Annotated in this window: 49 protein-coding genes (2 of these 49 running past the window's edge); 27 read left to right on the top strand and 22 right to left on the bottom strand. The window is 54.8% G+C overall.

Going from position 1 to position 57,671, the window contains the following annotated elements; translation table 11 throughout:
• From lpdA to yacL, 5 genes are all read left to right on the top strand, one after another.
• On the top strand, nt 1–1,420 hold the 3' portion of the coding sequence (lpdA, locus tag ACFX4U_RS15270) for a dihydrolipoyl dehydrogenase (protein ID WP_025263731.1). The gene continues 5 nt to the left of window position 1, outside the view; the window shows 1,420 of its 1,425 coding nt (coding positions 6–1,425); its start codon lies beyond the left edge, outside the window; its stop codon occupies nt 1,418–1,420.
• 292 nt (nt 1,421–1,712) lie between these two features.
• A complete protein-coding gene (gene traT, locus ACFX4U_RS15275; protein WP_305737092.1) occupies nt 1,713–2,444 on the top strand; it encodes a complement resistance protein TraT in 732 nt (243 codons plus the stop codon).
• Nucleotides 2,445–2,631: 187 nt separating this feature from the next.
• A complete protein-coding gene (locus tag ACFX4U_RS15280) occupies nt 2,632–4,065 on the top strand; it encodes a hypothetical protein (protein ID WP_349350625.1) in 1,434 nt (477 codons plus the stop codon).
• A gap of 272 nt (nt 4,066–4,337) precedes the next feature.
• Nucleotides 4,338–6,935, top strand: coding sequence for a bifunctional aconitate hydratase 2/2-methylisocitrate dehydratase (gene acnB, locus ACFX4U_RS15285; RefSeq protein WP_313511253.1), 2,598 nt, complete (start codon nt 4,338–4,340; stop codon nt 6,933–6,935).
• Nucleotides 6,936–7,132: 197 nt separating this feature from the next.
• Entirely contained in the window at nt 7,133–7,495 is a 363-nt protein-coding gene (gene yacL, locus ACFX4U_RS15290) for a protein YacL (protein WP_017457957.1), read from the top strand.
• Between the two features lie 29 nt (nt 7,496–7,524).
• On the opposite strand, the gene speD is transcribed toward yacL, so the two are convergent.
• The 3 genes from speD to ACFX4U_RS15305 form a co-directional block, all read right to left on the bottom strand.
• On the bottom strand, nt 7,525–8,319 hold the full coding sequence (gene speD, locus ACFX4U_RS15295) for an adenosylmethionine decarboxylase (protein ID WP_131408025.1): 795 nt from the start codon (nt 8,317–8,319) through the stop codon (nt 7,525–7,527).
• A 20-nt stretch (nt 8,320–8,339) separates the two neighbouring features.
• A complete protein-coding gene (gene speE / locus ACFX4U_RS15300; RefSeq protein ID WP_313511254.1) occupies nt 8,340–9,200 on the bottom strand; it encodes a polyamine aminopropyltransferase in 861 nt (286 codons plus the stop codon).
• An 86-nt stretch (nt 9,201–9,286) separates the two neighbouring features.
• Nucleotides 9,287–9,634, bottom strand: a complete 348-nt coding sequence (locus ACFX4U_RS15305) for a YacC family pilotin-like protein (protein ID WP_020456577.1) — start codon at nt 9,632–9,634, stop codon at nt 9,287–9,289.
• 144 nt (nt 9,635–9,778) lie between these two features.
• Here ACFX4U_RS15305 and cueO point away from each other — a divergent pair, with 144 nt between their 5' ends.
• Nucleotides 9,779–11,389 carry a multicopper oxidase CueO gene (gene cueO / locus ACFX4U_RS15310; protein WP_313511255.1) on the top strand — a complete coding sequence of 537 codons (1,611 nt, stop codon included), beginning with the start codon at nt 9,779–9,781 and terminating at the stop codon, nt 11,387–11,389.
• A 125-nt stretch (nt 11,390–11,514) separates the two neighbouring features.
• On the opposite strand, the gene ACFX4U_RS15315 is transcribed toward cueO, so the two are convergent.
• On the bottom strand, nt 11,515–13,905 hold the full coding sequence (locus ACFX4U_RS15315; protein ID WP_305737087.1) for a glucose/quinate/shikimate family membrane-bound PQQ-dependent dehydrogenase: 2,391 nt from the start codon (nt 13,903–13,905) through the stop codon (nt 11,515–11,517).
• 202 nt (nt 13,906–14,107) lie between these two features.
• On the opposite strand from ACFX4U_RS15315, the gene hpt reads away from it, so the two are divergent.
• Nucleotides 14,108–14,644: a hypoxanthine phosphoribosyltransferase gene (gene hpt, locus ACFX4U_RS15320; protein ID WP_017457963.1), complete on the top strand. Its 537-nt coding sequence runs from the start codon at nt 14,108–14,110 to the stop codon at nt 14,642–14,644.
• A 29-nt stretch (nt 14,645–14,673) separates the two neighbouring features.
• On the opposite strand, the gene can is transcribed toward hpt, so the two are convergent.
• Nucleotides 14,674–15,336 (bottom strand): carbonate dehydratase, encoded by a 663-nt coding sequence (gene can / locus ACFX4U_RS15325; RefSeq protein WP_200552633.1) that lies wholly within the window; start codon nt 15,334–15,336, stop codon nt 14,674–14,676.
• A gap of 107 nt (nt 15,337–15,443) precedes the next feature.
• On the opposite strand from can, the gene ACFX4U_RS15330 reads away from it, so the two are divergent.
• The 3 genes from ACFX4U_RS15330 (at nt 15,444) to ACFX4U_RS15340 (ending at nt 18,517) form a co-directional block, all read left to right on the top strand.
• Nucleotides 15,444–16,370: an ABC transporter ATP-binding protein gene (locus ACFX4U_RS15330; RefSeq protein WP_305737086.1), complete on the top strand. Its 927-nt coding sequence runs from the start codon at nt 15,444–15,446 to the stop codon at nt 16,368–16,370.
• A complete protein-coding gene (locus tag ACFX4U_RS15335) occupies nt 16,367–17,137 on the top strand; it encodes an ABC transporter permease (RefSeq protein ID WP_131408013.1) in 771 nt (256 codons plus the stop codon). Before ACFX4U_RS15330 ends, ACFX4U_RS15335 begins: the two co-directional genes overlap by 4 nt.
• Nucleotides 17,138–17,272: 135 nt before the next feature.
• Entirely contained in the window at nt 17,273–18,517 is a 1,245-nt protein-coding gene (locus ACFX4U_RS15340; protein ID WP_305737085.1) for a polysaccharide deacetylase family protein, read from the top strand.
• 4 nt (nt 18,518–18,521) lie between these two features.
• Here ACFX4U_RS15340 and panD read toward each other — a convergent pair whose 3' ends face one another.
• From panD to thpR, 9 genes are all read right to left on the bottom strand, one after another.
• Nucleotides 18,522–18,902 (bottom strand): aspartate 1-decarboxylase, encoded by a 381-nt coding sequence (panD, locus tag ACFX4U_RS15345; protein WP_017457968.1) that lies wholly within the window; start codon nt 18,900–18,902, stop codon nt 18,522–18,524.
• Between the two features lie 137 nt (nt 18,903–19,039).
• Nucleotides 19,040–19,894, bottom strand: coding sequence for a pantoate--beta-alanine ligase (gene panC / locus ACFX4U_RS15350; protein ID WP_200552630.1), 855 nt, complete (start codon nt 19,892–19,894; stop codon nt 19,040–19,042).
• An 11-nt stretch (nt 19,895–19,905) separates the two neighbouring features.
• Nucleotides 19,906–20,697, bottom strand: a complete 792-nt coding sequence (gene panB, locus ACFX4U_RS15355; protein ID WP_017457970.1) for a 3-methyl-2-oxobutanoate hydroxymethyltransferase — start codon at nt 20,695–20,697, stop codon at nt 19,906–19,908.
• Between the two features lie 108 nt (nt 20,698–20,805).
• Nucleotides 20,806–21,285, bottom strand: a complete 480-nt coding sequence (gene folK, locus ACFX4U_RS15360) for a 2-amino-4-hydroxy-6-hydroxymethyldihydropteridine diphosphokinase (RefSeq protein ID WP_313510862.1) — start codon at nt 21,283–21,285, stop codon at nt 20,806–20,808.
• Nucleotides 21,282–22,679, bottom strand: coding sequence for a polynucleotide adenylyltransferase PcnB (gene pcnB, locus ACFX4U_RS15365; protein ID WP_211772901.1), 1,398 nt, complete (start codon nt 22,677–22,679; stop codon nt 21,282–21,284). Before pcnB ends, folK begins: the two co-directional genes overlap by 4 nt.
• Before the next feature lie 55 nt (nt 22,680–22,734).
• Nucleotides 22,735–23,631, bottom strand: coding sequence for a tRNA glutamyl-Q(34) synthetase GluQRS (gene gluQRS, locus ACFX4U_RS15370; protein ID WP_313510093.1), 897 nt, complete (start codon nt 23,629–23,631; stop codon nt 22,735–22,737).
• 87 nt (nt 23,632–23,718) lie between these two features.
• A complete protein-coding gene (gene dksA / locus ACFX4U_RS15375; RefSeq protein WP_007373199.1) occupies nt 23,719–24,174 on the bottom strand; it encodes an RNA polymerase-binding protein DksA in 456 nt (151 codons plus the stop codon).
• A gap of 173 nt (nt 24,175–24,347) precedes the next feature.
• Nucleotides 24,348–25,052 (bottom strand): DNA/RNA nuclease SfsA, encoded by a 705-nt coding sequence (sfsA, locus tag ACFX4U_RS15380; protein ID WP_065369282.1) that lies wholly within the window; start codon nt 25,050–25,052, stop codon nt 24,348–24,350.
• 9 nt (nt 25,053–25,061) lie between these two features.
• A complete protein-coding gene (gene thpR / locus ACFX4U_RS15385; RefSeq protein ID WP_017457974.1) occupies nt 25,062–25,592 on the bottom strand; it encodes an RNA 2',3'-cyclic phosphodiesterase in 531 nt (176 codons plus the stop codon).
• A 73-nt stretch (nt 25,593–25,665) separates the two neighbouring features.
• Here thpR and hrpB point away from each other — a divergent pair, with 73 nt between their 5' ends.
• The 6 genes from hrpB (at nt 25,666) to fhuB (ending at nt 36,885) form a co-directional block, all read left to right on the top strand.
• Nucleotides 25,666–28,095, top strand: a complete 2,430-nt coding sequence (gene hrpB / locus ACFX4U_RS15390; RefSeq protein WP_313510096.1) for an ATP-dependent helicase HrpB — start codon at nt 25,666–25,668, stop codon at nt 28,093–28,095.
• A 117-nt stretch (nt 28,096–28,212) separates the two neighbouring features.
• Nucleotides 28,213–30,741 (top strand): bifunctional glycosyl transferase/transpeptidase, encoded by a 2,529-nt coding sequence (gene mrcB, locus ACFX4U_RS15395; protein WP_380218382.1) that lies wholly within the window; start codon nt 28,213–28,215, stop codon nt 30,739–30,741.
• Nucleotides 30,742–30,993: 252 nt separating this feature from the next.
• A complete protein-coding gene (gene fhuA, locus ACFX4U_RS15400) occupies nt 30,994–33,171 on the top strand; it encodes a ferrichrome porin FhuA (RefSeq protein WP_313510098.1) in 2,178 nt (725 codons plus the stop codon).
• Nucleotides 33,172–33,218: 47 nt separating this feature from the next.
• On the top strand, nt 33,219–34,016 hold the full coding sequence (gene fhuC / locus ACFX4U_RS15405) for a Fe3+-hydroxamate ABC transporter ATP-binding protein FhuC (protein WP_313510099.1): 798 nt from the start codon (nt 33,219–33,221) through the stop codon (nt 34,014–34,016).
• Nucleotides 34,016–34,906 (top strand): Fe(3+)-hydroxamate ABC transporter substrate-binding protein FhuD, encoded by an 891-nt coding sequence (gene fhuD, locus ACFX4U_RS15410; protein ID WP_305737076.1) that lies wholly within the window; start codon nt 34,016–34,018, stop codon nt 34,904–34,906. The genes fhuC and fhuD overlap by 1 nt, the downstream gene beginning before the upstream one ends.
• On the top strand, nt 34,903–36,885 hold the full coding sequence (gene fhuB / locus ACFX4U_RS15415) for a Fe(3+)-hydroxamate ABC transporter permease FhuB (RefSeq protein ID WP_313510103.1): 1,983 nt from the start codon (nt 34,903–34,905) through the stop codon (nt 36,883–36,885). Before fhuD ends, fhuB begins: the two co-directional genes overlap by 4 nt.
• A gap of 36 nt (nt 36,886–36,921) precedes the next feature.
• Here fhuB and hemL read toward each other — a convergent pair whose 3' ends face one another.
• Nucleotides 36,922–38,202, bottom strand: coding sequence for a glutamate-1-semialdehyde 2,1-aminomutase (gene hemL, locus ACFX4U_RS15420; protein WP_313510106.1), 1,281 nt, complete (start codon nt 38,200–38,202; stop codon nt 36,922–36,924).
• A gap of 170 nt (nt 38,203–38,372) precedes the next feature.
• Here hemL and clcA point away from each other — a divergent pair, with 170 nt between their 5' ends.
• Together clcA and erpA are read left to right on the top strand one after the other, a co-directional pair.
• Complete coding sequence (gene clcA, locus ACFX4U_RS15425) at nt 38,373–39,779, top strand: H(+)/Cl(-) exchange transporter ClcA (protein ID WP_305737073.1); 1,407 nt, start codon at nt 38,373–38,375, stop codon at nt 39,777–39,779.
• Nucleotides 39,780–39,860: 81 nt separating this feature from the next.
• On the top strand, nt 39,861–40,205 hold the full coding sequence (erpA, locus tag ACFX4U_RS15430) for an iron-sulfur cluster insertion protein ErpA (protein WP_017457984.1): 345 nt from the start codon (nt 39,861–39,863) through the stop codon (nt 40,203–40,205).
• Nucleotides 40,206–40,253: 48 nt separating this feature from the next.
• Here erpA and ACFX4U_RS15435 read toward each other — a convergent pair whose 3' ends face one another.
• Genes ACFX4U_RS15435 through mtnN form a run of 3 tightly spaced genes read right to left on the bottom strand, consistent with a single transcriptional unit; the run spans nt 40,254 to nt 42,383 of the window.
• Nucleotides 40,254–40,877 (bottom strand): TRIC cation channel family protein, encoded by a 624-nt coding sequence (locus ACFX4U_RS15435; RefSeq protein ID WP_313510108.1) that lies wholly within the window; start codon nt 40,875–40,877, stop codon nt 40,254–40,256.
• Between the two features lie 14 nt (nt 40,878–40,891).
• Complete coding sequence (btuF, locus tag ACFX4U_RS15440; protein WP_305737072.1) at nt 40,892–41,692, bottom strand: vitamin B12 ABC transporter substrate-binding protein BtuF; 801 nt, start codon at nt 41,690–41,692, stop codon at nt 40,892–40,894.
• Nucleotides 41,685–42,383 carry a 5'-methylthioadenosine/S-adenosylhomocysteine nucleosidase gene (gene mtnN, locus ACFX4U_RS15445; RefSeq protein WP_313510110.1) on the bottom strand — a complete coding sequence of 233 codons (699 nt, stop codon included), beginning with the start codon at nt 42,381–42,383 and terminating at the stop codon, nt 41,685–41,687. Before mtnN ends, btuF begins: the two co-directional genes overlap by 8 nt.
• Before the next feature lie 106 nt (nt 42,384–42,489).
• Here mtnN and dgt point away from each other — a divergent pair, with 106 nt between their 5' ends.
• The 3 genes from dgt (at nt 42,490) to cdaR (ending at nt 46,891) form a co-directional block, all read left to right on the top strand.
• The gene (gene dgt / locus ACFX4U_RS15450) at nt 42,490–44,004 is read left to right on the top strand and encodes a dGTPase (RefSeq protein WP_313510112.1); all 1,515 of its coding nucleotides are present in this window, start codon (nt 42,490–42,492) and stop codon (nt 44,002–44,004) included.
• Between the two features lie 133 nt (nt 44,005–44,137).
• Nucleotides 44,138–45,574: a serine endoprotease DegP gene (gene degP, locus ACFX4U_RS15455; RefSeq protein WP_313510115.1), complete on the top strand. Its 1,437-nt coding sequence runs from the start codon at nt 44,138–44,140 to the stop codon at nt 45,572–45,574.
• 159 nt (nt 45,575–45,733) lie between these two features.
• Nucleotides 45,734–46,891, top strand: coding sequence for a DNA-binding transcriptional regulator CdaR (cdaR, locus tag ACFX4U_RS15460; protein WP_017457990.1), 1,158 nt, complete (start codon nt 45,734–45,736; stop codon nt 46,889–46,891).
• A 53-nt stretch (nt 46,892–46,944) separates the two neighbouring features.
• Here cdaR and ACFX4U_RS15465 read toward each other — a convergent pair whose 3' ends face one another.
• From ACFX4U_RS15465 to map, 4 genes are all read right to left on the bottom strand, one after another.
• Nucleotides 46,945–47,334: a DUF3461 family protein gene (locus ACFX4U_RS15465; protein ID WP_017457991.1), complete on the bottom strand. Its 390-nt coding sequence runs from the start codon at nt 47,332–47,334 to the stop codon at nt 46,945–46,947.
• A gap of 121 nt (nt 47,335–47,455) precedes the next feature.
• Nucleotides 47,456–48,280 carry a 2,3,4,5-tetrahydropyridine-2,6-dicarboxylate N-succinyltransferase gene (gene dapD, locus ACFX4U_RS15470; RefSeq protein ID WP_017457992.1) on the bottom strand — a complete coding sequence of 275 codons (825 nt, stop codon included), beginning with the start codon at nt 48,278–48,280 and terminating at the stop codon, nt 47,456–47,458.
• 32 nt (nt 48,281–48,312) lie between these two features.
• Nucleotides 48,313–50,988: a bifunctional uridylyltransferase/uridylyl-removing protein GlnD gene (gene glnD / locus ACFX4U_RS15475; protein ID WP_200552612.1), complete on the bottom strand. Its 2,676-nt coding sequence runs from the start codon at nt 50,986–50,988 to the stop codon at nt 48,313–48,315.
• A 156-nt stretch (nt 50,989–51,144) separates the two neighbouring features.
• Nucleotides 51,145–51,936 carry a type I methionyl aminopeptidase gene (map, locus tag ACFX4U_RS15480; protein WP_313510123.1) on the bottom strand — a complete coding sequence of 264 codons (792 nt, stop codon included), beginning with the start codon at nt 51,934–51,936 and terminating at the stop codon, nt 51,145–51,147.
• Between the two features lie 309 nt (nt 51,937–52,245).
• Here map and rpsB point away from each other — a divergent pair, with 309 nt between their 5' ends.
• From rpsB to ispU, 6 genes are all read left to right on the top strand, one after another.
• Complete coding sequence (gene rpsB / locus ACFX4U_RS15485; RefSeq protein ID WP_017457995.1) at nt 52,246–52,971, top strand: 30S ribosomal protein S2; 726 nt, start codon at nt 52,246–52,248, stop codon at nt 52,969–52,971.
• Nucleotides 52,972–53,109: 138 nt separating this feature from the next.
• Complete coding sequence (gene tsf / locus ACFX4U_RS15490) at nt 53,110–53,961, top strand: translation elongation factor Ts (protein WP_039057386.1); 852 nt, start codon at nt 53,110–53,112, stop codon at nt 53,959–53,961.
• Nucleotides 53,962–54,108: 147 nt separating this feature from the next.
• Nucleotides 54,109–54,834, top strand: coding sequence for a UMP kinase (gene pyrH, locus ACFX4U_RS15495; protein ID WP_017457997.1), 726 nt, complete (start codon nt 54,109–54,111; stop codon nt 54,832–54,834).
• A gap of 149 nt (nt 54,835–54,983) precedes the next feature.
• The gene (frr, locus tag ACFX4U_RS15500) at nt 54,984–55,541 is read left to right on the top strand and encodes a ribosome recycling factor (RefSeq protein WP_017457998.1); all 558 of its coding nucleotides are present in this window, start codon (nt 54,984–54,986) and stop codon (nt 55,539–55,541) included.
• 97 nt (nt 55,542–55,638) lie between these two features.
• Entirely contained in the window at nt 55,639–56,838 is a 1,200-nt protein-coding gene (gene ispC / locus ACFX4U_RS15505; protein ID WP_305737068.1) for a 1-deoxy-D-xylulose-5-phosphate reductoisomerase, read from the top strand.
• 183 nt (nt 56,839–57,021) lie between these two features.
• Nucleotides 57,022–57,671 carry the 5' portion of a (2E,6E)-farnesyl-diphosphate-specific ditrans,polycis-undecaprenyl-diphosphate synthase gene (gene ispU / locus ACFX4U_RS15510; protein ID WP_200552610.1) on the top strand. 109 nt of this gene lie beyond the right edge of the window, so 650 of the gene's 759 nt are visible here — the first part of the coding sequence; the start codon lies at nt 57,022–57,024; its stop codon lies off the right edge, out of view.

The following is a 57,671-nucleotide window of genomic DNA, read 5'->3' on the forward strand; positions in this document are numbered from 1 at the left end:
TACTGAAATCAAAACTCAGGTCGTGGTACTTGGGGCAGGCCCGGCAGGTTACTCTGCTGCCTTCCGTTGCGCTGATTTAGGCCTGGAAACCGTCATCGTTGAACGTTACAACACTCTCGGCGGTGTTTGTCTGAACGTGGGTTGTATCCCTTCTAAAGCGCTGCTGCACGTTGCAAAAGTTATCGAAGAAGCCAAAGCGCTGGCTGAACACGGTATCGTCTTCGGCGAACCGAAAACCGATATCGACAAGATTCGTACCTGGAAAGAGAAAGTTATCACTCAGCTGACCGGCGGTCTGGCGGGTATGGCCAAAGGCCGTAAAGTGAAAGTGGTTAACGGTCTGGGTAAATTCACCGGGGCGAACACCCTGGAAGTGGAAGGCGAAAACGGCAAAACCGTGATCAACTTCGACAACGCTATCATCGCGGCGGGTTCCCGTCCGATCCAACTGCCGTTCATTCCGCATGAAGATCCGCGCGTATGGGATTCTACCGACGCTCTGGAGCTGAAATCTGTACCAAAACGCCTGCTGGTTATGGGTGGCGGTATCATCGGTCTGGAAATGGGTACTGTGTACCATGCGCTGGGTTCAGAGATTGATGTGGTTGAAATGTTCGACCAGGTTATCCCGGCTGCTGACAAAGACATCGTGAAAGTCTTCACCAAACGCATCGGTAAGAAATTCAACCTGATGCTGGAAACCAAAGTGACCGCCGTTGAAGCGAAAGAAGACGGCATTTACGTTTCCATGGAAGGCAAAAAAGCCCCTGCTGAAGCGCAGCGTTATGACGCCGTGCTGGTGGCTATCGGTCGTGTGCCGAACGGTAAAAACCTCGACGCTGGCAAAGCAGGCGTGGAAGTGGATGACCGTGGCTTTATCCGTGTTGATAAACAGCTGCGCACCAACGTGCCGCACATCTTCGCTATCGGCGATATCGTCGGTCAGCCGATGCTGGCGCACAAAGGTGTGCATGAAGGCCACGTGGCCGCTGAAGTTATCGCCGGTAAAAAACACTACTTCGATCCGAAAGTTATCCCGTCTATCGCCTACACCGAGCCGGAAGTTGCATGGGTGGGTCTGACCGAGAAAGAAGCGAAAGAGAAAGGCATCAGCTACGAAACCGCCACCTTCCCGTGGGCAGCTTCTGGCCGTGCTATCGCTTCTGACTGCGCTGACGGTATGACCAAACTGATTTTCGACAAAGAGACGCACCGTGTTATTGGTGGCGCGATTGTCGGCACCAACGGCGGTGAGCTGCTGGGTGAAATCGGTCTGGCTATCGAAATGGGCTGCGATGCGGAAGATATCGCGCTGACCATTCACGCGCACCCGACGCTGCATGAGTCCGTCGGTCTGGCGGCTGAAGTGTTCGAAGGTAGCATCACCGACCTGCCGAACCCGAAAGCGAAGAAAAAGTAAGTTTCGCCAGTTTACGATAAGGCAGCCTGCGGGCTGCTTTTTTTTGCCTCTTTCCCCATCAATCTCCTCTTTTCACATAACTACAAGTATTAGTAGGCATTTTTCACTCAGATTATTCCGTAAAATGCCGATAACTCAGCCAAGAATTTTTATATAACGCAGGCTGCAAGCCCGCACCTCTGGCTCCGTCATGACATGGACTGTGTGACTTTTCCTCGTTTCATTGCTCCCGTCCGGCGTTTGCCGCATTTGTAGTTCTTATCCCTGGTTTGGAATGAAAAAAGGAATCGTTATGTCTTATAAAAAAATCGCTGTCGTCGGTGTGGTATTGGCTGCGTTCGTGTTATCGGGTTGTGGCGCGATGACCACGGCGGTGAAAAAACGTAATCTGGAAGTGAAAACCCAGATGAGCCAGACCATCTGGCTGGAACCCTCCTCTGAGAAAACCGTTTATATCCAGGTAAAAAACACTTCTGATAAAGACATGAGCAACCTGCAGACGCTGCTGTCAAAAGAGCTGGGCGACAAAGGTTACAAAGTCACTTCTTCTCCGGATACCGCTTACTACTGGATCCAGGCCAACGTGCTGAAAGCCGACAAAATGGATCTGCGCGAAACTCAGGGATACCTGAAAAGTGGTTACGAAGGTGCGGCGATGGGTGCGGCGCTTGGCGCGGGTATTACTGCGTACAACAGCAACTCCTCCGGCGCGGCGCTGGGCGTGGGTCTGGCGGCTGGCCTGATTGGCCTGGCAGCCGATGCAATGGTCGAAGATGTCAACTTCACTATGGTGACCGACCTGCAAATCTCTGAGCGTAGCAAAGCGAAAGTGACTACCGACAACGTGGCGGCGCTGCGTCAGGGTACTTCCGGTATCAAGCTGCAAACCAGCACCGAAGAAGGCAACCGCGCGAAATACCAGACGCGTGTTGTGTCTAACGCGAACAAAGTGAACCTGAAATTCGAAGAAGCCAAACCGGCTCTCGAAGCTCAACTGGCGAAATCAGTCGCTAACATTATGTAAGCCGTCTTTGCATCCCACATAAGGAATGCATGGGTAGCCTAAAATAGGCGAGTCAGGTAACTGGCTCGCTTTTTTTATTGCATCTCGTGATGAATTTAGAGATTTCATCCGCAAAGTATAAAGATTGTGCAAAAACTGCCGATGTTAGATGACTACCACTATCGGTGAGAGAGGGAGTTTCATCGTCATGATCCGCGGACTTAGTTTTGCCTTACAGCTGCCTTCTGTGACGCGCGTGAGCGCGACAACACAGGTTGGCGCTGCTGCTCGTGCCGCCAACAGCAATAACGCCGTCGCCAACAATAACACCTCGGCGAAAGTGATGTTCGGTAGCCAGACTTCAGAGATTTCGGCGGTTTATAGCCTGTCACCGAAAAAAATGAGCACCAATGTCGCACAGCAGTCCAACCCTATTATCGAAGGGCTGATGCAATCGGCCCTGGGCGGTGCTTCGGTTTCCTCAATGGCTGGGCTTGGCAGCGCGCTGCTTGACAACCTGAAAGAGAACCGTGGCGATTTTACCCAGGCATTGACTGGGGTGAGCGCTGAATTGGGTGCCAGTGCCGGTGCGAATAAATCTGCGGTGACGCTCAGCATTGCCACCAAATCCGGCTCGACCGTTCACCTGACCATGACCCAGCAGGACAATGGCATCGCGGTTGAGGTGAAAACGGAGGGCGACGCGCTAAATGATGATGATGCGGCGGCAGTGGCGAACCTCGGCAACGCGTTAAGTAAAGCGCTCAGCGGGCTGGGGCAGCAACCGCCGAAACTGGATATCACCGGTTTAACCAACTTTGATAGTAATCGGTTGAAATCCGTCGATCTGAAAACCGATATCCGCAATGGCGATGATTCGCTGCAGTCGCTTAATTTCCATGCCGATGACAAAGCGCGCTCCGTTGCCTACCAGGATGGCGACTACTCGCTGAAGATGAGCAGCGATATGTCCAAACCTGCGCTCTCCGGGAGCTACGGCCAACAGCAGCTGGCGCTGAAAGCATATGACGATAAATTCGATAAAGCGCGTATTGCCGGTAATGGCGATCGTGGTCAGATGGAAGCGATGAAATCCGTCTTCCGCGCACTGAACACCACTCGCGATGCGCAAAGCGCCAACGTCACTCCAGGCCAAAATCTCACTCTTGATACGAGCGGCGTTTCGCAATTAAGCGGGCTGAATGATTTTTCGCTGTCGCTCGTACAAACCGAGAAATCACCTAACCCGTTGCATGAAGAAGAGAAAGATCGCTTCGCTTATACCGCCTCGCAGTCTTCCGAAGAGCAGGCGCGCGATGACGGCTCAAAAACCATAAAACAGACGACGCGCAGCCATCTGAGCGCCGCCTGGCATGAGGCTATCGACCCGTCGATTCCGCTGGCGCTGAACAAAATGAAGTCGTCGCAAAACTACTTCTACCATCTGGTGGAAAACGATGAAGAGAACACCACCACGCTCAACTATAACGGTCGCGGGCAACTGGCAAGCGTCGGTCATAACGAGCAGGTGAACAACCGTTCAACAGTGCAAAAATACGTGCTGGATAAATTGGTTGATCAAACCGTCACCCCGGAAAAGTATTCCAACAGTAACGTGCGTTCGTTGTTAGGTTCGGCGTAACAGCTGCGTAACGAAACGGCCCTGCGGGGCCGTTTTTCATTCCAGTGGGTGAGGATTCTCTGTCGTTAAAACCTTCTCCCGCCTGCTTTATTCCGTCCTTAACGATTCAGCAAGTATTTAATGTTGCTTTTTTGTAAACAGATTAACACCCCCTGAAAATCCTGCTATGCTGCCCGACGCGGTTCGCGGATTTACCCTACAAACTGCTGTCTCACAGGAGCGTGAAGAGAAACGCCTGCCGCATTATGACAATGAGAGCGAGGAGAACCGTCGTGCTAGAAGAATACCGTAAGCACGTAGCTGAACGTGCCGCTGAGGGGATTGCGCCAAAACCATTAGATGCAACCCAAATGGCAGGGCTTGTCGAGCTGCTGAAGAATCCGCCTGCTGGCGAAGAAGAGTTTCTGATTGACCTGCTGGCTAACCGTGTCCCACCGGGCGTTGATGAAGCTGCCTATGTAAAAGCAGGTTTCCTTGCCGCTATCGCCAAAGGCGATGCCACCTCCCCACTGGTTACCCCTGAAAAAGCGATTGAACTGCTGGGCACCATGCAGGGCGGCTATAACATTCACCCGCTGATTGACGCACTGGAAAGCGAAAAGCTCGCGCCGATCGCCGCCAAAGCCTTGTCTCACACGCTGCTGATGTTCGATAACTTCTACGACGTGGAAGAGAAAGCGAAAGCGGGCAACGCGTACGCCAAACAGGTGATGCAGTCCTGGGCCGATGCCGAATGGTTCCTGAGCCGCCCGGCGCTGGCCGAGAAAATCACCGTTACCGTGTTCAAAGTCACGGGCGAAACCAACACCGATGATCTCTCCCCGGCACCGGATGCCTGGTCGCGCCCGGATATCCCGCTGCACGCGCTGGCGATGCTGAAAAACGCCCGTGAAGGCATTGAGCCGGATCAGCCGGGTAGCGTTGGTCCGATCAAACAGATCGAGCAGCTGGCGAAAAAAGGTTTCCCGCTGGCCTATGTGGGCGACGTTGTGGGCACCGGTTCTTCGCGTAAATCCGCCACCAACTCGGTGCTGTGGTTTATGGGCGACGACATTCCGTTTGTGCCGAACAAACGCGGCGGCGGCCTGGTGCTGGGCGGAAAAATTGCGCCAATTTTCTTTAACACCATGGAAGATGCCGGCGCGTTGCCGATCGAAGTGGATGTAAACAGCCTGAACATGGGCGACGTGATTGACGTTTACCCGTTCAAAGGCGAAGTACGTAATCACGAAACCGGCGAACTGCTGGCGAGCTTTGAGCTGAAAACCGAAGTGCTGATTGACGAAGTGCGCGCCGGTGGCCGTATTCCGCTGATTATCGGTCGTGGCTTGACCACCAAAGCGCGTGAAGCGCTGGGCCTGCCGCACAGCGACGTTTTCCGTCAGGCGAAAGATGTGGCCGAAAGCAACCGCGGTTATTCGCTGGCGCAAAAAATGGTTGGTCGTGCCTGCGGCGTGGACGGTGTCCGCCCTGGCGCTTACTGTGAACCAAAAATGACCTCTGTGGGTTCTCAGGACACCACCGGGCCGATGACGCGTGATGAGCTGAAAGACCTGGCGTGCCTGGGCTTCTCGTCCGATCTGGTGATGCAGTCCTTCTGCCACACGGCGGCGTATCCGAAGCCGGTTGACGTGACCACGCACCACACGCTGCCGGACTTCATTATGAACCGTGGCGGTGTCTCTCTGCGTCCGGGCGACGGCGTTATCCACTCGTGGCTGAACCGTATGCTGCTGCCGGATACGGTTGGTACCGGTGGCGATTCGCATACCCGTTTCCCGATTGGTATCTCCTTCCCGGCGGGTTCTGGTCTGGTGGCGTTTGCCGCCGCGACCGGCGTGATGCCGCTGGATATGCCGGAATCGGTGCTGGTGCGCTTTAAAGGCAAAATGCAGCCGGGCATTACGCTGCGCGATCTGGTGCATGCGATCCCGCTGTATGCGATCAAACAGGGTCTGCTGACCGTTGAGAAGAAGGGCAAGAAAAACATCTTCTCCGGTCGCATTCTGGAGATCGAAGGTCTGCCGGATCTGAAAGTCGAGCAGGCGTTTGAGCTGACCGATGCCTCTGCTGAGCGTTCCGCTGCCGGTTGTACCATTAAGCTGAACAAAGAGCCGATTATCGAGTATCTGAACTCCAACATCGTGCTGCTGAAGTGGATGATTGCCGAAGGCTACGGTGACCGCCGTACGCTGGAGCGCCGTATCCAGGGCATGGAGAAATGGCTGGCCGATCCGCAACTGCTGGAAGCGGATGCCGACGCGGAATACGCGGCGGTGATCGATATCGATCTGGCGGAAATCAAAGAGCCGATCCTCTGTGCGCCGAACGATCCGGACGATGCGCGTCTGCTCTCTGACGTTCAGGGCGCGAGCATCGACGAAGTGTTCATCGGTTCCTGCATGACCAACATCGGTCACTTCCGCGCTGCCGGTAAACTACTGGACAGCCATAAAGGCCAGTTGCCGACCCGCCTGTGGGTTGCGCCGCCGACCCGTATGGACGCCGCGCAGCTAACCGAAGAGGGTTACTACAGCGTGTTTGGTAAGAGCGGGGCGCGTATTGAGATCCCGGGTTGCTCCCTGTGCATGGGTAACCAGGCGCGTGTCGCAGACGGCGCGACGGTGGTGTCCACCTCGACCCGTAACTTCCCGAACCGTTTAGGTACCGGTGCGAACGTCTACCTGGCTTCTGCGGAGCTGGCGGCGGTTTCGGCGCTGATCGGTAAACTGCCAACGCCGGATGAGTATCTCAACTTTATGGCGCAGGTGGATAAAACCGCTGTCGATACTTACCGTTACCTCAACTTTGACCAGTTGAACCAGTACACCGAAAAAGCGGACGGCGTGATTTTCCAGACTGCCGTCTGATAACGAAGGCCACCCTGCGGGGTGGCTTTTTTTTGCCCGCCTGTTTTTATTCCCGTCGCTAAAACGCCTGCCGCGCTTATTTTCTCCACGCCTGAGCGGTTATTTTTCCTCGCTTCCGGCCGCTGCGCTTTTTTTCTTGTATTGTGCTGCGATAATTACTGCATAGGCGGCTATCTGGCCTGCATGAGGAAGCGATTATGGATTACGAATTTTTGCGTGATATCACCGGCGTGGTAAAGGTGCGCATGTCGATGGGCCACGAAGTGGTGGGGCACTGGTTCAATGAAGAAGTGAAAGAGAACCTGGCGCTGCTCGATGAAGTGGAGCAGGCGGCGAAAACGGTGAAAGGCAGTGAACGTTCCTGGCAACGCGCGGGTCATGAGTACACGCTGTGGCTGGATGGCGAAGAGGTGATGATTCGCGCGAACCAGCTGGAATTTTCCGGCGATGAAATGGAAGAGGGAATGAGTTACTACGACGAAGAGAGCCTGTCGCTGTGCGGCGTTGAGGATTTTCTTCAGGTGGTGGCGGCTTACCGGCAATTCCTCCAGCAGCGTTAATCAGGGCGCGTCCTTGCGCCCCTGCTGCGTTACACGGCCGGAATGTTGCGGCCGTAGTAGATCTCGCGCATCTCTTTCCACAGCGCTTCCGTGATCTCTTTGCGTTCTTGCGGCGTTAAATCTTCCGGTTTGGTATGAAACATGTAGTGCTTAAGGTCGAACTCTTTAAGCAACATCTTGGTATGGAAGATATTTTCCTGGTATACGTTGACGTCCACCATGTCATACAGCGATTTCATGTCATCCGACATAAAGTTCTGAATCGAATTAATCTCATGATCGATAAAGTGTTTCAGGCCGTTGACGTCGCGGGTAAAGCCGCGCACGCGGTAGTCGACGGTGACGATATCGGATTCGAGCTGGTGGATCAGGTAATTCAGCGCTTTCAGCGGTGAAATCACGCCGCAGGTTGAGACTTCAATATCCGCGCGGAAAGTGCACAAACCGCCTTCCGGGTGGCTTTCCGGGTAGGTGTGCACGCAGATATGGCTTTTATCCAGATGCGCGACGACCGCTTCCGGCAGCGGGCCAGGGTGCTCTGTTTTGTCGATAAGTTGCGGGTCGACAGGCTCTTCGCTCACCAGAATGGTTACGCTCGCACCTTGCGGCTCGTAATCCTGGCGGGCAATGTTCAAAATATTCGCGCCAATGATGTTACAGGTTTCCGTGAGGATCTCCGTCAAACGGTTGGCGTTGTAGAGTTCATCGATATAGGCAATATAGCCATCACGCTCTTCTGCGGTTTTGGCGTAGCAAATGTCGTAGATACAAAAACTCAGGCTTTTGGTCAGGTTGTTAAAGCCATGTAGTTTAAGCTTTTTCAATTTTTATCACCCCCTTAGTGTTACTGTGCAGCCAGTGCATCATGTAAATATTGCGGCAGGGCAAAAGCCGCCGTGTGAATCGCCGGGTTGTAGTAACGGCAGATGAGATTGGCGCTGCGGAAACGAGCGGCAATGATCTCGGTTGAGAGATGGCGCAGTGCTTCGTTATCCGTGGCCCAGGCGAACGTCATAATGCCGCCGTAATAGGTTGGCACCGCCGCTTGATAGAAGCCGACATCGCTGAAATAGTGACCGAGCTTGCGGTGGCTGTCGACCGCTTCATCTTGCTGTAAGAAGCTGACGCCGTTTTGCGCAACGAAGATCCCGCCAGGGTTCAGGCAGCGTTTGCAGCCTTCATAAAACGCAGAGGTGAATAAGCTCTCGCCAGGCCCGATAGGATCGGTACAGTCCGAGATAATCACGTCAAACGTTTGGTCAGTGTGAGTAACAAAATTCACGCCGTCGTCGATCACCAGCGTAAAACGCGGATCGTCATAGGCGCCTGCATTGTGTTTTGGCAGATACTGACGGCAGAAAGAGACGACGCCAGCGTCGATTTCTACCATGGTGATGGTTTCAATATTTTTATGGCGGGTGACTTCGCGCAGCATCGCGCCGTCGCCGCCGCCGATGATTAGCACGTGTTTCGCGTGGCCGTGCGCCAGCAGCGGAACATGGGTCATCATTTCGTGATAGATAAACTCGTCGCGTTCGGTGGTTTGCACCACGCCATCCAGCGCCATAACGCGGCCAAAAGCGGCGTTCTCGAAAATAATCAGATCCTGATGATCGGTCTTTTCGTGATACAGCACCTTATCAACGGCAAAGTATTGACCAAAATGGTCGTGCAGCGTCTCTTGCCATACGTTGTTATCGGCCATCGGTAGCTCCTTTGTTAACACCCGCGAAAAACGGGCGCAACATCATAGCTAACTCTGATTAGCGATGCACGGTCAAAAGTTCACCGTTATTTGACGTAGGCGAGCAGGCTCAGGGAGTCGCGGGCGAGGGCTTTACATTTTTTCGCGGTCGGAATGCCAATACCGCTGAGATCGCGGTAACTCTCTTCGCCAAGCGATTTCATGTCCCACGTGTCATAGTTGCTGAGATCCCACTGGTTTTGCTGGGCAAAAAAAACCAGTGCGCGGCGGATCTGCCCATTCGGTAAGTTGTTATAACCGCAGTCGTTTTTCAAAAATACAAACACTGCCGTGAGATCGGCCATGTCTTCAGCTTCGGATTCACTCAGGGCGTAACTGTTGGCGGAGACAGCCAGCAAGCTGCCCAGGACAATTGTTCTGAAAAACGTCTTCATTATTTCTACCACGGCGTAACGGAATTTAAACGTTAGCACAGTCCGGATATGGCGACGATATTTATTATTGCCTCTTTTCTTGACCTTCCGGCAGGGGGAGGGTTTAAGCTCAAAAGATGACCTGCAATCGATAAGGAAATGCCCATGCAACGCCGAGATTTCTTGAAATATTCCGCTGCGCTGGGGGCGATGAGCGCGCTGCCGTTATGGAGCCGTTCGCTGTTCGCCGCTGAGCGCCCCGCATTGCCCGTCCCGCCATTACTCACTGCCGACGCGCAAAACCGTATCGCGTTAACGGTGCAGGCAGGTGAAACCCTGTTTGGCAATAAACGCGCCGCTACCTGGGGATACAACGGTGCACTGTTAGGCCCGGCGCTTCAGCTCCGTCAGGGGCGCGAGGTGACCGTTGAGATCCGCAATACGCTGGCCGAAGAGACCACCGTGCACTGGCACGGCGTTGAGGTGCCGGGCGAGGTCGATGGTGGGCCGCAAGGCATTATTAAACCCGGTGGTAGCCGAACCGTGACCTTTACCCCGACACAGCAGGCGGCGACATGCTGGTTCCACCCGCATCAACACGGCAAAACTGGTCGACAAGTTGCGATGGGGCTGGCGGGGCTGGTGCTGATTGAGGATGAGAACAGCCGTAAATTGCGCCTGCCGCAGCAGTGGGGCATTGATGACGTGCCGGTTATCGTGCAGGACAAAAAATTCACCGCCAACGGCCAGATTGACTACCAACTGGATGTGATGAGCGCGGCCGTTGGCTGGTTTGGCGATACGTTGCTCACCAATGGTGCCATTTATCCGCAGCATTCCGCCCCGCGTGGCTGGCTGCGCTTGCGTTTATTGAATGGCTGCAATGCGCGTTCACTGAAGTTTGCCACCAGCGATCAACGCCCGTTGTATGTGGTAGCAAGCGACGGCGGTTTGCTCAGTGAACCGGTGAAAGTAAGCGAATTACCGGTGCTGATGGGCGAGCGCTTTGAAGTATTGGTTGATACCAGCAATGGTAAGCCGTTTGATCTGCTGACCTTACCGGTTCAGCAGATGGGGATGACCGTTGCGCCGTTTGACCAGCCGCAACCAGTGCTGCGCATCCAGCCGTTACAGGTGACGGCTTCCGGCACGTTACCGGATACGCTGGCGACACTGCCGGGTTTACCGGCGCTTGAAGGATTAACGCAGCGCACCTTGCAGCTGTCGATGGATCCGATGCTCGACATGATGGGCATGCAGGCGCTACAGCAGAAGTATGGCGATAGCGCGATGGCCGGGATGATGGGCCACGGGCAGATGGGCAATATGCAAATGGGTCATGGCCAGATGAACCATGGGCAGATGGATCATAGCCAGATGGGTAACATGCAAATGGATAGCGGCCAGATGAACCACGGCGGCAAAGGCTTTGATTTCCACAATGCCAACCGCATCAACGGCAAAGCGTTTGATATGGCGACGCCGCAATTTGCCGCGCAGAAAGGGCAATATGAGCGCTGGGTGATTTCCGGCGAAGGCGACATGATGTTGCACCCGTTCCATATTCACGGCACGCAGTTCCGCATTCTGTCGGAAAATGGCAAACCGCCAGCGGCACATCGCGCAGGCTGGAAAGATACGGTTGAAGTGTATGGCGCACGCAGCGAAGTGTTAGTGCGTTTCCAGCATGACGCGCCGAAAGAATTTGCGTATATGGCGCACTGCCACCTGCTGGAACATGAAGATACCGGGATGATGTTAGGGTTTACGGTTTAACGCTTAACGTTCCGCTTCATCCGGCGGCTAACGGTCACAGAAAAGAAAATCCCCTCATGCCAGACGGCAGAGGGGATTTTTTATGGTCAGTAGCGTTTATCTCTCCCGTTCAGGGAGCGGTGGGATTACTTTGCGTCATCCGGCAGCGCGTAAGCGACAATATAGTCACCCATCTTGGTGCCGAACGAACCGTGACCACCTGCAGAAATGACCACGTACTGCTTGCCATTCACTTCATAAGTCATCGGTGTTGCCTGGCCACCAGCCGGCAAACGACCCTGCCACAGTTTCTCACCGTTGCTCATGTTATAAGCGCGCAGGTAGTTATCTGCTGTCGCAGCGATAAACAGCACATTACCGGCGGTGGAAATTGGGCCGCCGAGCATCGGCATCCCCATATTGAACGGCACCGGAACCGGCATCGGGAACGGCATGCTGTCTTGCGGTGTACCAATACGTTTTTTCCATACCACCTGGTTGGTTTTCAGATCCAGTGCGGAAATGTAACCCCATGCCGGTTGTTTACAAGGCAGACCAAATGGCGAGAGGAACGGGTTCAGCGTCACGCCAAACGGCACGCCATACTGCGGCTGAATACCGGATTCCGAACCGGTGCCTTTCGCATCTTTCGGCGGCTCCATCGGGTTGCCTGGACCGCGCGGGATCAGTTTTGACACAAACGGCAGCGCCATTGGGTTGGCAATCGCCACCTGACGGTTTGGATCAACGGAGATACCGCCCCATTCGAACATTCCCAGGTTACCCGGGAATACCAGCGTGCCCTGCTCAGATGGCGGCGTGAAGATACCTTCATAGCGCATCTGGTGGAACATCACGCGGCACACCAGTTGGTCGAACATGGTGGCGCCCCACATATCCGCGCCGCTTAAGTTTTTCTTCGGACGGAAACTCAGGTCGGAGAAGGGCTGGGTTTTGGCTACGTAATCGCCTTTTGCCGCGCCTTGCGGAACCGGTTTTTCCGGCGCCGGAACGACCAGCTTACCGTTGGTACGATCGAGGACGAAAATGTTACCGGTTTTCGCCGGAGCGTAGATAACCGGCACGGTTTTACCGTTCACGGTAATGTCCGCCAGCGTCGGCTGGGACGGCATATCCATATCCCACAAGTCGTGGTGTACGGTCTGGTAGCTCCAGGCGAGCTTACCGGTGGTGGCATTCAGCGCAACGATCGAGCTGGCATAGCGCTCCTGTTCCGGCGTGCGGTTGCCGCCCCAGATATCCGGAGTGGTCACGCCCATCGGCAGATAGACTAAATCCAGTTTTGCGTCATAGGCCGCAGGCGCCCATGAGTTCGGCGAGTTAAAGGTGAAGGTGTGTTCATCCGACGGGATCGCGTTCGGATCTTTCGCGCCCGGATCGAAGGCCCACAGCAATTTCCCGGTGTTCACGTCGAAACCACGGATAACGCCAGAGGTTTCACGGGTCGAGAAGTTATCCGTTACCGAACCGGCAATCACGATGGTTTTATCGGTGATGATCGGCGGAGACGTTGGCTCATACAGACCCGGCGTGGTGTCCGGCATATTGGTCTGCAGATTCAGGATCCCTTTGTTGGCAAAGGTTTCGCACAGCTTGCCGTTATCCGCATTCAATGCAAACAGACGGCCATCGTTCACCGGCAGAATAATGCGGCGCGGGCAGTCAGCGACTACATCCGGGCTGGCGTTATCGGCACGGGCTTCATGATACGAAACGCCGCGGCAGGTCACGTGCTGGAACGAAGGATTGGTGTTCAACTGCGGATCGAAGTGCCACTTCTCTTTGCCGGTGGCGGCATCAATCGCAAACAAACGCTGGTGCGCGGTACACAGGAACAGCGTGTCGCCCACTTTGATTGGCGTTACTTCGTTGGTGATTTCACCGGGATCGTTTGGCATTTTCAGGTCGCCGGTGCGGAACACCCAGGCTTCCTTCAGGTTTTTCACGTTATCGGCATTGATCTGTTTCAGCGGCGAGTAACGCTGGCCTTCCTGGTTACGACCATAGGCTGGCCAGTCACCATCGGCTACCTGTGAAATTGGCGCTGCCGGTGTGGCATCGGCGCTCAGGGTGCCGTGAACTTCTTGCGGATCGTTGAAACCCGCCCAGGTGAGAATGCCGCCGCTAATTAACAGCGCCACCACCAGCGCGGCTACCGCACCGCTGGATGGCACAATCAACCGCCGCCAGACAAACGGGAGAATCAGCCAGATACCAAAGAAGACGAGAATGTCGCTACGCGGCGTCAGCGCCCAGAAGTCGAAACCGACTTCCCACACGCCCCAAATCATGGTTGCCAGCAGCAGGGCGGCATACAGCCACAGCGCGGCGCGCTTCCCTTTCCACAATAGCCATGTTACGCCGAGCATGACCAGACCGGCGATGGGGTAGTACCAGGAACCGCCAATGCTAACGAGCCAGACCCCACCCATTAAAAGATACAGCCCGCAGAAGGCTGCAAAGAGCGTCGTCAGCGTGACAAGCAGCCGCGACTGTTGAGTTTTTGTTTCCGCCATAAAACACATCCGTTGATTTGTTAATATTTTGATAGCAAGTAATTATAGGAGTTAACAAGTGTGACCGTCATCACAAAATGAGCTTTGTAGCGGAATAACACGTAACAATCTTTTTGCTGGTATACTGCGCACCTTGCGTTTCAATCACTGGTTTAAGTGCCGGTATTGAGTGATTTACTCTTTAAATCATATGGTTAGTAAAATGAAACACACTGTTGAAGTGATGATCCCGGAAGCGGAGATCAAAGCGCGTATCGCTGAGCTGGGTCGTCAAATCACTGAGCGTTATAAAGATAGCGGCAGCGAAATGGTGCTGGTTGGGTTACTACGCGGTTCGTTTATGTTCATGGCTGACCTGTGCCGTGAAGTGCAGGTGTCGCACGAAGTCGATTTTATGACCGCCTCCAGCTACGGCAGCGGCATGTCCACCACTCGTGATGTGAAAATCCTCAAAGATCTCGACGAAGATATTCGTGGCAAAGACGTGCTGATCGTTGAAGACATTATCGATTCGGGTAACACGCTGTCGAAAGTGCGCGAGATCCTGCGCCTGCGCGAGCCAAAATCGCTGGCGATTTGTACCCTGCTGGATAAACCGTCGCGTCGTGAAGTGGATGTGCCGGTCGAATTCGTCGGTTTTGCTATCCCGGACGAGTTTGTGGTGGGTTACGGAATTGATTACGCGCAGCGTTATCGTCATCTGCCGTATGTCGGCAAAGTGGTGATGCTGGACGAGTAAAAAAACGGGGCCAATAATGGCCCCGATTGTTATTTGTGGTTGCTGTGCTTCTGGCTCAGGTTTGACACGCCCTGGCGATAGCGCTGTTCCAGCGTTTCGCGGTTAGTGGCGGTGACGTCCAGATTGCGCAACAGACCATCGTGAATACCGTAGGCCCAGCCGTGAATGGTCACTTTCTGGCCACGTTTCCACGCGGATTGCATGATGGTTGAATGGCCCAGGTTATAGACCTGTTCCATCACGTTCAACTCGCACAGCGTGTCGAGACGACGCTCCGGCGGCATTTCGCCCAGCAGCGAGCTATGTTTAAACCAGATATCGCGAATGTGCAGCAGCCAGTTGTTGATTAGACCCAGTTCCGGGTTTTCAACCGCCGCTTGTACGCCGCCGCAACCGTAGTGACCGCAGATGATAATGTGCTCAACTTCCAGCACATCCACCGCGTACTGCACCACGGAGAGGCAGTTGAGATCGGTATGGATAACCAGGTTTGCAACATTTCGGTGTACAAACAGTTCACCCGGTTCGAGCCCGGTAAGACGTTCTGCGGGCACGCGTGAGTCGGAGCATCCAATCCAGAGAAAGCGCGGCTTCTGTGCTTGCGCCAGTGTTTCGAAAAATCCAGGATCTTCTTCCACCAGCATTTTTGACCATAGTGCATTGTTGCTGATGAGTGTATCTATGTCTTTCATGGAGGTTAACGACCTGTAACCAGATAAGTGCGTTGCGCTAATATAGGTGAACTCTCCGTCTTTTTAAACCACACATCGAGTGTAAGAAAACAGGTAAGTGATAATTCATGACCATTGCACTGGAGCTTGAGCAGCTTAAAAAAACCTATCCGGGCGGCGTTCAGGCGCTGCGCGGCATTGATTTACAAGTAGAAGCGGGCGATTTCTACGCGCTTCTCGGACCAAATGGTGCCGGCAAATCCACCACCATTGGCATTATCAGTTCGCTGGTAAATAAATCTTCCGGGCGCGTTAGCGTCTTTGGTTACGACCTCGAAAAAGACGTGGTGAACGCGAAACGCCAACTGGGGCTGGTGCCGCAGGAGTTCAACTTTAACCCGTTTGAAACCGTGCAGCAGATTGTCGTCAACCAGGCAGGTTACTACGGCGTCGATCGTAAAGATGCGCTCGTGCGTAGCGAAAAGTACCTCAATCAGCTCGACTTGTGGGAAAAACGCAACGAACGTGCGCGGATGCTTTCCGGTGGTATGAAGCGTCGCCTGATGATTGCCCGCGCGCTGATGCATGAGCCAAAACTGCTGATCCTCGACGAGCCAACCGCGGGTGTCGATATTGAACTGCGTCGCTCAATGTGGGGCTTTTTGAAAGATCTCAACGATAAAGGCACCACCATCATTCTGACGACGCACTATCTGGAAGAAGCCGAGATGCTGTGTCGCAACATCGGCATCATTCAGCGTGGCGATCTGATTGAAAATACCTCAATGAAAGCGCTGCTGTCGAAGCTGAAATCCGAGACGTTTATTCTCGATTTAGCGCCGAAAAGCCCGCTGCCGAAGCTGGAAGGGTATCAATACCGGCTGGTGGACACCTCCACGCTGGAGGTGGAAGTGTTGCGCGAGCAGGGCGTGAACAGCGTGTTCAGCCAGCTTAGCGCGCAGGGGGTGCAGGTATTGAGTATGCGTAACAAAGCTAACCGTCTCGAAGAGCTGTTTGTCACGCTGGTTCATGACAGAAAAGGAGAAAGCGCATGATGCAGCTGTTCTGGGTGGCGCTGAAGAGTATCTGGTACAAAGAGATCCAGCGTTTTATGCGCATTTGGGTGCAAACACTGGTGCCGCCGGTGATCACCATGACGCTCTACTTTATTATTTTCGGCAACCTGATCGGTTCGCGTATCGGTGAAATGCACGGCTTTACCTACATGCAGTTTATCGTGCCTGGCTTAATCATGATGGCGGTGATCACCAACGCGTATGCCAACGTGGCATCGTCATTCTTTAGCGCCAAGTTCCAGCGCAATATCGAGGAACTGCTGGTGGCGCCGGTACCAACGCATGTCATTATCGCCGGGTATGTTGGCGGCGGTGTGGCGCGCGGGCTGTGTGTGGGCATCCTGGTAACGGCGGTTTCGCTGTTTTTCGTGCCGTTTCAGGTGCATTCGTGGTTGTTTGTTGGTCTGACGTTGCTGCTGACGGCGGTGCTGTTTTCACTGGCCGGGCTGTTGAATGCGGTATTTGCCAAAACCTTTGATGACATCAGCCTGATCCCGACCTTTGTGCTGACGCCGCTGACGTATCTGGGCGGGGTGTTCTATTCCCTGACGCTGCTGCCGCCATTCTGGCAGGCGCTGTCGCACCTCAACCCGATCGTTTATATGATTAGCGGCTTCCGTTTTGGTTTCCTCGGCATTTCCGATGTGCCGCTGTTTACCACCGTCGGGGTACTGGTGGTGTTTATCATCGCCTTTTACCTGCTGTGCTGGTATCTGATCAACCGCGGGCGCGGGCTGCGTAGCTAAGTCATAACGCAACGGCTCTCTTCTCTGGAAGAGAGCCAATCCTCAGGATTAGGCTGTTTTTTAGCCTGCTCATTGCCGTTGGTTTCTCCCGTTCTGTTGCTACAATAGGTGCAGTTTTTCTATTCGGTCCGTCTCATGTCTCGTTTGATTACCCTTATGCTGTTGCTGGTTGCCTGGAGCGCGTCTGCCAGTATTGTCAGCGAACAACGCATTCCCGCGCGCTATATGCAAACCACCGAAGATGCCGATATCTGGGCGCAGGTAGGGGACAGAGTCGTAACCGTCGGCAATATTCGCGCCGGGCAGATCCTGGCGGTGGTGCCGGGGGCGGAAGATTATTACGCGTTTCGCTTTGGCTTCGGTAGCGGGTTTATCGACAGAGGCCATCTTGGCACGGTGTCAGGTAATGAACGGGTAGAAGATACGCTTGGCGATCTGAATAAGCCGCTCAGTAACCAAAACCTGATCACCTGGCAGGATACGCCGCTCTACACGTCGCCGGATATCACCAGTAAGCAGGTTGGCACGCTGGCGGAAAACTTGCGTTACCCGATAATCGATAAGCTGAAAGACCGCCTGAACCAGACCTGGTTTCAGATCCGCATCGGCAACCGGCTGGCGTGGATCAGCAGCCTGGATGCACAAGAAGACAACGGCATTCCGGTACTGACTTATCACCACATCTTGCGCGATGAAGAAAATACCCGCTTTCGCCACACCTCGACCACTACGTCAGTACGTGCTTTTACCAACCAGATGACCTGGCTGCGCGATCAGGGTTACACCACGTTGTCGATGTATCAACTGGAAGGTTATGTGCGTAACCGTATGAATTTGCCTGCGCGTTCAGTAGTGATCACCTTTGATGATGGGCTGAAATCGGTCAGCCGTTACGCTTGGCCAATCCTGCGCGAATACGGCTTTAAAGCGACGGCGTTTATCATTTCGTCACGCATCAAGCTCAAGCCGCAGCCGTGGGACCCGAAATTCCTGCAGTTTATGAGCGTGTCGGAGCTGAATCAGATTCAGGATGTGTTCGATGTGCAGTCACATACCCATTTCCTGCACCGGGTTGATGAAGCGATGCACCCGATTTTGCTTAGCCGTAACTACCACAATATTTTGTTCGATTTTAAACGCTCACGCCGCGCGCTGGCGCAGTTCAATCCGCATGTGCTCTATCTGGCCTATCCTTTTGGCGTCTATGACGATAAAGCGGTGAAAGCGGCGAATGACGCAGGTTTTCATCTGGCGGTGACCACAGTGCGTGGCAAGGTGAAACCGGGAGATAACCCGTTTTTACTGAAACGGTTGTACGTGCTGAGAACGGATTCGCTGGAGACAATGTCGCGGCTGATCAGTAATCAGCCGCAGGGGTAGGGCATCAGGCAACCTGAACCGGCACGGCTTTCGCGGTGCGTTTCATCTCGTTGTCGCCATCAAAATAGGCCACTTTCGGCTGCCAGTTACGGGCAACTTCATCCGGCACGGTGACGTAGCTGGCGATAATCAGGATATCGCCGACGTCTGCGCAGTGCGCTGCCGCACCGTTAACCGAGATAATGCGTGAACCGCGCTCGCCGGCAATCGCGTAGGTAGAAAAGCGTTTGCCGTTGGTCACGTTATAAATGTCGATGGCTTCGTATTCCAGAATACCGGCCGCCTCAAGGAAATCCTGGTCAATCGCGCAGGAACCTTCGTAGTGCAGGTCGGCCTGCGTCACTTTGACGCGGTGGAGCTTGCCTTGCAGCATCGTGCGAATCATAAGTTAAACCTTCATTACTGATAATTAACCTGAAAATGGAGGGCGGCTCCCTGCAAATCCCTCGTGTGCTCGCGCCACGTCCTGGCGGGCGTAAGGGCAAGCCAGGAGTGGAGTATTGCCCGATTTTTTCGCCCTGTCTAGCGGGCTAACTCAACCACTTTGTTGTCGATAAGTCGCGCCTGGCCGAGCCATGCCGCCATCAAAATCACCGCGCGTTTACTGCCCTCAGAGAGCGCCAGCAGCGTATCCGCATCGCGGATCTGAATATCATCGGCGCGCAGACCCGCGTCGTTGATCTCCTGTCCGGCAATGGCAATCAGCTCCTCTTCATTGCGCTCGCCTGCCAGCAGTTTATCGGCAATCGAATTCATCACTTTGCTGAGCGCTGGGGCGATTTTGCGCTGTTCGGCGGTGAGATAGCCATTACGTGAACTCAGCGCGAGGCCATCTTTTGCGCGTACGGTCGGCACGCCGACAATCTCAATGTCGTAGCCCATGTCGGCCACCATTTTGCGGATCAGCTGCAATTGCTGGTAATCCTTCTCGCCAAAGCAGGCGATATCCGGTTGTACCAGGTTGAACAGTTTGCTGACGATGGTCGACACGCCGCGGAAATGACCCGGACGGCTTGCGCCTTCCAGCATGGTGGAGATACCTGGCACATCAACATAGGTTTGGGTGTCGGTGCCCTGCGGGTAGATGTCTGCTGGTGCGGGGGCGAAAACCAGATCGACTTTGCGCTTGTTCAGCTTTTCGCAATCTTCTTGCAAGGTGCGCGGGTAACGCACTAAATCATCCGGGCGGTCGAACTGCATTGGGTTAACGAAAATACTCACTACCACCACATCGGCACGGGTTTTCGCTTCGTCGACCAGCTTCATATGGCCATCGTGCAGGTTGCCCATCGTTGGCACCAGCGCAATACGCTTGCCTTCCTGACGCAGTCTGCGGATGTGCTGGCGCAGCAGCGGGAGGGTTTCAATAATCAACACAACTAAGCTCCTTAATGGAAACTGTGTTCTTCACCCGGATAAGCTCCGGATTCGACGTCGGCAACATACTGCCTGACCGCTGCGCGCATGTCGCCTGCTTCACTGAGGAAATTTTTCGCGAATTTCGGGATATGTCCGCCGGTAATGCCGAACGCGTCATGCATCACCAGAATCTGTCCGTCGGTGACATTGCCTGCGCCAATACCAATTACCGGAATGGTTAACGCCGCTGTGATACGCTGCGCCAGCTCGACGGGAATACACTCCAGCACCAGCAGCTGCGCGCCTGCGGCTTCCAGCGCCAGTGCATCGTCAAGCAGCCCTTGTGCTGCGTCGCCGCGCCCCTGAACTTTATAACCACCGAAAATATTAACGGACTGCGGCGTCAGACCCAGGTGGCCGCACACCGGCACGGCGCGCTCGGTCAGCATTTTCACCGTCGGCGCCAGCCAGCGGCCGCCTTCGATTTTCACCATATTGGCACCTGCGCGCATGACCACGGCGGCGTTTTCAAACGCCTGCTCTGGCGTGGCATAGGCCATAAACGGCAGATCGGCGAGCAGCAGGCAGGCCGGTGCGCCACGGCGAACAGCCTGCGTGTGATAAGCGATATCGGCAACCGTTACCGGCAGGGTGGAGTCGTGACCTTGTACCGTCATCCCTAACGAATCACCAACCAGCATCACGTTAATCCCTTCTTCGGCAAACAGTTTCGCGAAGCTGTAGTCGTATGCGGTGATAGTGGCGAAGCGTCTTTTTTCCTGCTTGCACTTGTGCAGCCAGGAGATGGTGGTGGGTTTCATAGCGTTTCCTGATAGTCGAAAGCGATTCTGGCGCATTCTAGCAGCAACCATCAGGTGGGCAATGATTTTAGGCAAGCGGTGAGCGCGGGGCGCGAAGAAAGCGGGAGATTACCAGGCGTCGGGTTTTGGCGCGTTCAGGTTTGTAAGAATTTCCTGCAACGATGTGCCGTCCGGAAAGTGCAGATCCGGCGCAATTTCAAACAGCGGCCACAGCATAAAACCACGGTTTTTCATGTCGTAGTGCGGCACCGTCAGGCGTTCGGTATTCAGGGTGAGATCGCCAAACAGCATGATATCAAGATCGAGCGTGCGCGGCCCCCAACGTTCTGCTTTACGCACGCGGCCTTGCTGGAGTTCAATGCGTTGCGTGTGATCCAGCAGGATTTCCGGCGTAAGGGCGGTTTCCAGCGCCACGGCGGCGTTGAGATAGTCCGGTTGATCCGGCGGGCCAAGCGGGGGAGTGCGATATAACGAAGAGACCGCCACGATGCGGCTTTGAGGGATCTCTCCGAGGGCAGTAATCGCGGCGTTAACCTGGTCGAGCGGTGAGGCCAGGTTACTGCCAAGCGCGATATACGCGAGGGTCATGCACTACCTTCGCGGCGCGGCGCGCGTTTGCGCGGACGGCGGTGGCGACGGCGTTCTGCCGGTTCATCACCTAAATCATTGAGCATATCTTTCTGGGCTGGCGGTGCGGAAACCTGGAATTCACCCCACCATTTCGCCAGACGTTGCAGTTCGCCGTTATTTTCGGCTTCGGCGCGCAGCGCCAGTAAATCATAAGCCGCGCGGAATTTCGGGTGTTCCATCAGTTTCCATGAGCGCTTGCCCTGGCGACGGGACATCCGCAACTGCAACTGCCAGATATCACGGATCAGCGTGGTGATGCGTTTCGGGATCGCCAGTGAACGGCACGCTTCATCCAGCACGTCGTTCATCGCCAGCGCGAAAGCATCGTAATAGGCAAGCCCGCCTTCCTGGGTAATGCGCTGGGCGTTTTCCAGCAGCGGATACCAGAACATGGCAGCAAACAAAAACGCCGGGTTGACGCGCATGTCGTTGCGAATGCGGTTGTCGGTATTCTTCAGCACCTGCTCAATAATCCGCTCCATCGGGCTGTCGCCTTTTTCGGTGAAGTAGCGGGTGATGCTGGGAAACAGCGGCTGGAACAGGCCATATTCGCGTAGTAAACGGCAGGTTTCGTAACCGTAGCCGGCCTGCAACAGTTTCAGCGATTCCTCAAACAGGCGCGCCGGAGGAACATCGTTAATCAGCGTTGCCAGGCGCGGGATCGGCTCGGCGGTCTCTTCGCTGATACGCATATTGAGCTTAGCGGCAAAACGCACCGCGCGCAGCATGCGCACCGGATCTTCGCGATAGCGGGTTTCCGGGTTGCCGATCAGGCGAATCACACCTTCTTCTAAATCACGCATACCGCCGACGTAATCACGTACGGTGAAATCAGCAACGCTGTAATAAAGGCTGTTGATGGTGAAGTCGCGGCGCTGGGCATCTTCTTCGATGGAACCGAAAATGTTGTCGCGCAGCAGCATGCCATTCTGCCCGCGCTGGGAGATGGTGCGATCGGTTTGTTGTTCGTCGTGATGACCACGGAACGTGGCGACTTCAATGATTTCCGGCCCGAACATCACATGCGCGAGGCGGAAGCGGCGGCCAACCAGGCGGCAGTTGCGGAACAGTTTACGCACCTGATCCGGCGTTGCGCTGGTGGTCACGTCAAAATCTTTTGGTTTTTTGCCCAGCAATAAATCGCGCACGCCGCCGCCTACCAGGTAAGCGTCGTAGCCCGCTTTATTCAGACGATAGAGCACCTTGAGCGCATTTTCACTGATATCTTTGCGGGAAATAGCGTGCTGCTCACGCGGAATAACCGTCATCTGCGGTTGGGCCATAGCCTCAACGACCATGCTCTCTTCGCGGCTTAGCACCTTGCGGCAAAAATTAGCGACTCGGGTAAAAATAGTACACCTCGGTAGTGTCAAACGTCAGGACAAAAAAATAGCGGCTAATCATAGCTCAGCGCGAGCCGTTTGAGAATGCTGTATTCGCATCCACGGCATCTGGCACTCGGCAAAGCGTCCAGTTTTCCACCGCTTTTTGCAGCAGTGCGTCGATGCGCAGATCCTGCCACTCATTTGTTACATCCTGGTTCAAAAATTGTAAAGCCCTGATTATTACCGGGCGCGGATCGCCTTCCGGCAACGCGGGGGCGTGGTTTTGCTTGGAAAGCTTATTTCCCTGCTCATTGAGCGCCAGCGGCAAATGAATGTATGCCGGCACCGGCCAGCCAAACTGGTTATAAAGGGAGATTTGCCGCACCGTGGGTTCTATCAGATCCGCGCCGCGCACAATTTCCGTGACGCCCTGAAAATGGTCATCGACCACCACAGCAAGGTTGTAGGCAAACAATCCGTCACGGCGGTGAATAATAAAATCTTCCCGCGCCAGTTTTTCGTCGGCGGTAATGCGCCCGCGTAATTTATCGTCGAAGTGCAGCACCGCATGCTGCTGTACCAGTCGTACGGCGGCGTTTTGCGGGCCATTTTGAAATGTCCGGCAATGCCCGTCGTACGTGCCGCCAATGCTTTGGATGCGCGCGCGCGTGCAGGTACAAAAATAGCTCAGCCCGTTGCGTTGTAAGGTGGCGAGCGCCTCGCGGTAGGCGTCATGGCGCCGGGATTGCCACAGCACATCGCCGTCCCAGTGCAGACCATAATGCTCAAGCTGGCGAAGAATGGTGTTTGCCGCGCCGGGAACTTCTCTGGGGGGATCGATATCTTCGATGCGAACAAGCCAGCTGCCGTGGCTGGCGCGGGCTTGCAGATAGCTGCCGAGAGCAGCAATTAACGAACCAAAATGCAGTTCACCGGATGGGGATGGCGCAAAGCGCCCAATATAGTGTGATTCAGGCATGTCGCTGGCAAAAATATAGGCGGGAATCGATCCCGCCGTATAGGGCGCACCACGCCTTAGCGGTGCGCCGTTGAAGACGTCAGGGGATTAACCCGCCATCTGTTTTTCGCGGATTTCCGCCAGGGTTTTGCAGTCGATGCACAGGTCGGCAGTCGGACGTGCTTCCAGACGACGGATACCAATTTCAACGCCACAGGATTCGCAGAAACCGAAATCTTCGTCTTCCACTTTTTTCAGCGTCTTCTCGATCTTTTTAATCAACTTGCGCTCGCGATCACGGTTACGCAGTTCGAGGCTGAACTCTTCTTCCTGAGCGGCACGGTCGACCGGATCGGGGAAGTTAGCTGCTTCGTCCTGCATGTGCGTGACGGTGCGATCGACTTCATCCCTAAGTTGATTACGCCATGCTTCAAGAATACGCTTGAAGTGCGCCAGCTGGGCTTCGTTCATATACTCTTCGCCCGGTTTCTCTTGATACGGCTCCACCCCAGCGATGGCGAGAATACTCAGGGACGATGTTTTACGGTTTTGCCCTTCTTGCATGTTGCTTCTCCTTAACACGCACTATCGATCCCCGTGTGGGGGAAAAATCAGGCCGCTATAAATAGCAGATGCTTTTACGGATGGCAAATATCTAAACGTAACACTTGACAACCCTGTGAAGAAAAGCGTATTTGCGCACGCGACCAAATCACTTACTCGTCAAAAGCTTGCCTTTATACCGTAAAAGGTAGTGGCAACTTAAGAGTGATATTATCGGCAGAAAGTTCCGCTTTATAAGCGATAACTTCTACGCCCCGGTGTTGTGCCTCATTCAATAATCGTGCGTATTCCTCGTCAATATGGCGTGCCGGAGAAAAATGTTCAACGGCGGAGTGCAGAACAGCAAACAGAATTACCGCGCGATCGCCGTTGGCCGCGACGCTCATTAATTCCCGTAAATGCTTCTGTCCTCGCAGGGTGACTGCATCCGGGAAGTAGCCTGACTGCTGCTCGGCGAGCGTGACCGATTTCACTTCAATATAGCAGTTGCGCCGGTCATCCGCCTGTAACAGAAAATCAATTCTGCTACCTTCCGCACCATATTTTACTTCGCTTTTCAGCGTGCTATATCCGCTGAGTTCAGGCACCTGGTCAGCAAGTATTGCTTCTTTTGTCAGCATATTTGCCCGCTGAGTATTGACGCAAATAAATGCCCCCTGTTGGGTTTGGGATAATTCCCACGTATGGGCATATTTGCGCTTAGGATTATTCGACGTGGAATACCAGACCGTGTCGCCTGGCGTCGCGCAACCGGTCATCGCACCGGTATTTGGGCAATGCAGCGTGAGGGTTTCCCCTTCAGGCGTGACCACATCCGCAAGGAAGCGTTTGTAACGCTGAATCAGCGTCGCGGATTTAAGCGGCGGGGAAAAATCCATGGAAAATCCTTATTTTTTAAGCGTCCAGCGATGCAACGGCGTGTAGCGGGTTCGACCCTGGATAAATTGCGATTCATACAAGGCAAACGCTGTCACCGGGAATGACCAGCGAAAACCCGGCGGCGGAATGGTGACAGCGTGGCTGGCGTCGCGCAGCAGCGTAATGTGGGGGTGAAACGGCTGCGGGCTTTGGTAGCACCCGCTGCGGGAAGCCTGGGCGCGGAGCATATCCGCCAGTTGCAGCAGCCCGCGCGGCGGCTGGCGTGAACCAAGCCAGACAACGCGCGAGCGCAGCCATTGTCCGGCATCATCCAGCGTGAGCGTGAAACCGGGCTGGCGTATCCGTCCGGCCAGCGCTTCCAGCGCGCGCTGTTTTTCCGCGCTGATTTCACCGAGAAACGCCAGCGTCAGATGCAGATTCGCCGCTGCAATCGGTCGCCCCGCATCCGGCGGGAACTGCTGTGCGCGCCATTGCACCACCTGCGTCTGAATATCCGCAGGGAGTTCAAGGGCGAAAAACAGCCTTTTAGGTTCAGACATGGCAGGCTCGAGGTCAAAGGTTTACGGCGATGTTATACTGCTGGCCGGCTTATGTTAACCCTCCGGAGCTTTTGTGTCCTCACTGCCAGTCGCCGCAGTTCTGCCCGAGATTCTTTCTGCCTTGCGCGCTGCGCCACAGGTGCTGTTAAGTGCGCCCACCGGCGCAGGGAAATCGACCTGGTTGCCGTTGCAACTGCTGCAACAAGGCGACATTACTGGCCGTATTTTGCTGCTTGAACCGCGTCGGTTGGCGGCACGCAATGTGGCACAGCGGCTGGCGGAGTTGCTTGATGAAAAACCTGGCGAAACCGTGGGTTACCGGATGCGTGCGGAAACCTGCGTGGGGCCAAATACCCGGCTCGAAGTGGTGACAGAAGGGATTTTGACGCGGTTGATCCAACGAGATCCAGAACTCAGCGGCGTAGGGCTGGTGATCCTCGATGAGTTTCACGAGCGCAGTCTGCAAGCGGACCTCGCCCTGGCATTGCTGCTGGACGTGCAGCAAGGGTTGCGCGATGACCTCAAACTGCTGGTGATGTCGGCAACGCTTGATAATGCCCGTTTACAAGCGCTGCTGCCGGATGCGCCAGCCATTGTTTCTGCTGGGCGTGCCTATCCGGTTGAGCAACGCTATCAGCCTTTACCGACCCATCTCCGTTTTGACGAGGCGATAGCCCAGGCGACAGCGGAATTACTGCGTAATGAAACCGGTTCGCTGCTGCTGTTTTTACCCGGTGTTGGTGAAATCCAGCGCGTCCAGGAGCAACTGGTTTCCCGCGTCGGCAGCGATGTACTCCTCTGCCCGCTTTATGGCGCGCTGCCGCTCAGTGAGCAGCGCAAAGCCATTTTGCCCGCGCCTGCCGGGCAGCGAAAAGTGGTGCTTGCTACCAATATTGCCGAAACCAGTTTGACCATCGAAGGCATTCGCCTGGTGGTGGATAGCGCCCAGGAGCGCGTCGCGCGGTTTGATGCCCGCAGTGGCTTAACCCGGTTGTTGACGCAACGCATTAGTGTTGCTTCGATGACGCAGCGCGCCGGGCGTGCCGGTCGTCTTGAGCCTGGCATTTGCGTGCATTTACTGAGTAAAGAGCAGGCGGAACGCGCGGCGGCGCAGAGCAGCCCTGAAATATTGAGTAGTGATTTATCCGGACTATTGATGGAATTAATACAGTGGGGATGCCAGGATCCTGCGCAGCTTAACTGGCTGGATCTGCCGCCGGCGGTGAATCTCGCGGCGGCGCGCAAGCTACTCAGCCAGTTGCAGGCGCTTGAGGACGGGCGGCTGACGCCGTTTGGGCAGCGCATGGCGGCGCTCGGTAATGATCCGCGCCTGGCTGCGATGCTGGCGGCGGCAAACGGTCGTGACGAAATTGCCACGGCGGCGAAGCTGGCGGCGATTCTGGAAGAGCCACCGCGCGGCGCAAATAGTGACTTAAGCGCGGCGTTTTCACGCAACCAGCCAAACTGGCAGCAGCGCGCGCGCCAACTGGTTCGCCGTCTGAAAAGCAGCGAGGGCGAGCCGGACAACACCGTACTTGCGCCGTTACTGGCGAGCGCTTTTTCCGATCGCATTGCCCGCCGTCGCGGACAGGAAGGTCGCTATCAACTGGCGAACGGCATGGGCGCCACGCTGGATGCAGATGATGCGCTCAACCGTCACGAGTGGCTGATAGCGCCACTGCTGTTGCAGGGTAGCGCATCGCCGGATGCGCGGATTTTGCTGGCGCTGCCGCTGGATATCGACGCGCTTGTCACCCGCTGCCCACATTTATTGCAGCAGTCCGACACGGTTGAGTGGGACGAGGCGCAGGGCACGTTAAAAGCGTTTCGCCGCAGCCAGATAGGGCAATTAACGTTAAAAGTGCAGCCGCTGGCGAAACCCTCGGAAGAGGAGTTGCATCAGGCGATGCTGAACGGCATTCGTGATAAGGGCTTACGGGTACTGAACTGGACGCCGGATGCCGAGCAATTGCGCTTGCGTTTACACTGTGCGGCGAAGTGGCTGCCGGAAGTTGACTGGCCAGCGGTCGATGAGGCCTCGCTGCTGGAAAATCTTGAACAGTGGTTATTGCCGCAAATGAGCGGTATCCGTTCGTTGCGTGAGCTGAAAGCGCTTGATGTTACGCAAGCGTTACAAAATGCGATGCCGTGGTCATTACGTCAACGTCTGGATAGTGAGCTGCCTGCGCATTACACTGTGCCGACGGGAAGCCGGATAGCGATTCGTTATCACGAAGATAACCCGCCAGCGCTGGCGGTGCGTATGCAAGAAATGTTTGGCGAAGCGACAACGCCGACTATCGCGCAAGGGCGCGTGGTACTGGTGCTGGAACTACTTTCTCCTGCGCAACGTCCGCTGCAAATCACCCGTGATTTAAGCGCGTTTTGGGCGGGCGCGTATCGCGAAGTGCAAAAAGAGATGAAAGGGCGCTACCCGAAGCATGTCTGGCCGGACGATCCGGCTAATACGGCACCGACGCGGCGCACCAAAAAGTATTCGTAACCGCGATGGGCTTCTTGCCATCAAACAGTGCGATAAATTGAGAGATTTCTTCTTCTGCCCTGGTGCGGAAGAGTTGAGAATCAGGCCCTTGCGCCTGAAAGTTGCGGAGAGTAAAGCATGGCGGGGAATGACCGCGAGCCAATTGGACGCAAGGGTAAACCAACGCGTCCGGCGAAAGAGAAAATCAGCCGTCGTCGACTTCGGGAAGAGGAGTACGACGAGTATGAAGATGACGATGAAGACGAGGAACCGATGCCGAAAAAAGGAAGAGGCAAAGGCAAGAAGCCACGCGGCAAACGCGGCTGGTTCTGGCTGCTGTTAAAAATTGCCATCGTTCTGGCCGTGCTGTGCGCCATTTATGGCGTTTATCTGGATCAAAAAATCCGTGCCCGTATAGACGGAAAAGTCTGGCAACTGCCTGCCGCGGTGTATGGCCGTATGGTCAACCTCGAACCGGATATGGCAATCAGTAAAAACGAGATGGTGAAGCTACTGGAAGCCACGCAGTACCGTCAGGTGACGAAGATGACGCGTCCCGGCGAGTTTACCGTGCAGGCGAAAAGCATCGAGATGATCCGCCGTCCGTTTGATTTCCCGGACAGTAAAGAAGGGCAGGTGCGCGCGCGTCTGACCTTTGACGGTTCTCGTCTGGAAACCATCGAGAATATGGACAGCAACCGCCAGTTCGGTTTCTTCCGCCTCGATCCGCGTCTGATCACCATGCTCTCTTCGCCTAATGGCGAGCAGCGTTTGTTCGTGCCGCGCAATGGCTTCCCGGATCTGCTGGTGGATACACTGCTGGCGACCGAAGACCGCCACTTTTACGAGCACGACGGCATCAGCTTTTACTCCATTGGTCGTGCGGTGCTGGCGAACCTGACCGCCGGACGCACCGTGCAGGGGGCGAGTACGCTGACGCAGCAGCTGGTGAAAAACCTGTTCCTCAGCAGCGAGCGCTCCTACTGGCGTAAAGCCAACGAAGCCTATATGGCGCTGATTATGGATGCCCGCTACAGCAAAGATCGTATTCTTGAGCTGTATATGAACGAGGTGTACCTCGGTCAGAGCGGCGACAACGAGATCCGCGGTTTCCCGCTGGCTAGCCTCTACTATTTTGGCCGCCCGGTGGAAGAGCTGAGCCTTGATCAGCAGGCATTGCTGGTGGGGATGGTTAAAGGCGCGTCAATCTATAACCCGTGGCGTAACCCGAAACTGGCGCTGGAGCGTCGTAACCTGGTGCTGCGTTTGCTGCAACAGCAAAACGTTATCGACCAGGAGCTGTATGACATGCTGAGCGCGCGTCCGCTCGGTGTGCAGCCGCGCGGCGGGGTGATTTCACCGCAGCCGGCATTTATGCAGATGGTGCGCCAGGAGTTGCAGGCCAAACTCGGCGACAAAGTGAAAGATCTTTCCGGCGTGAAGATCTTCACTACCTTTGACTCCGTGGCGCAGGACGCTGCCGAAAAAGCCGCCGTGGAAGGTATTCCGCTGCTGATCAAACAGCGCAAGCTGACCGATCTTGAAACGGCAATGGTGGTGGTTGATCGTTACACTGGTGAAGTGCGCGCGATGGTCGGTGGTGCGACGCCGCAGTTCGCGGGTTATAACCGTGCGATGCAGGCGCGCCGCTCCATTGGTTCGCTGGCGAAACCAGCAACCTACCTGACAGCGCTGAGCCAGCCGAACATCTATCGCCTGAATACCTGGATTGCCGATGCGCCGATTTCGCTGCGCTTGTCTAACGGCCAGGTGTGGGCACCGCAGAACGATGACCGTCGTTTTAGTGGCCAGGTGATGCTGCTCGATGCGCTGACCCGGTCGATGAACGTACCGACGGTGAACCTCGGAATGGCGGTAGGGTTGCCTGCGGTGACGGACACCTGGCAGAAACTCGGCGCGCCGAAAGATCAGCTGACCGGCATGCCGTCTATGCTCCTTGGTGCACTGAACCTGACGCCAATTGAAGTGGCGCAGGCTTTCCAGACCATCGCCAGCGGCGGTAACCGCGCACCGCTTTCCGCGCTGCGTTCGGTGATTGCTGAAGACGGCACGGTGCTGTATCAGAGCTTCCCGCAGGCCGAGCGTGCCGTACCGGCGCAGGCGGCGTACATGACATTGTGGACGATGCAGCAGGTTGTCCAGCGCGGCACCGGCCGCCAGCTTGGCGCGAGGTACCCGGGCCTGCATCTGGCAGGTAAAACCGGTACCACCAACAACAACGTTGATACCTGGTTTGCAGGCATCGATGGGCGCGAAGTGACCATTACCTGGGTTGGCCGCGATAATAACCAGCCGACGAAGTTGTATGGTGCCAGCGGCGCGATGGCGATTTACCAGCGTTATCTGGAAAACCAGTCGCCGATCCCGCTGGATCTGACGCCACCGGAAGACATCACCAATATGGGCGTTGATGACATGGGGAATTTCGTTTGCGGCGGTGGCGGTGTGCGCCAGCTTCCGGTCTGGACGACCAGCCCGGAAACGCTGTGCCAGCAAAACCAGGTGCAGCCGCAAACCGGCAACCCGTTTGACCAGTCCCAGCAGCCGCAGCAACCAGCGCAGCAGCAACCTCAACAGCCGCCGCAGCAGGAGCAGAAAAGCGACGGCGTCGCAGGCTGGATCAAAGAGATGTTCGGCGGTAACTAACTTTCTGCTGTGACAAGACCTGAAACCCCCGAGGGCAACATCGGGGGTTTTTTAATGCCCGAAACATGCAAATAACGTTGTATTAAACCTCTGTTAACCACCTGCTTTTCGTCTGGTTATTTCTTCATCCTTCAGGCCGTTTCAGGCGGCTTACTGCTTGCTATGCGCACAGCGCTTCGCATATTATGCTGCGGTCATAATAATAATTCTCGTTTACGTTATCATTCACTCATTTGAATCAGAGATAAACTAATGGCGCGTCCTAACACTGCTCAGCCAGTCAACACTACGCTGCGTAAAATCGCAGTTGTAGTAGCCACAGCGGTTAGCGGCATGTCTGTTTACGCACAGGCTGCAACAACCCAAAAAGAAGAAACCATCACCGTTACCACCAGCGCCGCTCCGCAGGAAAGCGCATGGGGACCTGCGGCTACTATTGCCGCGAAACACACGGCGACGGCGACGAAAACCGATACTCCGATTGAGAAGACGCCGCAGTCTGTTTCGGTTGTGACCAGCGAAGAGATGCAGATCCGTCAGCCCACTTCTGTGAAAGAAGCTCTGGGTTATACGCCGGGCGTGGTGGTTAGCAACCGTGGTGCATCGAACACTTATGACTTCGTCAGCATTCGTGGTTTTTCGACGCCAGGACCTACGCAGAACAACTACCTTGATGGTATTAAACTGCAGGGGGATTATTACAGCGGCGCGACCATCGATCCGTACATGCTGGAGCGTGTTGAATTGATGCGTGGGCCGACTTCCGTTCTGTACGGTAAGAGCAATCCTGGCGGTATCATTTCGATGGTCAGCAAGCGCCCGACCACCGAGCCGCTGCATGAAATTCAGTTCAAAATGGGAACCGATAATCTCTACCAGACCGGTTTCGATTTTAGCGATACGTTGGATGATGACGGCAAGTATGCTTACCGATTGACAGGTCTTGCGCGTTCTAACGATGAACAACAGGATTTTGCGAAGCAGAAACGCTACGCCATTGCGCCGTCATTCAGTTGGCGCCCGGATGATAAAACCAACCTGACGTTGCTGGCGAATATCCAGAACGAACCTAATACGGGCTATTACGGTTGGTTGCCGAAAGAAGGCACGGTTGAGCCATTGTCGTCCGGCAAACGTATTTCCCCGAGCTTTACTGACAGTGCGCCGAACAATGAATATTCACGCTATCAGCGTATGGTGGGTTACAGTTTTGAACACGCGTTTGATGATGTCTTCACCGTTCGCCAGAACTTGCGCTACAGCCAGATTAAAACCTCGCAGAAAACCGTTTATGGTTTTGGTGCCACAAACGATCAGCTTACACGTTCAATCATTGTGGCTGACGAAAACTACAGCGATTTTGGCGTCGACACCCAATTAGAAAGTAAATTCTCGACGGGTGATGTTTCCCACATCGTTCTAACGGGAATTGATTACTCTCGTTTCCGCAATGACATCAAAAACGCCTACGGAAGTGCGCCTACGCTGGATATGAATAATCCGGTTTATACCGATGTTGATTTCCCGAGCGCGACGCCTTTCCAGTTGAATACCCAGCACCAAACCGGACTGTATGTTCAGGACCAACTGGAATGGAATAAATGGGTGGCAACGGTGGGCGGTCGTTATGACTGGTCCGAACAGGCAACGCTTATCCGCAGCAGCGGCCAGAAAGTCGAGCGCGATGATAAACAATTTACCTGGCGTGCCGGGGTTAACTACCTCTTCGATAATGGTATTACCCCTTATGTCAGCTATAGCGAATCTTTTGAACCTAACCCGTCAAAAGCCTGGGCTGCAACCCCGGCTGATAACGTGGCTTATGCGCCGTCTAAAGGTAAACAATACGAAGCTGGCGTGAAATACGTACCGAAAGATCTGCCAGTTGTTGTTACGGGCGCGCTTTACCAGCTAACCAAAACAAACAACCTGACCACGGATCCGACTAACCCGTTCGCACAAGTTCCTGCAGGTGAAGTTCGCTCTCGTGGCGTTGAGCTGGAGGCAAAAGCCGCGGTTAACGCGAGCATCAACGTAACGGCGTCCTACACCTACACGAATGCTGAGTACACACAGGACACCACACTTAAAGGCAAAACACCGGTACAAATTCCAAAGCATATGGCTTCCCTGTGGGGGGATTACACCTTCCACTCTGGTGTCCTCTCGGGGCTGACTGTGGGAACGGGGGGCCGCTTAATCGGTTCCAGCTATGGCGATCCGGATAACACCTTCAAAGTTGGTAGTACGGCGGTGATGGATGCCGTTGTGAAATACGATCTGGCGCGCTTTGGTCTTGCTGGTTCCAGCCTTGCAGTGAACGTCAACAACCTGCTCGATCGTGAATACGTCGCAAGCTGCTTTAACACCTACGGCTGCTTCTGGGGCGCAGAACGCCAGGTGGTGGCGACAGCAACCTTCCGCTTCTAATCTCTCTTCGGGCACGGTTCGCCGTGCCCATTTATAAGTTGGCAATCATGCAGGAAAACAACGCGCTTCCCGATACCACCTTTCAACTTAGCGATGTCACCTTTCGTGTGCCTGGTCGCACGCTGCTGCACCCGCTGTCGCTGACCTTTCCGGTAGGAAAAGTTACAGGCTTGATTGGTCATAACGGCTCCGGTAAATCCACACTGCTGAAAATGCTTGGCCGCCACCAGCCGCCATCGGACGGTGATATTTTGCTGGATGGACAGCCGCTCGCTAGCTGGGGCAGCAAAGCCTTTGCCCGCAAAGTGGCCTACTTGCCGCAGCAGTTGCCGCAGGCGGAAGGGATGACGGTTCGTGAACTGGTGGCGATTGGCCGCTACCCGTGGCACGGGGCGTTGGGGCGCTTTGGCATTGCGGACAGAGAAAAAGTGGAAGAAGCGATTGCGCTGGTGGGCTTAAAACCGCTGGCGCACCGCCTGGTCGATAGCCTTTCCGGCGGCGAACGCCAGCGCGCGTGGATCGCCATGCTGGTAGCACAGGACAGCCGCTGTCTGCTGCTGGATGAACCTACTTCGGCGCTGGACATCGCCCATCAGGTGGATGTGCTGGCGCTGGTCCATCGGCTCAGTCAGCAGCGCGGGCTGACGGTGATTGCCGTACTGCACGATATCAATATGGCGGCGCGGTATTGCGATTATCTGGTGGCGCTGCGAGGTGGTGAGATGATCGCCGAAGGTACGCCGGAAGTATTAATGCGCGCCGAAACGCTGGAACACATTTACGGTATCCCGATGGGGATCCTGCCGCATCCTGCGGGTGCAGCACCGGTGAGTTTTGTTTACTGATGACTGGATTACATCATATTAGCCGGCGTCGCTTACTGACGGCGATGGCGCTCTCTCCCCTGTTGTGGAACATGCGCAGCGCGCAAGCCGCGGCGATCGATCCGACGCGTATTGTCGCGCTGGAGTGGTTGCCGGTTGAATTGCTGCTGGCGCTTGGCGTCGCGCCTTATGGCGTTGCAGATGTGCAGAGTTACAACTTGTGGGTCAACGAGCCTGCGCTGCCTGCTTCGGTGATTGACGTTGGGCTGCGTACCGAGCCGAATCTCGAATTGCTGACGCAAATGAAACCTTCCTGGCTGGTATGGTCGGCAGGTTATGGCCCTTCAGAAGCGAAGTTGGCGAAAATCGCGCCGGGGCGCGGCTTCACGTTTAGCGATGGCAAAAAGCCGCTGGCGATGGCAAAGCACTCGTTAAACGAGATGGCGCAGATCCTGAATCTGGAAGCCGCCGCGAAAAAACATCTCGACGAATTTGATGCCCTGATCGAAGCGCGAAAACCGCATTTTGCGCGTCGCGGCGACCGCCCTTTGTTGATGATCACCTTGCTCGACCCGCGCCATGTGCTGGCGTTCGGACCGAACTGCCTGTTCCAGGAAGTGCTCGATTGCATGGGCATTCGTAACGCCTGGCACGGCGAAACCTCTTTCTGGGGCAGCGTGGCGGTGGGTATCGACCGGCTGGCGGAATACAAAGACGTTGATGTTATCTGTTTCGATCACGGTAACGAGCAGGATATGCAAAAACTGATGGCAACGCCGCTATGGCAGGCGATGCCCTTCGTGCGCGCCGGGCGTTTCCAGCGGGTGCCGGCGGTCTGGTTTTATGGCGCGACGCTGTCGGCGATGCATTTTACTCGCGTGCTGGATAATGCGCTGGGAGGCCGGGCATGAACCGACGTGTTTCGCCTTTCCCTGCATTGCTGCTGACGGTGCTGTTTATCATTGCCGCCGTACTTACGTGGAACAATTTAACTATCGCTTTGCCGCGCGCGCAGTGGGCGCAGGCCTTCGTCGCGCCGGACATCAACTTTATCGATCAGATGCTGTTTCACTACAGCCTGTTGCCGCGGCTGGTGATCTCTTTGCTGGTCGGCGCCGGGCTTGGTCTGGTCGGTGTGCTGTTTCAGCAGGTGCTGCGTAACCCGCTTGCCGAACCGACAACGCTGGGTGTGGCAACCGGGGCGCAACTGGGCATCACCATTACCACGCTATGGGCGATCCCCGGCGTGCTGGCTTCACAGTTTGCCGCGCTGGTCGGGGCATGTGCGGTCGGTGCGCTGGTGTTTGGCGTGGCCTGGGGAAAGCGTTTGTCGCCGGTGACGCTGATCCTCGCCGGTCTGGTGGTTAGCCTCTATTGCGGGGCGATTAACCAACTGCTGGCGCTGTTCCATCACGATCAACTGCAAAGCATGTTTTTATGGAGTACCGGGACGCTAACGCAAACCGACTGGAGCATCGTGCAACGCTTGTGGCCGCAGTTGCTTGGCTGTGCGGTGTTAACGCTGCTGTTGTTGCGCCCGCTAACGCTGATGGGGCTGGATGATGGCGTTGCGCGAAATCTTGGCCTGGCGCTGTCGCTGGCGCGCCTGGCGGCGCTGATGCTGGCGATTGCGCTGAGCGCGTTGCTGGTCAATGCGGTCGGCATTATTGGTTTTATCGGCCTGTTTGCACCACTACTGGCGAAAATGCTCGGCGCGCGTCGGTTGTTGTCGCGCTTGCTGTTGGCTCCGCTAATTGGCGCGCTGATCCTCTGGCTTTCCGATCAAATTATCTGGTGGCTGACACGCGTGTGGATGGAAGTTTCCACCGGTTCGATTACGGCGCTGATTGGTGCGCCGCTGCTGCTGTGGCTGTTGCCACGGCTGCGCAGTATGAGCGCTCCGGCAATGGATGCCGGGGATAACGTGGCCGCTGAGCGCCAGCAGGTGCAGTGGTTTGCGTTGGGCGGTTTAGTGCTTCTGTTGCTGGCGATGGGGTTAGCGCTGACGTTCGGGCGTGACGCCACAGGCTGGCAGTTTGCCAGCGGTCAATTACTTGACGAACTGATGCCATGGCGCTGGCCGCGCATCATCGCCGCGCTTACCGCCGGCGTGATGCTGGCGGTGGCGGGCTGTATTATTCAGCGCCTGACCGGCAACCCGATGGCCAGCCCGGAAGTGCTGGGGATAAGCTCAGGCGCGGCGTTTGGCGTGGTATTGATGTTGTTTTTCGTACCGGGTAACGCGTTTGGCTGGCTGATGCCCGCCGGGAGTGTGGGGGCCGCGGTGACGTTGCTGATTATTATGGTTGCCGCCGGGCGCGGTGGCTTTTCGCCGCACCGCATGCTGCTGGCAGGGATGGCGCTGAGCACGGCGTTTACCATGCTGCTGATGATGCTGCAGGCAAGCGGCGATCCGCGTATGGCGACGATCCTGACGTGGATTTCCGGTAGCACTTACCACGCGTCCGGCGAGCAGGTTTTACATACTGGCGTGATGATGGTGATTTTGCTGGCGCTGACACCGCTGTGTCGCCGCTGGTTAATGATCTTACCGCTCGGTGGTGATACCGCGCGTTCAGTCGGGATGGCGCTGACACCGTCACGCGTCGGCCTGTTATTACTGGCGGCAGCGCTCGCGGCAACGGCGACCATGACCATTGGCCCACTGAGTTTTGTTGGTCTGATGGCACCGCATATCGCGCGGATGATGGGTTTTCGTCGCACGATGCCGCATATGGTGATTTCAGCGCTGGTGGGGGGATTATTGCTGGTGTTTGCCGACTGGTGCGGGCGGATGCTGCTGTTTCCGTTTCAGATCCCCGCCGGGTTGCTGTCGACCTTTATCGGCGCGCCATACTTTATCTATTTGCTGAGAAAGCAGAGCCGCTAAAAGCGTGCCTCTCCCGCCGGGGAGAGGCTGTGCGGATTACAATTTAGCGAATGCGCGACGCGCAGCGTCGATGGTGTTGTCAATATCCTCTTCGCTATGCGCGACAGACATAAAGCCCGCTTCAAACGCGGACGGCGCAAGGTACACGCCTTCTTCCAGCATCAGATGGAAGAAGCGTTTAAAACGCTCTACGTCGCACTTCACCACATCCTGATAGCTGGTCACGCTTTCGGCATCGGTAAAGAACAAACCAAACATCCCACCGACATGGTTAACCACCAGCGGAATGCCGGCTTCCTGCGCGGCGTCCAGCAGGCCGCTGGCCAGTTGCGTAGTCAGCTCGGTCAGCGTGGCGTGAATGCCCGGCTGGGCGACTTCGGTTAAACAGGCATAGCCTGCTGCCATAGCAATCGGGTTGCCGGAGAGCGTACCCGCCTGGTAGACCGGGCCGGTAGGTGCCAGCGCGTCCATCACCTCGCGACGCCCGCCAAATGCGCCGACCGGCATGCCGCCACCGATAATTTTGCCAAGGCAAGTCAGATCCGGTGTCACACCGTAATAATCCTGCGCACCCGCCAGCGCGACGCGGAAACCAGTCATCACTTCATCGATAATCAGCAGCGCGCCAAACTCATCGCACAGCGCGCGCAGGCCCGGCAGGAATTCCGGCAGCGGCGGCACGCAGTTCATGTTCCCGGCGACCGGTTCGACAATGATACAGGCGATATCCTGCGGATATTGCTCAAACGCTGCGCGTACTGAACTCAGATCGTTATAGGTGCAGGTCAGGGTGTGTTTGGCGAAATCAGCCGGTACGCCCGGCGAGTTCGGCTGACCGAGCGTCAGCGCACCGGAACCGGCTTTCACCAGCAGGCAGTCGGCGTGGCCGTGGTAGCAGCCTTCGAATTTGATGATTTTGTCGCGGCCGGTAAACCCGCGCGCCAGACGAATGGCGCTCATCGTCGCTTCGGTACCGGAGTTCACCATGCGCACCATATCCATGGTCGGCACCAGTTCGGTGACCAACTGCGCCATTTTGACTTCCATTTCGGTAGGCGCGCCAAAGCTCAGGCCGCGGCTGGCCGCTTCGATCACCGCATTGCGAATCGCCTGGTGGTTGTGACCGAGTACCATGGGTCCCCAGGATCCGACGTAATCGATATAGGCTTTGCCGTCGACATCATACAAATAAGCACCGTCAGCACGCTCGATAAACAGCGGCGTACCGCCCACGCCGGTAAAGGCGCGTACCGGTGAGTTCACACCGCCCGGGATAAGCTCACGCGCTGCGTTATAGAGGTTTTCAGACTTACTCATGCTTTTCATTCCTGGTTCGTGGAAAAATCAATGCTGGTCATTCTATGTGATTACGGGAATGTTATGAAAGTTTTGCCCCGGTGAAACGACATATTTTGCAGGGATTTTGCCCGCGACGCGACGGCGCTTGCCGGGTAAAATGCCCCTTTTGTATTACTTATCGAAGATCAATGTCAGCACAAATCCCTTCATTTGAACAACAGCAGGTTGAGCAACGGCGACGCCGCAATATCATGCGTCAGATGCTGCAACGCGATAAAACGCCGCTGGCGATTTTGCTGGTTGCCGCCGTCGCGGGCGCGGCCACCGGATTGGTGGGCGTCTTATTCGAAAAAGCCGTGAATGCGGTGTTGAACGCGCGCATTGGCGCGCTGGCGCAGATGGCGGACAGCGCGCTGGTATGGCCGCTGGCATTTATTGGCTCGGCAGTGCTGGCGATGATTGGCTATTTCCTGGTGCGGCGATTCGCGCCCGAAGCGGGTGGTTCCGGGATCCCGGAAATTGAAGGTGCGCTGGAGGATCTGCGTCCGGTGCGCTGGTGGCGAGTCTTACCGGTTAAATTTTTCGGCGGGATGGGAACGCTTGGTGCGGGCATGGTGCTCGGTCGGGAAGGGCCAACCGTGCAAATCGGCGGCAATATCGGGCGCATGATGGGCGATCTGTTTCGCCTGCGCAGTGGTGAAGCGCGTCATACATTGCTGGCGACCGGCGCGGCAGCCGGGCTTTCCGCCGCGTTTAACGCGCCGCTGGCGGGCATTCTTTTCATCATTGAAGAGATGCGTTCGCAGTTTCATTATAATCTGATCTCGATTAAAGCCGTGTTCACCGGCGTGATTATGTCGAGCATTGTCTTTCGCGTGTTTAACGGCGAGGCGGCGGTAATCGACGTCGGTAAGCTCAGCAATGCGCCGGTGAATACGCTGTGGCTCTATCTGCTGTTGGGGATGATTTTTGGCGGCATCGGACCGCTATTTAACACGCTGGTGTTGCGCACCCAGGATCTGTTTCAGCGTATCCACGGCGGGCATACCGGGAAATGGGTGTTGATTGGCGGTGTCATCGGCGGTTGTTGCGGCGTGCTTGGGTTGATTGCGCCCGCGCTTTCCGGCGGTGGTTTTGCGCTTATCCCTATTGCGACCGCCGGTAATTACACCGTTGGCGCACTGCTGTTTATTTTCCTCATTCGTGTGGCAACCACGTTACTCTGTTTTAGCTCCGGCGCACCGGGCGGCATATTTGCGCCGATGCTGGCACTTGGCACGGTATTAGGCATGGCGTTTGGCAGCGCGAGCGCCGCGATTTTTCCGCATTATCAACTCGATGCAGGGACATTCGCCATTGCCGGTATGGGGGCATTGCTGGCCGCGTCGCTGCGTGCGCCGCTGACCGGCATCGTGCTAGTTCTGGAAATGACTGACAATTATCAGCTTATTTTGCCAATGATCATTACCTGTCTTGGTGCGACACTGTTAGCACAGTTTTTGGGCGGGAAACCGCTCTATTCCGCGATCCTGGCACGCACGCTTGCCAGGCAGGATGCGGCTCGTGAAAGCGAGTTGCCGCGGGAGAATACTTGAACGATTTAGTAGCGTATTGGATAATAGCTGAAAAGGTCGGGTTACTATTTAACCAGATCGCAGTATCAACGGGAGCAAGACATGAGTGATGACGTAGCGTTGCCGCTGCAGTTTACCGACGCAGCAGCCAACAAAGTAAAAAACCTGATTGCGGACGAAGATAACCCAAATCTGAAGCTGCGTGTCTACATCACCGGTGGTGGTTGCAGCGGCTTCCAGTATGGTTTTACCTTTGACGATCAAATCAACGATGGTGATATGACCATTGAGAAGCAAGGCGTTGGCCTGGTGGTTGACCCGATGAGTCTGCAATATCTGGTTGGTGGTTCAGTTGATTACACCGAAGGTCTGGAAGGTTCCCGCTTTGTGGTGACTAACCCGAATGCGACCAGCACCTGCGGTTGCGGTTCTTCTTTCAGTATTTAATGAATCCCTTCATGCATAAAAAGCCGTGTCACTGACACGGCTTTTTTGTTATCTGCCTGATTCATCCAGCGCAAAAGTGGGTAGCTTCAGGTGCCAGCGAATCGCCGCCAGCCTGATAACCAGCGTGACCGCCATGCCCAGCATACTTGCTGTTTCAAGCGGTACGGCAAAGAAGTGATACGCCGTTGCATGTACAATGCCACCCGCAATACAGGCGGTGGCGTAGATTTCGGTACGCAGGATCATCGGCACTTCGCGCGCCAGCACATCTCGAATGATACCGCCGCCGACACCGGTGACCACGCCCATACAAATTGCCACCAGCGGGCCGGTTTCGGCGAGAAAGGCTTTATTCACGCCAATGCCGACAAACACCGCCAGCCCGACGGCATCCAGCACCGGTAATATCCATTTCGGCAAGCGGCGCGGCTGGCGTACCAGCACAATGGTCAACATGCAGGTCACCATTGCCACCACTAAATCCGTCGGATCTTTAACCCAGAACACCGGGCCGTGCGCCAGCGCCATATCGCGGATCGTCCCGCCACCAACGGCAGTCACGACGCCGAGTACCAGCACACCGAACGGATCCATTCGCAGCTTTCCCGCCAGCAGAACGCCTGAAATAGCAAATACGGCGGTGCCGATAATATCCAGCCAGTAAACCAGCATGGTGAATTCCCCGGTTATTTCACCTGCGCAAGGGCAGTGCAGAGTTGTTGAGCGGCGAGGATAATACGCGGGCTTGCCCGTTCAAACCAGTCACCGTGCAGAGAAATAATCGGTACATTGAGCTGGTTTCGCCAGAACTGTTCGATTCGCGGGATCTCTTTTTCATCACCCGTTACCACGATCGCCTGCGGCTGGCGTGCCAGCACCTGTTCACGGCTCACTTGTGGCCACGGTACGCGGCTGGCGGCAAAAATATTTTCCCCGCCGCACAGCTCCAGCACCTGGTTCTGGATCGAGCCTTTTCCGCTGGTAAATAGCGGCTGCGCGCCAAATTGCAGGAACACACGCTTTTTCGGCAGGCTGGCGTAATGGGTTTTCAATTCGTTGTACTGAGAAAGCAGCTTTTGCGCCGCCTGTTCCGCCTGCTGCGGATGCGGGCTATATGCTTTGAGCTTACGCAATGTGTCGATGACCTGCTCAATGGTGATCGCATCCACCCACATTACGGTGATACCGAACTGCTTGAGCTGATTCACCTGACGTTCGGTATTGCCGCCGCGCCATGCCAGCACCAGATCCGGTTTCAGCGCGACAATACGTTCCAGATTCATCCCTTGCCAGCTTGCCACCTGCTCAATCTGCGCGGCTTGTGGCGGGTAATCGGAATAGCTACTGACGCCGACAGGCGTAATGCCCGCAGCGAAAAGCAGTTCGGTATTGGCGGGCGACAGTGAGATAACACGCGGCGCGGCGAAAAGCCACGCCGGAAGCAGAATAAGCAGGGCGGCAAGCGCCCTGAAAAGAGAGTTAGCCACGCGCCAGTTTCTGTACCAGGGTTTCAACCATCAGGCTGGATTGTTTCGCAGCCACGACCAGGAACTCGTCAAAGCTCAGGTGGGATTCCTGGTCCGCCACGTCGGAAATGGCGCGGACCACTACAAACGGTACGCCGTAGTTATGGCAAACGTGCGCGATGGCGGTCGCTTCCATCTCAACGGCGATCGCTTGCGGGAAGTTGTGGCGGATTTTCGCCAGACCATCGGCACCATTAATAAAGGCATCGCCGCTGACGATCAGGCCGCGTACGGCGTGCAAATTCAGCTCGCCAATGCAGGCTTCGGCTGCGGCAATCAATTTGTCGTCTGCTTTGAAACCCGCAGGGCAACCGGGTAATTGACCAATATCATAGCCAAAAGCGGTCACATCAGCATCGTGATAACGCGCTTCGTCGGAAACCACGATATCGCCCACTTTCAGCGTGGCTGCAAGGCCACCGGCGGAACCGGTGTTGATAATCATATCCGGCTGGCAGCGCTCCAGCAGCAGCGTCGCGCCCATGGCGGCAGCCACTTTACCAATGCCGGATTTCAGTAGCGCAACCTCTGTACCATTCAGCGTACCGGTGTAGATTTCGCTCCCGCCGACGTTCAGCGTCTGACGGTTCTCGATTTTGTCACGCAGCAGCGTAACTTCTTCTTCCATTGCACCAATAATGCCAATTTTCATGGAGATACTCGCTAATGTGATAAGACAGGATTACGTTTTCAGGGCATAGTCTATCATGGCATACACAATTGCATGATATCCCGTGACGCTAAGCACAGGAGAGGAAATGGCAGAGATCGACTTTCGCAACAAGATAAACTGGCGCCGCCGCTACCGTTCGCCGCAGGGTGTAAAAACCGAACGTGAAATACTGCGCATCTTTGAAAGCGATCGTGGTCGCATTATTAACTCTGCCGCCATCCGACGTTTGCAGCAAAAAACGCAGGTTTTCCCCCTGGAGCGTAACGCGGCGGTGCGCACGCGTTTGACGCATTCGCTGGAAGTTCAGCAAGTGGGGCGTTATATCGCCAAAGAGATTTTGAGCCGCCTGAAAGAGCAGCGCCTGCTGGAAACTTACGGTCTGGATGAATTGACCGGGCCGTTCGAAAGCATCGTTGAGATGGCGTGTCTGATGCATGACATTGGCAACCCGCCGTTTGGCCATTTCGGCGAAGCGGCTATCAATGACTGGTTCCGCCAGCGCCTGGCGCCGGATGATGCGGTGGGCCAACCGCTGTCGGACGATCGCTGCGAAGTGGTAGCGCTGAAATTGCGTGAAGGCGAAGACACACTGAACGCATTACGCCGGAAAGTGCGCCATGATTTAAGCCATTTCGAAGGTAATGCGCAGGGTATCCGCCTGGTTCATACATTAATGCGTATGAACCTGACCTGGGCGCAGGTCGGCTGTATTTTAAAATATACGCGTCCGGCATGGTGGATTGGTGAACCGCCGGCATCACACAGCTATTTAATGAAAAAACCAGGTTACTATTTCTCTGAAGAAGCCTATGTCGAACGGCTGCGTAAAGAATTAAATCTCGATACTTACAGCCGGTTTCCGCTGACGTGGATAATGGAAGCGGCGGATGATATTTCCTATTGCGTGGCGGATTTAGAAGATGCGGTAGAAAAACGGATATTTAGCGCGGAGCAACTTTATCAGCATCTTTATGACGCCTGGGGGCAGCATGAAAAAGGATCGTTGTTTGCTCAGGTTGTCGAAAACGCGTGGGAGAAATCACGCGCTAATTCGATGAGCCGTAGCGCGGAAGATCAATTTTTCATGTATCTGCGCGTTAATACGCTGAATAAACTGGTGCCGTACGCGGCACAGCGTTTTATTGATAACTTGCCGCAGATTTTCAGCGGCGAATTCAATCATGCGTTACTGGAAGATGAAAGTAGCTTTAGTCAGCTACTTGAATTATATAAAAATGTCGCCATAAAACAGGTGTTCAGCCATCCGGACGTTGAGCAACTGGAATTACAGGGCTATCGCGTCATCAGCGGGTTGCTGGATATTTATCGTCCGCTGTTACAATTATCGACGGTGGATTTTTCCGAGCTGGTGGAAAAAGAGCGTTTGCGTCGTTTCCCGATTGAATCGCGCCTGTTTCAAAAACTTTCGACGCGCCACCGGCTGGCCTACGTTGAGGCGGTGAGCAAATTATCGCCCGACGCGGCAGAGTATCCGGTGCTGGAGTATTATCACCGTTGTCGATTAATTCAGGATTATATTAGCGGGATGACGGATCTATATTCATGGGATGAATATCGTCGTTTGATGGCGGTGGAATAACGCCGTTGAATTGTAAAGAACGACAATAAATTTTTACTTTTTCCAGACACTTAATGCCTGAACTTCACGCTATAAATCGACTCTGAGTGACACATACACAGCAGTTTGCGTTAATCGGTAAAGAGTGAGAGACATGAAAAAAACCACGTTAGCAATGAGTGCACTGGCTTTGAGTTTAAGTTTAGCGCTGTCTCCTCTGTCGGCTATGGCAGCGGAAACAGCATCGTCTACAGCTGCGACATCGCAACAAATGCCTAGCCTCGCGCCGATGCTGGAAAAAGTGATGCCGTCGGTCGTGAGTATCAATGTTGAGGGTAGCACCACGGTAAACACACCGCGTATGCCGCGCAACTTCCAGCAGTTCTTTGGTGATAATTCACCGTTCTGCCAGGATGGTTCTCCGTTCCAGAGCTCGCCGTTCTGTCAGGGCGGTGGCGCACCGGGCGGGCAGGGTGATAGCCAGCAGCAGAAATTTATGGCGCTGGGTTCCGGCGTGATCATTGATGCGGCGAAAGGCTATGTGGTGACCAACAACCACGTGGTCGATAACGCCAACACCATCAAAGTGCAATTAAGTGACGGGCGTAAATTTGACGCCAAAGTGGTGGGTAAAGACCCGCGTTCCGACATTGCGCTGATTCAGATTCAGGACCCGAAAAATCTAACCGCGATTAAACTGGCGGATTCCGATGCGCTGCGCGTGGGGGATTACACCGTGGCGATTGGTAACCCGTTTGGCCTCGGTGAAACGGTGACTTCCGGGATTGTCTCTGCGCTGGGTCGCAGCGGCCTGAATGCGGAAAACTACGAAAACTTTATCCAGACGGATGCAGCGATCAATCGCGGTAACTCCGGCGGCGCGCTGGTGAACCTGAATGGCGAACTGATCGGTATTAATACCGCGATCCTCGCACCGGATGGCGGCAACATCGGTATCGGTTTTGCGATCCCAAGTAACATGGTGAAAAACCTCACCGGCCAGATGGTCGAGTTCGGTCAGGTTCGCCGTGGTGAGCTGGGCATTATGGGTACCGAACTGAACTCTGAGCTGGCGAAAGCGATGAAAGTCGATGCGCAGCGCGGGGCGTTTGTCAGCCAGGTGATGCCGAATTCTGCCGCCGCGAAAGCCGGCGTGAAAGCCGGGGATGTGATTACTTCTCTGAACGGTAAACCGATTAGTAGCTTCGCCGCATTGCGTGCGGAAGTCGGTTCAATGCCGATCGGCAGCAAAGTCGCGCTGGGCCTGCTGCGCGATGGCAAACCGGTGAACATTACGCTCGAGTTGCAACAAAGCAGCCAGAACCAGGTTGATTCCAGCACCATCTTCAGCGGTATTGAAGGAGCGGAGATGAGTAACAAAGGCAAAGATGGCGGCGTAGTGGTCAATACGGTGAAAGCCAATACTCCGGCGGCGCAGATTGGCCTGAAAAAAGGCGATGTGATTGTTGGCGCGAACCAGCAGCCGGTGAAAAACATCGCTGAACTGCGCAAAATCCTCGACAGTAAACCTTCGGTGCTGGCGTTGAACATTCAACGCGGTGACACCTCTATTTATCTGCTGATGCAGTAATCCGCTGTAAACCCTCTTCCCTGAGCAGGGGAAGAGGGGCTTTCCCCGTTTTGTGAAGCTTTCCACAACTCCATACTTCTGAATGTCGCTTTGTGCATTTGCACAGTGCGTACGGTAATATTCTTCCCTATGCTTGGGCTCTGCACACGGGAGGGTTACATGGCTGGCTGGCATCTTGATACCAAAATGGCACAGGATATCGTGGCGCGCACGATGCGCATCATTGATACGAACATTAACGTGATGGATGCACGGGGTCGCATCATTGGTAGCGGCGACCGCGAACGTATTGGTGAATTGCACGAAGGCGCGTTACTGGTGCTCTCGCAAGGCCGCGTGGTGGATATCGACGATGCGGTTGCTCGCCATCTGCACGGTGTGCGTCAGGGCATCAACCTGCCGTTACGTCTTGAAGGGGAAATCGTGGGCGTTATTGGCCTGACGGGTGAACCGGAAACGTTGCGCAAATACGGCGAATTAGTCTGCATGACCGCCGAGATGATGCTGGAGCAATCCCGTCTGATGCATTTGTTGGCGCAGGATAGCCGTCTGCGCGAAGAGCTGGTCATGAACCTGATCCAGGCAGAAGAGCACACACCCGCTCTGACCGAATGGGCGCAGCGTTTAGGCATTGATTTAAACCAGCCGCGCGTGGTGGCGGTGGTAGAAGTAGACAGTGGTCAGTTGGGCGTTGATAGCGCTATGGCAGAGTTACAACAATTGCAAAATGCCCTTACCACCCCTGAGCGCAACAACCTGATTGCCATTGTTTCGTTGACCGAGATGGTGGTGCTGAAACCCGCGCTGAACCAGTTTGGCCGCTGGGATGCGGAAGATCACCGCAAGCGGGTAGAACAGCTGATCACGCGTATGAAAGAGAACGGGCAGTTGCGTTTTCGCGTCTCGCTGGGCAATTACTTCACCGGCCCTGGCAGCATTGCCCGTTCTTACCGTACAGCGCGTACCACCATGATGGTGGGTAAACAACGTATGCCGGAGAGCCGTAGCTATTTTTACCAGGATTTGATGTTACCGGTATTGCTCGACAGCTTACGCGGCGGTTGGCAGGCCAACGAGCTGGCACGTCCGTTGTCACGGTTAAAAGCAATGGATAATAACGGCCTGCTGCGTCGCACGCTGGCGGCATGGTTTCGCCACAATGTACAGCCGCTGGCAACGTCTAAGGCGCTGTTCATTCATCGCAATACGCTGGAGTATCGTTTGAACCGAATCTCGGAACTGACCGGGCTGGATTTGGGGAACTTCGATGACAGGTTGCTGCTGTATGTGGCGCTGCAGTTAGACGAACAACATTAAAAATGATGTTGTGCCGGGTAGTGAGCCCGGCACAATGCGTTAGAACCCGCGATTTATTTCCCGCGAGTCAGCTTTTCAAGATCGGATTCGATTTCGTTGATCTTGTTGGTAACAACGCTTTCCAGGTGGCGCAGATCGTCCAGGATCTTACGTTTCAGATCCACTTCCGTGCGATCGCGCTGGCAGATTTGATCCAATTCATCAATTACATAGCGCAGGTTCGGGCTGATTTCCTGCACCTCTTTATACCCCTGGCCGACGCCGTCGGCGACAACGGTTTTACGCTGGCGCGGGTATTTGAATTTGACGCTCTTGGCAAAAAACTCGCCTTTATCCTTATGAAAATAGATTTTCAGAATATCGTTATTGGCTTCCTGGCGGAGGCTATAGCGATCGATTTCATCGGGATTGGTAATGCCTAAACTTTTCAGATTATCGTACATAGCGGTACCCTTAAGCTCAACATAACCTATGAATAATTAACGAAAAAATCTATTTTTACCACCTGTGAATGCAAAAAAGGCGGGATATATCACCCTCTTCCGAACAGGAAGAGGGACAGACTTAGTCGATAGTGCGCAGCAGTTCGTTAATACCGACTTTGCCGCGCGTTTTCGCATCCACTTTTTTCACGATTACTGCGCAATACAGGCTATATTTGCCATCTTTAGACGGCAGGTTGCCGGAAACAACCACTGAGCCCGCCGGTACGCGGCCATAATGCACTTCGCCGGTTTCACGATCGTAAATACGCGTGCTCTGACCGATGTACACACCCATCGAGATAACAGAACCTTCTTCAACGATAACACCTTCGACCACTTCAGAACGTGCGCCAATAAAGCAGTTATCTTCAATGATAGTCGGGTTTGCCTGCAGTGGTTCCAGAACACCGCCAATACCTACGCCACCAGAGAGGTGAACGTTTTTACCGATCTGCGCACAAGAGCCGACGGTCGCCCAGGTATCAACCATGGTGCCTTCGTCAACGTAGGCGCCGATATTGACATAAGACGGCATCAGCACGGTATTGCGGGCGATAAACGCGCCCTGACGCACCGCTGCTGGCGGCACTACGCGGAAACCTTCTTTCTGAAAACGCGCTTCATCGTAGTCGGCGAATTTCATCGGGACTTTATCGAAGTAGCGGCTTTCCGCACCGTCGATAACCTGGTTATCGTTAATGCGGAAAGAGAGCAGAACCGCTTTCTTCAGCCACTGGTGGGTGACCCACTGACCATCGATTTTTTCTGCGACGCGAAGTGCGCCGGAATCGAGCAGGGCAATAACCTGATTCACCGCTTCACGGGTAACGGTATCGGCATTTGCCGGGGTGATCTCTGCGCGACGCTCGAAAGCGGCTTCAATAACGTTCTGTAACTGCTGCATTGTTTACTCTTTCCATCTGTGTAAAAAAATAATCACCCTTTATCGTTTGGATTGAGGGCCTCTGTCAACCGTTGTTGTACCTCCTTTTGCAGCGCATTATTAAGGCCACGCCGGTCGGCAGTCGCGATTATAAATAAATCTTCTACTCGCTCACCAATGGTTGTAATTCTCGCTCCGTGCAGCGAAATTCCCAGATCCGCAAACACCTGCCCGACGCGGGCAAGCAGCCCTGGCTGGTCAAGGGCAATCAATTCAAGAAACGATTTTCTGTCGGTATGGGTTGGCAGGAAATTCACTTCGGTATCGACGGTAAAGTGGCGCAATTTGGCAGGCTGACGGCGCGGTTGCGGCGGCTGCCAGGTGTGTTGCGTAATGGCCTGCTCCAGCCCGAAACAAATCGCGTCGTGGCGATCGGCGGAGAGCGGGCTTCCGTCCGGTTCCAGCACAATAAAGGTGTCCATTGCCATGCCGTCGCGGGTGGTAAAAATCTGCGCGTCGTGAACGCTCAGGTTGCGACGATCAAGCTCGGCGCACACCGCTGCAAACAGATACGGGCGATCCGGGCTCCAGATAAAGATCTCGGTGCCGCCGCGCGTAGCCTGTGGGCTGAGCAAAATCATCGGCTTGCTCAGATCATGTTGCAGCAGGTGGCGCGCATGCCAGGCGAGCTGGTTTGGGCTATGGCGAACAAAATAGTTCGCCCGACAACGCGCCCAAATCTGATGCAATTGCTCTTCATCAATATTGTCCATACGCAGCAACGCCAGCGCCTGAAGCTGGTGATGGCGCACGCGTTCGCGCATATCCGGCGTGTTTTGCATGCCGCGACGCAGCTGTTTTTCAGTCGCGAAATAGAGCTCGCGCAGCAAGCTCTGCTTCCAGCTGTTCCACAGGGTTTCGTTGGTGGCACAGATATCCGCCACGGTCAGACAGACGAGGAAGCGCAGACGGTTTTCCGTTTGCACCTCTTCGGCAAACTGCTTGATGACTTCCGGATCCTGAATATCACGGCGCTGGGCGGTGACCGACATCAACAGATGATGGCGCACCAGCCAGGCAACCAGCTGGGTTTCGCGTGAGTTAAGCCCGTGTAATTCAGCGAACTTCAGCACATCCTGCGCACCCAGCACGGAGTGGTCGCCGCCGCGGCCTTTGGCGATATCGTGGAACAACGCTGCGATCAGAATCAACTCCGGGTGGGTTAAACGCGGCCACAGCTCCACGCATAGAGGGTGCTTATTGCGCGTCTCTTCTTTGGCAAAACTTTCCAGCTTCAGCAATACGCGAATGGTGTGCTCATCCACGGTATAGGCGTGGAACAGGTCAAACTGCATCTGACCGACGATGTGCGACCACTGTGGCATATAAGCCCACAACACGCTGTGGCGGTGCATCGGCAGCAGACCACGGCTGACGGCGCCTGGATGGCGCAACATGCTGAGGAAAATGGATCGCGCTTCGGCGATATAACACAGCGGCTGCGTCAGATGACGGCGGGCATGGCGCAAGTGGCGCAGCGTGGTGGAATAGATGCCGGTAATGGTGCTGTTGCGCACCATGATATAGAACATGCGCAGGATGGCCTGCGGCTCACGGATAAACAGCGTTTCGTCACGCAGATCGATAAGCGAACCGCGCAGTTGGAATTCATCGTCAATCGGGCGCGGTTTCTCGTCGGTGGTCAGCGCCAGAATCGCTTCATCAAAGAGCTGTAACAGCATCTGGTTCAGCTCCGCGACGCGGCGGGTAACGCGGAAGAAATCCTTCATCATATGTTCGACAGGCTGGTTGCCTTCACCGACATAATTCAGACGCTGCGCTACGCTCAGTTGGCGGTCGAACAGCAGGCGGTTGTCGTAGCGGCTCACTTCCAGATGCAGCGCGAAGCGGATACGCCAAAGCAGGTGCAGACACTCGTTCAGCTCATTGCGCTCGGCTTCGGTCAGAAAGCCAAAGCCCACCATTTCATCCAGCGACGTGGCACCAAAGTGACGGCGAGCCACCCATTGCAGCGTGTGAATATCGCGCAGACCGCCAGGGCTGCTTTTAATGTCGGGTTCCAGGTTATAACTGGTGCCGTGATAACGCTGGTGGCGCTCGTTTTGTTCCGCCACTTTTGCCGGGAAAAAGGTTTCCGATGGCCAGAAGCTGTCGCTAAAAATATGCTTTTGCAGTTCCAGAAACAGCGCGACGTCGCCAATCAGCAGACGTGATTCAATTAAGTTGGTCGCGACAGTGAGATCCGATAACCCTTCCTGTAAGCACTCATCCAGCGTACGAACGCTGTGTCCCACTTCGAGTTTGACATCCCACAGCAGCGTGAGCAGTTCGCCAATTTTCTGCGCTTGTTCGTCGGAAAGTTTGGTACGGCTGAGGATCAGTAAATCAATATCCGATAGCGGATGCAGTTCGCCGCGACCGTAACCGCCTACCGCAACCAGCGCGGTATCACTGACGTCGCCAAAACCGTACTCCAGCCATAAGCGTTGCAGAAGTTGATCAATAAATTCAGTGCGCGCTTCAATTAATTGCTCGGCTGAAATTCCGGCGTCAAAGACGTGCCCGAGCCACTGCTGGAAAGCCTCAATATGCGCTTTGATATTGGCGCACTGGAATTCGTCTTGTGACCAAACCCCGGGATATTCAGGCTGGCCGGGAAGGGTGGGTTGTACCGCGCTGACAAATTGTTCTGAAGTGATGTTGCTCATTATGGGCCACCCGTCTGGAGTGCATATGCATAGCAAAACAACTTAAAAGAGATAATGAAAAATGAAAAGTCGTTTATATGTATGACGCTGCAGGGGAGAGCGGTAAAAAAAACGGCCCGCAGAGCGGACCGTTTATCGCGTTTGCTAATGTCAGGATCAGGCGGCAGTCAGCACGGCGTCGATGGTGTCATCTTTGCGCAGTGTCAGGATTTCGCAGCCGGTTTCGGTGACCACTATCGTGTGCTCATACTGTGCAGACAGGCTGCGGTCTTTGGTTTTCACCGTCCAGCCATCTTTCATGGTGCGAATACGGTAATCACCTGCGTTTACCATCGGCTCGACGGTAAACGTCATGCCCGCTTGCAGCACCACGCCACCATCGTCCGCATCATAGTGCAGCACCTGCGGCTCTTCATGGAAGCCGCGACCAATACCGTGACCGCAGTATTCGCGCACGACGGAGAAGCCCTGAGCTTCGACATATTTCTGAATTGCTGCGCCAAGGGTGCGCAGGCGGATACCCGGTTTGATCATGCGCAGCGCCAGATAGAGGCTCTCCTGCGTGATATGGCACAGACGCTCCCCCAAAATAGTCGGCTTACCGACGATAAACATTTTGGAGGTGTCGCCGTGGTACTCATCTTTAATTACGGTCACGTCGATATTGACGATATCGCCATCTTTCAACAGTTTTTCGTCATCCGGAATACCGTGGCACACCACTTCGTTAATAGAGATGCACACCGATTTCGGGAAGCCGTGATAACCCAGGCAGGCGGAGATGGCATGCTGCTCTTTGACAATGTAGTCGTTGCAGATGCGATCGAGTTCGCCCGTGCTGACGCCCGGCTTAATGTACGGTTCAATCATTTCCAGCACTTCGGCGGCGAGTCGGCCCGCGACGCGCATTTTTTCGATTTCTTCAGGTGTCTTAATAGAGATAGCCATGGAATGTGTCCATCAGTGTCGATTTTTTCGACTATACCAGGATTAGTGCTGTCAATGGTAACAGTCGAGCAACTGTTGTGCCAAATCGAGAATCATTAACAGCACGCTGCGTCAACAACTATTGGTTTCCGGCGGTGTTTTATGGTATAAAGCGCGCCGGACTTCCGTTCCTGTTTTGGGATGGGAGCCACAAATCTCACTTTGTGTAATAACACACACGTATCGGCACATATTCCGGGGTGCCCTTCGGGGTCGGTAATATGGGATACGTGGAGGCATAACCCCAACTTTTATATAGAGGTTTTAAACATGGCAACTGTTTCCATGCGCGACATGCTCAAGGCTGGTGTTCACTTTGGTCACCAGACCCGTTACTGGAACCCGAAAATGAAGCCGTTCATCTTCGGTGCGCGTAACAAAGTTCACATCATCAACCTTGAGAAAACTGTACCGATGTTCAACGAAGCGCTGGCTGAGCTGAACAAAATTGCTGCTCGTAAAGGCAAAATCCTGATCGTTGGTACTAAACGCGCTGCAAGCGAAGCGGTGAAAGAAGCTGCTCAGAACTGCGACCAGTTCTTCGTGAACCATCGCTGGCTGGGCGGTATGCTGACTAACTGGAAAACCGTTCGTCAGTCCATCAAACGTCTGAAAGACCTGGAAACTCAGTCTCAAGACGGTACCTTCGACAAGCTGACCAAGAAAGAAGCGCTGATGCGCACTCGTGAGCTGGACAAGCTGGAAAACAGCCTGGGCGGTATCAAAGACATGGGCGGCCTGCCGGACGCACTGTTTGTTATCGACGCTGACCACGAGCACATCGCAATCAAAGAAGCAAACAACCTGGGTATCCCGGTATTTGCTATCGTTGATACCAACTCCGATCCGGACGGCGTTGACTTCGTTATCCCGGGTAACGATGACGCAATCCGTGCTGTTAGCCTGTACCTGAATGCCGTTGCTGCTACCGTTCGTGAAGGCCGTTCTTCGGATCTGGCTACTCAGGCGGAAGAAAGCTTTGTAGAAGCTGAGTAATAAGGCACGCTCGTTGAGCCCCTTATTGAGCAGGTAGTACCGAGTTTGGTTAGGGGGCCTGTTAATGGCCCCCTTTTTCACTTTTAAGCCTGTTTGGTTGCAAACCGTGCAGGTCATATCTCTCCCGAGGAATAAAGAATGGCTGAAATTACCGCATCCCTGGTAAAAGAGCTGCGTGAACGTACTGGCGCAGGCATGATGGATTGCAAAAAAGCGCTGACTGAAGCGAACGGCGACATCGAGCTGGCGATCGAGAACATGCGTAAGTCTGGTGCGATCAAAGCGGCGAAAAAAGCAGGCAACGTTGCTGCTGACGGCGTGATCATCACCAAAATCGACGGCACCTACGGCATCATTCTGGAAGTTAACTGCCAGACTGACTTCGTGGCAAAAGACGGTGGTTTCCAGGCATTTGCTAACAAAGTTCTGGACGCAGCGGTTGCTGGCAAAATCACTGACGTTGAAGTTCTGAAAGCGCAGTTCGAAGAAGAGCGCGTTGCACTGGTTGCTAAAATCGGTGAGAACATCAACATCCGTCGCGTTTCCGCTCTGGAAGGCGAAGTGCTGGGTTCTTACCAGCATGGCGCGCGTATCGGTGTTCTGGTTGCGGCTAAAGGCGCTGATGGTGAGCTGGTTAAACAGCTGGCAATGCACATCGCTGCAAGCAAGCCGGAATTCGTTAAACCGGAAGACGTATCCGCTGAAGTAGTTGAAAAAGAGTACCAGGTTCAGTTGGATATCGCCATGCAGTCTGGCAAACCGAAAGAAATCGCAGAGAAAATGGTTGAAGGCCGCATGAAGAAATTCACCGGCGAAGTTTCTCTGACTGGCCAGCCTTTCGTTATGGATCCGAGCAAATCTGTTGCTCAGCTGCTGAAAGAGCACAATGCTGACGTAACTGGCTTCATCCGCTTCGAAGTGGGCGAAGGCATCGAGAAAGTTGAGACTGACTTCGCAGCAGAAGTTGCTGCAATGTCCAAGCAGTCTTAATCAATAAAAGGAGCCGCCTGAGGGCGGCTTCTTTTTATGCCCTTCATCTGAAAATCAGCCAGCACACTAGTGTTTGCGCTGGCAGGCGACGTATCATAAGCGCCGGTATTAACCCCGTCCAATTGTTGACAGTCTCAGGAAAGAAACATGGCTACCAATGCAAAACCCGTCTACAAACGCATTCTGCTTAAGCTGAGCGGCGAAGCGCTCCAGGGATCCGAAGGCTTCGGTATTGACGCGAGCATTCTTGACCGTATGGCGCAGGAAATTAAAGAGCTGGTCGAACTTGGGGTTCAGGTTGGCGTGGTGATTGGTGGCGGCAACCTGTTCCGTGGGGCGGGTCTGGCGAAAGCGGGTATGAACCGCGTAGTGGGCGACCACATGGGTATGCTGGCGACCGTGATGAACGGCCTGGCAATGCGTGATGCGCTGCATCGTGCCTATGTGAACGCACGTCTGATGTCCGCGTTCCCGTTAAATGGCGTTTGCGACAATTACAGCTGGGCAGAGGCGATTAGCCTGCTGCGCAACAACCGCGTGGTCATTTTCAGCGCCGGTACAGGTAACCCGTTCTTTACTACCGATTCCGCGGCGTGCCTGCGCGGTATTGAGATTGAAGCGGATGTGGTGCTGAAAGCGACCAAAGTGGACGGCGTGTTTACTGCCGATCCGGTGCTCGATCCGACCGCCACGCTGTGCGAACAGCTGAGCTACAGCGAAGTGCTGGATAAAGAACTGAAAGTGATGGATCTGGCGGCCTTTACGCTGGCTCGCGACCATAAACTGCCGATTCGCGTGTTCAACATGAACAAACCTGGCGCGTTGCGTCGTGTTGTCATGGGCGAAAAAGAAGGCACATTGATTACGGAATAATTCCCGTAAGCAATAAATAAAGGTAAGATTCCGCTTTAATTTATTGAGCAGTTCTTTCTGGCATCTTCAGGGTGCCAAAAATTGAACAGGCTATACTTAGCACACCCGCCGTATGGCCTGCCTGCGACAAGATTTCAAGGATCCGTAACGTGATTAGCGATATCAGAAAAGATGCTGAAGTACGCATGGATAAATGCGTCGAAGCGTTCAAAACTCAAATCAGCAAAGTACGCACTGGCCGCGCTTCTCCGAGCCTGCTGGATGGCATCGTTGTGGAATACTACGGTACGCCGACTCCGCTGCGCCAACTGGCTAGCGTTACCGTCGAAGACTCCCGTACGCTGAAAATCAACGTGTTTGACCGCTCAATGAGCCCGGCTGTTGAAAAAGCGATTTTGACCTCTGATCTCGGTTTAAACCCGAGCTCTGCGGGTAGCGATATTCGCGTTCCGCTGCCGGCACTGACGGAAGAACGTCGTAAAGATCTGATCAAAGTCGTACGCGGCGAAGCTGAACAAGCGCGTGTTGCGGTACGTAACGTTCGTCGTGACGCGAACGATAAAGTGAAAGCACTGCTGAAAGACAAAGAAATCAGTGAAGACGACGATCGTCGTTCTCAGGATGACGTACAGAAGCTGACCGATGCTGCAATCAAAAAAGTGGATGCGGCGCTGGCGGATAAAGAAGCAGAACTGATGCAGTTCTGATTCGAAACAAACCGACTAAAACGCCGTACAGAGAGCCGCGAGAGTGGCTTTGCTGGCGGCGTTTTGCTTTTTATCCTTGCAACGTTGTGAGCGTTTCATGAAGCATTTAACTCTTCTGGGCTCAACGGGTTCTATTGGTTGCAGCACGCTGGCGGTGGTTCGCCACAATCCCGATCGTTTCTCCGTTACTGCGCTGGTTGCCGGTAAAAATGTTACCCGCATGGTTGAGCAGTGCCTTGAGTTTTCTCCCAAATTTGCGGTGATGGACGATGACCAAAGCGCGCAACAGTTAAAGCGCGCTTTGCGGGAACACGGCAGCCGAACAGAAGTGCTGAGCGGTCAACAGGCAGCCTGTGAAATGGCGGCGCTGAGCGGTGTCGATCAAGTGATGGCGGCCATTGTGGGCGCTGCGGGCCTGGTGCCAACGCTTGCTGCTATTCGTGCCGGGAAAACGGTGCTGCTGGCGAATAAAGAGGCTCTGGTGACGTGCGGTCGCTTGTTTATGGAGGCGGTGAAGGAGAGCGGGGCGCAGCTTTTGCCGGTGGACAGCGAGCATAACGCTATTTTTCAGAGTTTACCGGAAACAATTCAACATAACCTGGGGTACGCTGATCTGGAGCAGAATGGCGTTTCGTCTATTCTGCTTACCGGGTCTGGTGGCCCGTTCCGGGAGACACCGCTTTCCGATCTGACCGCAATGACGCCGGATCAGGCGTGTCGGCACCCGAACTGGTCAATGGGGCGCAAGATCTCCGTTGACTCCGCCACTATGATGAATAAAGGTCTGGAATACATTGAAGCGCGCTGGTTGTTTAATGCCTCTGCCCGCCAGATGGAAGTGTTGATTCACCCGCAATCGGTGATCCACTCCATGGTGCGTTACCAGGATGGCAGTGTATTGGCACAACTGGGTGAACCGGATATGCGTACGCCCATCGCTCATACGATGGCCTGGCCGGAACGAGTGCCGTCAGGTGTTAATGCCCTCGATTTTTGCAAACTAAGTTCGTTAAGTTTCGCGCAGCCCGATTTTGACCGCTATCCTTGCCTGAAGCTGGCCATTAATGCTTCAGATGAGGGGCAGGCGGCAACAACGGCGCTCAACGCGGCGAATGAGGTCACTGTTTCGGCATTCCTGGCATCTGCTATCCGTTTCACAGATATTGCCGCCCTGAATCTTTCTGTGCTTGAACAGATGGATTTGCGCGAACCGCAGAGCATTGATGACGTGCTGGCTGTGGATGCACAGGCACGCGATGTTGCGCAAAAACAAGTGATGCGCCTCGCAAGCCAGTGATATTACAGCGATGAGTGACGGTGCTATTTGTTAGCGTTGGGCTTCGGTGATATAGTCTGCGCCACAAAATTGCCAGTTGGTATTATGGCGTTTGGTGTAAGCCGTGGTTTACACGGCTTTTTTGCGTAAAGGCTTTTGTATTCCTGAGTACCGCTAAATCCTTTTCAGGGACTAAAACGCGTTATGTTGTCTGCTAACCAACCGATAAGCGAAAGTTTGCCAACGCATGGCTGCCGCCATGTAGCGATAATTATGGATGGCAATGGTCGCTGGGCGAAAAGACAAGGGAAACTCCGGGCTTTTGGTCATCGGGCCGGAGCGAAGTCTGTACGCCGTGCGGTCTCTTTTGCCGCCAATAATGGTATTGATGCGCTGACGCTTTATGCTTTTAGTAGCGAGAACTGGAATCGCCCGGCGCAGGAAGTGAGTGCGCTGATGGAGTTGTTTGTGTGGGCGCTGGATAGCGAAGTAAAAAGCCTGCACCGTCATAATGTGCGTTTACGCATTATTGGCGATACCAGTCGTTTTAATACGCGTTTGCAGGAGAGAATCCGCAAAGCGGAAGCGTTAACCGCCCAGAATACCGGGCTGACGCTGAATATCGCAGCGAACTATGGTGGACGCTGGGATATCGTACAGGGAGTACGGCTGCTTGCCGAGCAGGTGCAGGAAGGGCTTTTACGCCCGGATCAAATTGATGAAGAAACGCTCAATAAGCAAGTCTGCATGCACGAGCTGGCTCCTGTGGATTTAGTGATTAGGACTGGTGGGGAACATCGCATAAGTAATTTTTTACTTTGGCAAATTGCCTATGCCGAACTTTACTTTACAGA

The organism is Kosakonia sp. YIM B13588 (genome assembly GCF_042788165.1).
GTDB lineage: Bacteria > Pseudomonadota > Gammaproteobacteria > Enterobacterales > Enterobacteriaceae > Kosakonia > Kosakonia sacchari.

Coding starts and splice junctions, on each gene's coding strand:
- ACFX4U_RS15280 (WP_349350625.1), top strand. CDS start 2,632: ATGATCCGCGGACTTAGTTTTGCCTTACAGCTGCCTTCTGTGACGCGC.
- clcA (WP_305737073.1), top strand. CDS start 38,373: ATGTCAGCACAAATCCCTTCATTTGAACAACAGCAGGTTGAGCAACGG.
- can (WP_200552633.1), bottom strand. CDS start 15,336: ATGAAAGACATAGATACACTCATCAGCAACAATGCACTATGGTCAAAA.
- fhuA (WP_313510098.1), top strand. CDS start 30,994: ATGGCGCGTCCTAACACTGCTCAGCCAGTCAACACTACGCTGCGTAAA.
- folK (WP_313510862.1), bottom strand. CDS start 21,285: ATGACCCTCGCGTATATCGCGCTTGGCAGTAACCTGGCCTCACCGCTC.
- dapD (WP_017457992.1), bottom strand. CDS start 48,280: ATGCAGCAGTTACAGAACGTTATTGAAGCCGCTTTCGAGCGTCGCGCA.
- glnD (WP_200552612.1), bottom strand. CDS start 50,988: ATGAGCAACATCACTTCAGAACAATTTGTCAGCGCGGTACAACCCACC.
- traT (WP_305737092.1), top strand. CDS start 1,713: ATGTCTTATAAAAAAATCGCTGTCGTCGGTGTGGTATTGGCTGCGTTC.
- ACFX4U_RS15335 (WP_131408013.1), top strand. CDS start 16,367: ATGATGCAGCTGTTCTGGGTGGCGCTGAAGAGTATCTGGTACAAAGAG.
- hemL (WP_313510106.1), bottom strand. CDS start 38,202: ATGAGTAAGTCTGAAAACCTCTATAACGCAGCGCGTGAGCTTATCCCG.
- rpsB (WP_017457995.1), top strand. CDS start 52,246: ATGGCAACTGTTTCCATGCGCGACATGCTCAAGGCTGGTGTTCACTTT.
- fhuD (WP_305737076.1), top strand. CDS start 34,016: ATGACTGGATTACATCATATTAGCCGGCGTCGCTTACTGACGGCGATG.
- panB (WP_017457970.1), bottom strand. CDS start 20,697: ATGAAACCCACCACCATCTCCTGGCTGCACAAGTGCAAGCAGGAAAAA.
- ACFX4U_RS15465 (WP_017457991.1), bottom strand. CDS start 47,334: ATGTACGATAATCTGAAAAGTTTAGGCATTACCAATCCCGATGAAATC.
- ACFX4U_RS15330 (WP_305737086.1), top strand. CDS start 15,444: ATGACCATTGCACTGGAGCTTGAGCAGCTTAAAAAAACCTATCCGGGC.
- yacL (WP_017457957.1), top strand. CDS start 7,133: ATGGATTACGAATTTTTGCGTGATATCACCGGCGTGGTAAAGGTGCGC.
- panD (WP_017457968.1), bottom strand. CDS start 18,902: ATGATTCGCACGATGCTGCAAGGCAAGCTCCACCGCGTCAAAGTGACG.
- ACFX4U_RS15305 (WP_020456577.1), bottom strand. CDS start 9,634: ATGAAGACGTTTTTCAGAACAATTGTCCTGGGCAGCTTGCTGGCTGTC.
- fhuC (WP_313510099.1), top strand. CDS start 33,219: ATGCAGGAAAACAACGCGCTTCCCGATACCACCTTTCAACTTAGCGAT.
- cdaR (WP_017457990.1), top strand. CDS start 45,734: ATGGCTGGCTGGCATCTTGATACCAAAATGGCACAGGATATCGTGGCG.
- fhuB (WP_313510103.1), top strand. CDS start 34,903: ATGAACCGACGTGTTTCGCCTTTCCCTGCATTGCTGCTGACGGTGCTG.
- pyrH (WP_017457997.1), top strand. CDS start 54,109: ATGGCTACCAATGCAAAACCCGTCTACAAACGCATTCTGCTTAAGCTG.
- gluQRS (WP_313510093.1), bottom strand. CDS start 23,631: ATGCCTGAATCACACTATATTGGGCGCTTTGCGCCATCCCCATCCGGT.
- mrcB (WP_380218382.1), top strand. CDS start 28,213: ATGGCGGGGAATGACCGCGAGCCAATTGGACGCAAGGGTAAACCAACG.
- ACFX4U_RS15315 (WP_305737087.1), bottom strand. CDS start 13,905: ATGGCGGAAACAAAAACTCAACAGTCGCGGCTGCTTGTCACGCTGACG.
- speE (WP_313511254.1), bottom strand. CDS start 9,200: ATGGCCGATAACAACGTATGGCAAGAGACGCTGCACGACCATTTTGGT.
- sfsA (WP_065369282.1), bottom strand. CDS start 25,052: ATGGATTTTTCCCCGCCGCTTAAATCCGCGACGCTGATTCAGCGTTAC.
- mtnN (WP_313510110.1), bottom strand. CDS start 42,383: ATGAAAATTGGCATTATTGGTGCAATGGAAGAAGAAGTTACGCTGCTG.
- tsf (WP_039057386.1), top strand. CDS start 53,110: ATGGCTGAAATTACCGCATCCCTGGTAAAAGAGCTGCGTGAACGTACT.
- dksA (WP_007373199.1), bottom strand. CDS start 24,174: ATGCAAGAAGGGCAAAACCGTAAAACATCGTCCCTGAGTATTCTCGCC.
- erpA (WP_017457984.1), top strand. CDS start 39,861: ATGAGTGATGACGTAGCGTTGCCGCTGCAGTTTACCGACGCAGCAGCC.
- degP (WP_313510115.1), top strand. CDS start 44,138: ATGAAAAAAACCACGTTAGCAATGAGTGCACTGGCTTTGAGTTTAAGT.
- map (WP_313510123.1), bottom strand. CDS start 51,936: ATGGCTATCTCTATTAAGACACCTGAAGAAATCGAAAAAATGCGCGTC.
- dgt (WP_313510112.1), top strand. CDS start 42,490: ATGGCAGAGATCGACTTTCGCAACAAGATAAACTGGCGCCGCCGCTAC.
- hpt (WP_017457963.1), top strand. CDS start 14,108: ATGAAACACACTGTTGAAGTGATGATCCCGGAAGCGGAGATCAAAGCG.
- thpR (WP_017457974.1), bottom strand. CDS start 25,592: ATGTCTGAACCTAAAAGGCTGTTTTTCGCCCTTGAACTCCCTGCGGAT.
- ispC (WP_305737068.1), top strand. CDS start 55,639: ATGAAGCATTTAACTCTTCTGGGCTCAACGGGTTCTATTGGTTGCAGC.
- ACFX4U_RS15435 (WP_313510108.1), bottom strand. CDS start 40,877: ATGCTGGTTTACTGGCTGGATATTATCGGCACCGCCGTATTTGCTATT.
- ACFX4U_RS15340 (WP_305737085.1), top strand. CDS start 17,273: ATGTCTCGTTTGATTACCCTTATGCTGTTGCTGGTTGCCTGGAGCGCG.
- cueO (WP_313511255.1), top strand. CDS start 9,779: ATGCAACGCCGAGATTTCTTGAAATATTCCGCTGCGCTGGGGGCGATG.